We start from the raw sequence: 57,671 nt of genomic DNA, 5'->3' as shown, positions 1-57,671 counted from the left end.
TTAAATGTATAAATTACCATTTTTTACTTAGATTTGAGTGAATCTTTTAAATTATTTTTATGAAGCAATTGACCTTAGAATTATTATTTCAATTATTTGGCATTAGTGCAGCTTCTGGACTTATCTATAATGATGATACTATACATGTAATAACTGATGACAGCACATATTTATATCATTATGATATAAATAATGAAGTCTTAACAAAAACACCTCTATCAGATTATTACTATGGTAGAGAAAACATAGAAAAGGAAATAAAACCAGACTTTGAATCTATTACACAGACTGCAAGTAACTTTTATATCTTTGGTTCTGGGTCAAAACAAAACAGAATAGACCTGGTAGAAGTTCATAAACTAACTAATGATGTTGTAAGTGTACAACAGTTAGATATTTTATATGAATCTATGAAATCATTTGCTCAAATAGATGATGAAGATTTTAATATTGAAGGTGCTGTCTATGATAAGGATATTTGGTATTTCTTTAATAGAGGAAATGGCCCTCAACACAAAAATGGAATATTTATAGTAGAAGGCGAGAGTATAATAGATAACTTTAGAATCACTTTTGTGCCTATCAAATTACCTAAATTAAATAAGGTACAGACAAGTTTTACAGATGCAGTTAAAGTTGATGATTATTTTTATTTCTTAGCGGCTGCCGAAAACACAAATTCTAACTATGATGATGGAGTCATAGAAGGTACAATAATCGGAAGAATTAATACTAAAAACTTAAAACTAGATAAGGTTAAAACTATTAGTACTACAAATAAATTTGAAGGAATCACACTTTATAAGAATACTGATAACCAATTAGAATTCTTACTATGTGAAGATCCCGATGATCCTAATAAAAACACAGGTATATATAAGCTCTCATTTAAAAAATAAAAAAAAGCCGATGTAAAATATATACATCGGCTTTTTAATGGATTTAAAATTATATTGAATTAGTTGTTTTCATTTTCATAAATCTCCTATTTGTCCAAACTGCTATGACAAAATAAAAGATACACAACAGCCACATTTGAATAAACATGTCATTTATCTCATGTAGTGAAGCTCCAAATTGAGTCAAAGATACATATCCTTGCGCGCCCACTGTACTAGGAACGAAAAAGGAAAGCGCTTTAATCCAAGCAGGAAAAGATACTGTAGGCCAAGATACTCCAGATAATAACAAAGTAGGTATTGAAAAAATTGTGATAGTCATAATCGCATCTTCTCTCCTTCTAAAAATATTAACCAGCGACATCCCTATAAATGTTACTGATAATACAAAAGGTATTAAAAACAACATGATTTCAAACAGATTACCTCTCTGTGGAAAATTATAGACATGATTAATCACTGTTGTTTCAATAAATAACAATGTCATTGAAATTATCAGATAAGCTAAACTGCGTCCTAAAGTTAAAAAGACACTTCCAAAACGTCTATTAGCATACGCAAAAGTAGACGTAAGTAAACCCTTTTCTCGCAAGGTTCCACCCAAAATACCCATACCTGATAATTGTAGCACTTGTAAGGCAATAATATACACTACAGGTATCAAAAATGTAGCATATCCAACATTAATATTATACAATGCAGATGCCGTTATATTAAATGGTCGACGCGTAGCAACAGCTTGTTCCATAGGAATTCCTTGGCTCATCGCTTTATTAACTTCTATCTGTCCGTTGAAAGTTCCCACAGCTTTCATTACTGCTCCAATAGTCTGCTTATAATACAACATATACGATGCATCACAATAAGCAGATATTGATGGGACTATCCCTTTCTGTACGTCTTTACCAAAATCCTTAGGAATAACGATAATTCCCTTAATTATTTCTTCATCATACATTTGACGAGCTTTCTCAAGACTTGTCGTATGATAATCAACAGACAATTGAGGAGTTGCATCTATCATCTGCTCTAGCTTTCTACTCAATTTTGATTGATCCTGATCGACAACTACCACAGGTAGATCATTAAAAGTCTCCAATGAATAAACGTAAGAATAGAAAAATCCTACAAGTAATATAGAGAGAATATAAGACATGATAATAGCAGAGTCAGAGAATATTAATTTAAACTCTCGTTTACATGCCTCTAAAACTAGTGACCAACTTTCGATTAGATTCTTAAACATCATATCCTCCTTTCTGTAAGCGTTTACTATAAAATGGTATACCAATCATCCCAATACATGCAAACACAGCTAAGGTAATCACATAACCTTGCTGAGAGCTATTAAATGCCAATCCTCGAATAGCATAATCAACTGTAAAACGCATATAAGAGTGGAAAGGAAATATATAATTCAGTGCACGAATAAAGGGACTCATTCCTTCTAGTGGAAACGTATATCCTGCAAAAGAGAAAGCTAAAGCAGAATAAGAACCTCCAATACTTAGCGCTGTACGCAAACTAGACATCACTGATGCTAGAAAAAATGCAATACCTTGACACACTAAAATAAAAGATAAGAAGAATAAATTTATCACTAAAAAACTTCCCTGCAATGGAACACCTATTTTATAATATAAAAGGCAATTCATAAAGAATCCTATTATAAAGAAAACAGTAGTGTAAGGTAAAATTTTACCAAACATGATAACAAAAATATTACCATTGCCTTGTTCATATAGTTCTTTTCCTCTGCGATATTTTAATACCGAGCCGAATACATATACAGACACTACCATTATTACTATCTGAAATGCCATCGGCATGAAAGCGATATTCAAATAGATTTCATAACTCGTGTAAGGATTGTATAAAACATGAGAATCAGTACCGACTGGCAATACTGAAGCTGCCGCCTGCTCAGGCATTAAACCACCATTTTGTAATGTTAGCACCTTAGCCCCAGCAGCAAACATAGTTGCTGTCGTTTGAAAATCACGTAATATTAACCCCGCTGGCAATAAATATTGTCCATTATAGTAACATGTCAAATTAGGAAGTAATCCCTTTTGAACATTCTTCTGAAAATCTTTTGGTATAATGATTAAAGCAAAAGACTCACCCCTTTTAATTGTTTTTTGTCCCTGTAACTCATCACTAACCTCATAGGCTATTTCCATTGTAGGTGTAGCATCGAGCATTCTAGCAAATTCTCGTGATAATTCACTTTTATCTAGATCTAACAGAGTAATAGGAAGATCTCTCGATACTCCCTTACTAAGTAAAGAGGCATAGTAAATGAATAAAATCAAAGGGACTCCAAGCATTAAAATTAATAACCTTGGACTTGTAAATATTCTTACAAACTCACCTTTAAATATGGACAAAAATCCTTTTTTCACAATTGTTTATTTTCTTAGATTTCTTATTTCAAACTACTTTCTAGAACCAAAGCACTCATACCAGGACGTAGTCCTTCAACTTTACTTGTTGGGTAAGCTTTAATTAAAAATGTTTTCATATCGAAATCTCCCTTCGTTTTTGTAGCAGTCCACGTTGCATAATCACCTTGTGCAGCAATATATCTTACTTCAAACTCTATTTTTTTATCTCCTAAACCAGGTACAACAGCTTCAAACTTGCTACCTTTTTGAAATTTAGAAAGTAATCCTTCTTTTATATTGAAATTAACCCATACATCATTTAAGTCAACTAAATTGACTACTGGATAACCCGCATTTACAATTTCACCCTTGTTTGGCATGATAGTTAACACTTCTCCATCATGAGGAGCTTTTACTTCCCCTTCTGCTTTTAGAATTTTAACTTCTTCTACTGCAGCTTGAGCTTGATGAACTTTTGCCAGTGCAGCAACTTTATCTTCTTCACGAGCTCCTTTAAATGCCATTTGATATTGAGAATGGGCAGCCTTTTCTACTTCTTGTGCAGCTTTGTATTGTGTGTAGGCCTCATCTCTTTTTTGAGCAGGAATTACTTTCTCATTATACAAATTATCAATACGCTTAAAAGTTTTTTCTGCAAGTTCCGAACCTACTTTAGCTTGTTGCCACATATTATAAGCTGCTTGAACTTCTTCTTCTCTAGCTCCTTTTTTTGCTTTATCATCAAGGGCTTGAGCTGCCTTTTGCACTGACTCTGCTTGATCTAATTTAGCATTAATTTCAGGAGTACTTATTTGTACTAAAAGTTGACCTTCTTTAACTATATCTCCTTCTTTAACTAAAATATTTTCTATTCTGCCAGGTATTTTTGAAGACACATTTATTTGTGTAGCGTCTACTTGACCTTGAATGTAATAATCATTTGGCGCACTCATATACCACAAAGACACCAACAAAATAACTACGATAACTACGATACCTACTATTGCACTTACTACTTTACTTTTCATTTTCTAACAAATAATTATTTTGTATATTCTATAAATTCATTACTCAAACCTGCATATTCTAATAAAGTTGCTAAATCAACTGAATATTGATAATGAGCTTTTAAGGTTAACAATTTTATTCCTGACAAATTCATTTCAGCATCTACTACATCCGTTGAAGAAGCAAAACCTTCAGAGAAAGCAAGTTTTCTAACTCTTAATAATTCAGTTGCTAATTTTTCTTGTACTCCAAGATTAGTAATTTCTTCTTCTTGTTTTTGAATGTCTTTATATATCTTCTCCACCAGTGTCTTAATATCCTTCTGAGCCTTTTTCTCCATAAATTCAACACTTTCTTTGGTCGCCTTAGCTGCGCGAATCTCATTTTTATTTCGCATACCTTCGAAAAGTGTATAAGTTAATCCAACACCCACAACCCATGGCTTATCCTTACTTTCCATCAATCCAAAACCTACTGGCTCATTATGCACTAAGATACCTTGCCCAAAAGCAACGATGTTAGGGTAATAAGAAGACTTTTTTGCTTTAATACCTTGATCAGCTAATTGTTTTTGGAGAGCTACTTTTTGTAATTCTGGATAGTTCTTAACAGCGCTTTCCTGATAATAACTTAAAGACTCAAGCTGAGGAATAATGAAAAAATCTGTTGTTAACTCGTCGTTTACTTCTTCTTTTTCTAAGGTATTTGCTAAAGCTACACGAGCCAATGTTGCATCTTTTAGAGCACTAGCTAATTCTCTGTTGGCTTGTGAAACAGCAACGTCTGCTTGCAACTTTTCAACGGGTGCAATAATACCATTTTCTTCCAATTTTGTAGCGTCATAAAGGTGTCTTTCCATTCCTTTCAAAACTTCCTTTCTAACTTCTACAGCTTTCTCAGCTAATTTTGTTTGAAAATAGCGATCAGCTAATTCTGAGATTAATTTATTTTCAGTTTTCTCTAGGTCCTTTTTCCCAATTTCACTTTCTATCTCCCCTGCCTTAATAGCCGCATTAATCTTTCCTCCCGTAAATAATGGCCAAGTCACCATTAATCCACCAGCAGCAATTTCACGTTTCATAAAAGTCAAATCCCAATTTCCTAATACTTCTGGATTGGGTATATGAAAAAAGCCACTCACATTATCTCTGAAATCATTCAAATTAGATCCTACTTTTCTATCAAAATAAAGTCCTATACCATAGGCTTTGATTGAGGGAAAACGATATCCCTTGGCAGATTTCCATTTGAATTCATGAACTTCTTCCTGTTTCTTAACTGCTTTTATAAGACTATTATCTCCACTCATTACAGAATGAGCTTCAGCAAAGGACAACTCCTGACCGTATGTATTATCAACTGCACAAAAAAATGCAATTGTACTTCCTAGAACTGCTAAATAACCTTTTAAATCCTTAACCATTACTTGATATTAAGTTATTATTTATAGAATAAACAAATATAGTATTATTTTCACGTTTACATTTACGAATTAATCCAATTTTCACAAAAATATACTCGTAATTATTCTTAATTTACCTTTTGATACTCTTCACTTTTAGACTTATCGTAGCATGTAGACCAAATATTTTATATTTCTTTCACATTTACAAAAGGATATTCAGAATATAAAAGTAGTATTTCATAGCTTGATAAAGCTTATCTTAGAATTGCAATGCAAATTCATCTAATCTTTTATTACTTCTCAACAAAACCAAATTTTATGCCATTATCGTAAATTATTTCAGTTATAACAACTCAAAAAAAGAAAAACAGACATAAGGATATGCTTATTAATTATATATAAATCAAAAGCCATAATTATATCTATTGTCTAAAAAAACTCCCATTATTGGCAGTATTGCAAGTATTAAAACTATCTTACTCATAGGCAACTTTACTAGAATTATCTACTACAATAATCTGAACACTACATCATTAATTACAATCTTGCAATTATAGTAAATAGTAGGACGAGACAATATCTATTAGTACTACACAATGCGGAGAACCAAGAGACAACGCAATAGCAGAACGTATAAATGGTATTATTAAAGGAGAGTTTAATCTAAATTATTCAAATTTAGGCTATCAAGGTACTGTTGAAAAAATTAAAAATAGTATAAATGCTTATAACCAAATTAGACCGCATGATAGTTGCGATAGATTAACTCCTAATCAGGCACATTTAAGAACAGGTGTCTTAACTAAGAGATGGAAGAATTATTATAAAACTAATAAACAAAAAACAAAACTTGTACAGTCATAGAAGGACTAGTGAAAAACTGTACAGTAAATGATAGGATTATTAACTATAGCTGTACAGTTATAGTAGGACGAGACAGGTTTTTATTGTGGTATGTCCATAGTGAGTCCATTATGAGTCCATAGTGACTCTATTAAAATAGGGGTTTTTAATAGAGTCAATATGGATTTACTATGAAGTCAAATTACTTACATACCCCACTAATCTAAGACAATGGCAATCTCTTTCTATAACAATATATTAACCCCATTTACTGAAAAATAAATTATAAACACAAAAAAACCAGAAGTAAGGACTTCTGGTTTTTTGTATTTATTATTCTCTATTGTAATATTCTACTAATTCTTTCTCTCTATATCTCGTAAATTCTCCATTTTCTTAATTGCTAAGAACCCTTTAATATCTTCAAAGTGCTCCTTAACACGTTTGTGTCCAAATTCAAACACTTTTTCTGCTAACCCATCTAAGAAATCTCTGTCGTGAGAAACTAGGATAACTGTCCCTTCAAAATCTTTTAAAGCTTCCTTGATGATATCTTTTGTCTTCATATCAAGGTGATTTGTAGGCTCATCCAGAATTAAAACATTATATGGTTCTAATAAAAGTTTTACCATCGCTAAACGTGTTTTTTCACCTCCTGACAATACTTTTACTTTTTTGTGAATATCATCACCCGAGAACATGAAAGCACCAAGAATATTCTTGATTTGTGTTCTTATATCTCCTTCTGCAATACGATCTACTGTTTCAAAGATGGTCAAATTCTCATCTAATAAAGAAGCTTGATTTTGTGCAAAATATCCAATTTGAACATTATGACCTATCTCTAATGCGCCATCAAAATCAATTTCGTTCATAATGGCTTTAATCATAGTTGACTTCCCTTCTCCGTTACGCCCTACAAAAGCAACCTTCTGTCCTCTTTCTACTACAATGCTCGCATCTTTAAAGACAACATGGTCTCCGTAAGATTTACTTAATTCTTTAACTACTACTGGATATTGACCAGAACGAGCAGCAGGAGGAAACTTTAAGCGCAATGCTGAATTATCTACTTCATCTACTTCATCTACTTCAATAATTTCTAACTTTTCAAGCATTTTCACTCTTGATTGTACTTGAAGTGTTTTTGAATACGTTCCTTTAAAACGTTCTATAAACTCAGTAGTTTCAGCAATCATTTTTTGCTGCTCTTCATAAGCTTTTAGTTGGTGAGCACGTCTATCTTGTCTCAATACTAAATAATCAGAGTATTTAGCTTTATAATCATATATTTTACCCATAGTTACTTCTATGGTTCTATTCGTAATATTATCTACGAACGCACGGTCGTGAGAGATCACCATCACAGCTTTTGCTTGATTGATTAAGAAATCTTCTAACCACTGAATACTCTCGATATCCATGTGATTCGTAGGCTCATCTAATAAAATTAAATCAGGCTTCTGCAATAAAATTTTGGCTAATTCAATACGCATTCTCCATCCACCACTAAATTCAGAAGTAGGACGAGTAAAATCTTCTCTTTCAAAACCTAACCCTTTTAATACCTTCTCTACTTCAGCCTCATAGTTAATCTCCTCTATAGAGTAGTATTTTTCACTTAATTCAGAAACGCGTTCAATCAACTTCATGTAAGCATCACTTTCGTAATCAGTTCTTACTGTCAATTCTTCATTAACTTTATCAATCTCCTCTTTCATAGCAAATACTTGCGTAAATGCTTTTGAAGCTTCTTGAAATACAGTACAATTATCAGCAGTCAATAAATGTTGGGGTAAATAGGCTATAACAGCTTCTTTAGGTGCAGAAATAGAACCTGTCGATGGTTTATTTTGACCTGCTACAATTTTTAATAAAGTTGATTTACCTGCTCCATTTTTTCCCATCAAAGCAATTTTATCATTCTCGTTAATAGAGAAGCTAACTCCACTAAATAAAGTAGTTCCACCAAACTGAACTGATATATCGTTAACTGTAATCATGTTTTTTTTAAAATTTTAATGCGGTGCAAATATAATATTTGTTTATTCCCTTTCAAGCAAAATATTTTGGGGGATTAAAAATAGATCATAATTATCATTCACTTCAATAATACTCACAGTCTAATTACTTTGCTGAAATACGCAATAGAATACAAATAAACAATACTAAAATAACTAGTGCTGTTCGATTTTGCTTTACAATGCTACTTATATATACGAAAACAAGCTATCCCTAAAATTGAGATAGCTTGTTGTATTTTTTATATATTATGTAAGATTAATTTTTCTTTTTACCTGCTAAAGTCAAAAGAATAAAACCAATAATTCCACCAAGTCCTGATGCTATTAAGATACCTAATTTAGCTTGATCTGGAAATTCTGGATGTAAATTAACATCAAAAGCAAGTTCTGTTACAAACAATGACATTGTAAAACCAATTGCTGCTAGGAAACCTAATCCAAATAAATTAAAATAAGTCATTCCTTTTGGCATAGCAACTACTTTTAATTTAATTAGCAAAGCAGTCAAACCTGCTACTCCAAGTACTTTTCCAAGTAAGAGTCCAAGGGCAACACCAATTGTTACTGCACTTAGACTACCACCTCCTAATGAAATTGGTATTGCGGCATTAGCAAGTGCAAACACAGGCATAACAAAGAAACTTACAAAATTGTGCATACTGTGCTCTAAACGGATAGCTGGAGGTAAAGAATCCTTTGCAAGCGTTTGAATATCTTCCACGCATTCCATTTGTTCTCCTGTTAAATTTGGAATCTTATCATCAGGATCAATTTTTCTGAATCGATCGCGTAATTTATCAAGTTTTGATACAAAATAAGACTCGTGAACTCTCGCAGTAGAAGGGATAGCAAATGCAGCTAAAACAGCAGCAATTGTAGCATGCACCCCAGAAAGCAAGAAACACAACCATACTCCACCAATACCTATAATAGCGTAATACACAGTATTTTTAACCCCTATTAAATTACTTATAATTAACAAGCCAAAAAATCCTAATCCCAAACCTAAATTTAGCAGAGATAAATCGTTAGTATAAAAAATAGCGATTACTAGTACTGCACCTAAATCATCGGCAATAGCTAAAGCTGTCAAAAACACTTTTAATGAAGTCGGCACTCTATCGCCTAGTAAAAACAATACTCCTAAAGCAAATGCTATATCAGTAGCCATAGGAATTCCCCATCCATGTGCAGCATCACTTCCTCCATTGAAAAAAGTATAAATTAATGCAGGGACTACCATACCTCCAATGGCAGCAATAATAGGTAACATTGCTTTTTTAGGTGACGACAATTCTCCTGTAGTTAATTCACGCTTTAATTCTAACCCTACTACAAAGAAAAAAATAGACATCAGTCCATCATTAACCCAATCTTTTAATGAATGACTTAGCGATATATCATTAAAAGAAAAACTAATATGATTATTATCCCAAAAGTTGACATACTGTTCTGCCCATTGTGAATTTGCCATAAAAATAGCTACAACGGCTGCTAGAAATAAGACAATTCCTCCTGAAGTAGATCGACTCATAAATCTGTTTACAGGTTCTGATAGCCATTTGTCTACGGGAGTTAATTTTATTTTATCATCCATTTTTAAAAATATTTGTTAGCGAATATACCTTTTCTCAAACTTTTAGGCAAACATCAATATTAAATATTTACCATAATATAACCTTTGATAAAAATTTATTAGCATTCAAAAAAACACACAGATATATAACAATCAAATAATAAAGTAAAAGTTTAAAAAAATAAAAAAGATAAAAGTTTAAATCCCTCTTAAAAGTTCTACTAGAAATAATAGATTAAGTATATTTGTGTTTTGAAAATCAAAAATATGGATACTGTTTTAGACTCAAATATACAACCTGTTGCTAAGCCGAAATGGTTACGTGTTAAACTTCCGACAGGAAAAAAATATACAGAACTACGAGGATTAGTAGATAAATATAAACTTCACACTATATGTACTTCTGGTAGTTGTCCCAATATGGGAGAATGCTGGGGAGAGGGTACAGCAACCTTTATGATCTTAGGAAACGTTTGTACACGTTCATGTGGATTCTGTGGTGTAAAGACTGGTAGACCAGAAACTGTTGATTGGGATGAACCTGAAAAAGTAGCTCGATCTATTAAATTAATGAAAATCAAACATGCTGTTCTTACTAGTGTTGATAGAGATGATTTAAAAGATGGAGGTTCTATCATATGGGCAGAAACAGTTCAAGCTGTTCGTAGAATAAGTGAAGGAACAACAATGGAAACTCTAATACCAGATTTCCAGGGGATAGAAAGAAATATTGATAGAATTATAGAAGTAGCTCCTGAAATTGTTTCTCATAATATGGAGACTGTACGCAGATTAACAAGAGAAGTTCGTATACAAGCTAAATATGACCGAAGTCTAGAAGTATTAAAATATTTAAAAGACCAAGGAATCAATAGAACTAAATCTGGAATCATGCTTGGTTTAGGAGAGACAGAAGAAGAAGTAATTCAAACAATGCATGATCTAAGAGGCGTTAACCTTGATGTATTAACAATAGGTCAATATTTACAACCTAGTAAGAAACACTTACCTGTAAAAGAATTCATCACCCCAGAGCAATTCAAAAAATACGAAGAAATTGGACTAGACTTAGGCTTTAGACACGTAGAGAGTGGTGCCTTAGTACGTTCTTCATATAGAGCACAAAAACATTTATTATAATAATAAAAATGGTCGCTTACTCAAGCGACCATCTTGTTTACAACTTTATGAAAAAAACGCGAATTGCAATTAATGGTTTTGGCCGTATAGGTCGTAATCTCTTTAAACTTCTTTTAGATAATACTGCCATAGAAGTAGTTGCCATCAATGATTTAGCTGATGTTAAAACCATGGCACACCTCTTAAAATATGATAGTATTCACGGGATAATACCTAATAAAGTTTCTTGTACAGATACTCACTTAATTGTAGACGATACTCAAATACCATTCTTTAATGAAGCTGATATAAAGAATTTAGATTGGAAATTGTTAAATATCGATTACGTAATAGAATGTACTGGTAAACGAAAAACAACAGAATTACTTGAAGAACATATAACGCAAGGAGCTAAAAGAGTAATCCTATCGGTACCACCTGAAGACAATTCAATAAAAACAATTGTGTTAGGTGTCAATAATGAAATTTTGACGGGAGAAGAACTTATTATTTCTAATGCTAGCTGTACTACTAACAATGCAGCTCCTATGGTCAAAGTTATTAAAGAACTTTGCGGAATAGAACAAGCATATATTACTACAGTTCACTCCTACACTACTGATCAAAGTTTACATGATCAACCTCATAAAGATTTAAGAAGAGCTAGAGGAGCTGCTCAATCAATAGTTCCTACTACCACGGGTGCTGCAAAAGCATTAACAAAAATATTTCCCGAATACGAAGGGAAAATTGGTGGTGGTGGTATTAGAGTTCCGGTACCTGATGGTTCTTTGACTGATATTACTTGTTATGTAAAAAGAGAAGTAACGATTGAAGAAATTAATGAAGCCTTTAAAAAAGCAGCAGAAACCACATTAAAAGGGATTTTAGATTACACAGAAGATCCAATCGTTTCTGTTGATATTTTAGGTAATACACATTCATGCTTATTTGATGCACAACTTACTTCAGTATTAGATAGGATGGTAAAAATTGTAGGATGGTATGATAACGAGATTGGTTACTCCTCCCGATTAATAGACTTAATTACCTATTTTGATAAAATTAAAAAGACCTCTTTGTAATATTACAAAGAGGTCTTTTTAATTTTATACGGTAATAACAACTAACTGTTATTATTTACTTTCATTATTTCTTTTTTGACTCATTTCCATAGAAATAGCAGAACGTTCCATTTGAATCTTACCTGCCATAGTCTCTAAAATAATAGTAGTTTCATTTAATTCACCAATTCTGCCATAGATACCAGATTTAGTAATTACTTTATCTCCTACTTTTAAATTAGCTTCATATTGTTTTTCTAATTTCATTTTCTTTTGTTGCGGACGAATCATTAAAAAATAGATCACTGCAAACATTAAGATTATGGGTAAAAATGACCCGAATTGTCCTAGACCTTCCATAGTTATAGTTTATATAATTTATACTTAATTACTTAGAGGAGCAACATTCGCTTTAATAGTTAAAAGCTCTTCTCCTTTTTGTGTATTTGTTACTAAAGTAACAGTTTTTTGTTGTTGACCCTGAGCTGACTGTTGAAAACGTACTTTTAAAATAGACTTTTCACCAGGAGCAATAGGAGTTTTTTGATATTCTGGAACTGTACATCCACAAGAAGCAAAAGCATTAATAATAATTAAATCTGCATTACCTGTATTAGTTAATTCGAATTCAGTAAAAACAGCTTCACCATTTTCAACATTTCCGAAATCATGAACAGTTTTATTGAATTCAATAGTAGGATACTCATTCTTAGTACTACTACTTTCTACTTTTTTAGCATTTTCTAAATCTATCTTTTTAGAAGCTTCATTATTATTACATGAAACAACTATTAGAGAAATAGAAAATAACATCAACAACTTTTTTCTCATTTTAATATTTTTTAAAGTAATCCTTTACCTATTTTAGTCATACGACCGTCTTGTGTATAAACTTTTGAAATATTATCTAATACTCCGTTGATAAAAATACTACTTTTTGGCGTAGAATACTCCTTAGCAATCTCTAAATATTCATTAATTGTTACTTTAACAGGAATAGAATTAAATTTTAGCATCTCACAAATAGCCATACGTAAAATAATAGTATCTAATTCTGCAATACGCTCAGGATCCCAGTTAGGAGTCTTATCTCTAAATTCTTCAGATAACTCTTTATAATTTAAGATTGTTTTTCTATAAAGATTTAAAGCAAAATCTTGATCCTCGTGATCTTTATAAACCTTTGGAACAAATATTTGACTATCACCATCTTTTAATTGACGTATTTGCTTTTGAATCATAGTGTTCACCAATGGCAAATCATCTAACCAAGTTAATTTATTATCCTCAAAGAATGAATAAATTTTCTCATTAGGCGCAACAATCTCAGTAAAAATATCTAATACGAACTTCTTATCGTCATTAAAAGTTACTTTCTCTTTAGCCATGTAAGCTTTGTAGATCTCGCTCTCTTTAATTTCATCCAATAGTAATTGAATGTAATTATCATGAATTTGCCACTGAGTTAGACTTTTTTCTTCAATTTTAGAAGAAACAGAAATAGAATTTTGTAAAAGTATTAATACTTTATTATCAATAAATCTCTTATTTGGGTTTCGTTCTTCAGATGTAGCTAAATGTTTTTTCTTGGCTAAAGAAATATAATCTTCTTCTTTTTTGCGCACCTCGATTAAGGTACTCAGCATCAAAAGGTATAGATCTTGAATATTTTCTATACTATTGATTAGAAACTTCTCTCCTGCTTGGATATTTTCAGAGTTACTTTGCTGCATCATATAAAGTGTTTGCATAACCTTTATACGAATGTGTCTTCTGTTTAACATGCTACTTAAGAACTTTTTTAGATATGTAAAATGTGGTGTTTATAACTTTGCAAAGGTAAAAAAATTTAATTTTAATCAAACAAGAAAGATGTATTAGAATATTATTTAACGATTTTTTGAGGAAATTATTAAAACACACCAATTTTTCTTATCTGAGAATAAGTTATCTTTGCCATTGGCTTTTTTTAATCACTAATTATAAAAAACAACTTCTTTCAAAAAAAGCCTTCTTAATTACTATGAGCGCATTAAGTCACTTAAATAAATACTTTTACAAATATAAAACTCGCTTTATAATAGGTATAGCGATAACTATAATTGCACAAATTTTCACATTATACACTCCAAAGTTAGTAGGTGATTCCATTCGAACTTTAGAGCAATTAGACGCTTTACACAAGCCTACTGTCATAAAATTATTGTCGGAAAATATAATTTGGATACTAATTACTACTCTTATTGCTGGTTTTTTAACCTTCTTAATGAGACAGACATTAATTGTAATGTCTAGACATATTGAGTTTGATTTAAAGAATGAAGTATTTCAACATTATGAAAAGCTAACACAAAGTTTTTACAAACAGAATCGCACAGGAGATTTAATGAATCGAATTAGTGAAGATGTGGGTAAAGTAAGACAATATGCAGGACCTGCAGTGATGTATTCTATCAATACATTAATACGATTTGCTGTAGTGCTTACTCAGATGTATATAATATCTCCAAAGCTTACGTTCTATTCTTTAATACCTCTTCCATTGTTAGGTTATTTAGTATTCAATCTTAGCCGAAAAATAAATGTGAGAAGTACAGCCTTTCAAGAGAATATGTCAAAACTCTCTACTTTCACACAAGAAATATTCTCAGGTATTAGAGTATTAAAAGCTTATTCAATAGAAAATGAAAAAGAAGAAGAATTCCAAAATCTAACCCAAGAAAGCAAAGACAAAGCGCTTAAACTTGCTAAAACGGGAGCTTTAATAGGTCCATTAATGATCTTCTTGATTGGGTTAAGTAATTTAATAGTAATATTTGTTGGTGCTTTACTTTACTTTAATGGTAGTATTCCTGACATTGGTATTATTGCACAATTTATATTATACATCAATATGTTGACCTGGCCAGTAGCTTCGCTAGGATGGGTTTCATCAATGATACAAGAAGCTGAAGCTTCACAAAAGCGTATTAATGAATTCTTAGATGTTAAACCAGAAATATACAATACCAATAAAGAGCACACGCCAATAGATGGTAAAATCGAATTTAAGAATGTAAACTTTACCTATCCTGATACAGGTATTAAAGCTCTAGATAATGTATCATTCAAATTAGAAAAAGGTAAAACGCTCGCTATTCTAGGTAAAACTGGGTCAGGAAAATCTACAATATTGTCATTAATATCGAGACTCTATGATACAAATGAAGGAACAATATTAATCGACGATATGCCTATTAAGGATTGTAACCTAAAAGATTTACGTCAAAATGTAGCTGTAGTACCACAAGATGCTTTTCTATTCTCAGATACAATAAGTAATAATATCAGATTCGGAAAAGAAAACGCGACAGAGGAAGAAATAATAGCTGTTGCAAAAAAAGCGGCTGTACATGAGAATATTATCACTTTTGACAAGGGTTACGAAACCATACTTGGTGAACGTGGATTGACATTATCAGGAGGACAAAAACAAAGAGTTTCAATAGCGCGTGCATTGATTAAAGATGCACCTATACTGATACTAGATGATTCACTATCTGCAGTGGACACAGAGACAGAGGAAAGCATCTTACAAAGTCTGGAAGAACACAGTAAAAATATAACTACAATAATTGTTACTCATAGAGTATCATCTGCAAAAAATGCAGATCACATTATTATTCTAGATCAAGGAAGAATCATCCAAAGTGGAACTCACCAAGAATTAATAGCTAAAGAGGGTTATTACAATGAGTTACACCAGAAACAACTCAGCGAAAAAGAAATTTTATAAAAAGTTGGTTTATTAAGTTTTTTTTTAGACTTTTGACTACTATATGAACAAATCAATTAATTGATAAGAAGGAATTATGAGAGATAACGAAATGTTAGAAAAAGAGGAAATTTTCTCTAAAGTATTGAGAGCAGGGAGAAGAACTTATTTCTTTGATGTTAGATCAACAAAAGCGGATGATTATTACATAACAATCACTGAAAGTAAAAAGTTTACTGAAGAGGATGGATCTTTCCACTTTAAAAAACATAAAATCTATTTGTACAAAGAAGATTTTAACGCTTTCAAAGAAATTTTAGATGAAATGACAGATTTTGTTGTTGATAACAAAGGGGAAGAAGTTATTTCTGAAAGACATCAAAAAGATTTCAAAAAAGAATATCAAAAAGATGACGTAAATTCATTTACAGATGTAAGCTTTGACGATATTTAATTCTTTTGAACAAACAAAATAAAAAGTCTGATTTTAAAAAAGTCAGACTTTTTATTTTATATTTGCAATACAATTTTAGGCAATGATGTCTGCCTCGAACCGATGTATTACACATCTGATGACGTCTACAATAATGGAATATTAACCTAATATTGTATACATATGTCATATTTAGACAACTTATCCGAGACATCAACCCGCATTAAAAAAGTACTTATTTATTTATTAAAATGGATAGCAATAAGTACTATCATAGGTTTAGCTGTTGGTTCAGCTTCTGCTCTATTTCTATATTTATTAGAAAAAGTAACAACTTATCGAATTCATCACACTTATCTGTTATTTTTCTTACCACTCGGGGGATTATTTGTTGGGTTACTTTATCATTATTTTGGTGGAAGATCAAACAAAGGAAACAATCTATTAATAGATGAATTTCATAAACCTGAAGAAATACTACCATTAAAAATGGCTCCTTTAGTATTATTAGGTACTCTTATCACACATCTTTTTGGAGGTTCGGCAGGTAGAGAGGGAACAGCTATTCAAATTGGCGGTGCATTATCTGACCAACTTTCAAGATTATTTTCCCTACATAGTTTAGATCGAAAAATAATAATATTAATGGGAGTTAGTGCAGGTTTCTCTTCCGTATTTGGCACTCCCCTAGCTGGAACTTTATTTGCTCTAGAATTAATGATTGTAGGTAAAGTAATGTACCAATATGTAGTACCGTGTCTCTTAACTGCTGTAGCTGCTCACTATACTTGTATTTCGTGGGGAATACATCATACAGTATATCAATTGAACTCAACTGTAAGTATTGACACATTTACATTATTAAAAGTAATAGTAGCAGGAATTTTATTTGGTCTAGCAGCAATATTATTTGTTAGAGTAACTGATTATTGGGCAATGTTCCTAAATAAATATGTGTCATATGGTCCATTAAAACCTTTTATAGGTGGTATCGTATTTATCATATTAATCCTAACTATTGGAGATGCTAAATATCTAGGGCTAGGAGTACCTACTATAGAAGAATCATTTATAGTTTCTCAAGAAGGAACAACTTTTCTGCTTAAAATCCTTTTTACAGCCATTACTCTTGGTGCAGGCTTTAAAGGAGGAGAAGTAACTCCATTATTCTATATTGGTGCTACTATGGGAAGCTTTATGGCAATTTATTTGAATGTGCCAATAGATTTTCTTGCTGGAATTGGCTTTATTGCTGTTTTTTCTGGAGCAACTAAAACTCCTTGGGCATGTACAATAATGGGAATAGAGCTTTTTGGCATCGCTAATGCACCTTATATCGCGATCGCATGTATAGTGGCATACTTCATATCAGGAAGAGAAAGTATCTATAAATCCCAAGTGTATAGCTATGAAAATTCTTCACTCATGTAGTAGATATTTTTCAATAAAAAAATCAATAAATATCATATATTCAAAGTTTTATAGCAATAAAGATCAAACTTTGTCATATTCTTATTTTTAGCGATTTTGAATGTCAAAATAATAATTACAAATACTCGGTAAATTCAAAATCTTTGCTACCTTTGCTGCGATTTTATTCTTAAAATATTGATTGATTTGAATGTAGAAAAACGTACATAAATCAATACTTTAAATGAATAAAATTACAAACTAATAACGTAAACCAATTTACAAACTAAACAACAATAAGATTGCATTAAATTCTATTTTATGTTTCACAAAAAATTTCTTAATCGATTTACATTTGGGCAATTGACAATTGCGATTGTATTTTTGTATCTAGCCTATGCTATTACATCTTTTATCTTATACCGATCAATAGCTAGTATTGTTAATATAGTAATTTCAGGATTCTTGACAATCCTATTAGTTAACGACCTTAGACAATCAAAACATACAATAAGAAAAAACTACCCTATTTTTGCTCGTTTCCGTTATATGTTCGAATCTATTCGTCCAGAAATGAGACAGTATTTTTGGGAAGGTGAATTAGATGGAAAGCCATTTAATAGACGCGAACGCTCTATCGTATATCAAAGAGCAAAAAACGAAAAACAAACAGTATCTTTTGGGATGCAAGATGATCCAAATAGAATTGGTTATGAATGGGCATCACACTCAGTATATCCAAAACATATTACAGATACAAACTTTAGAACTTTAATAGGAAGTGATCAATGTACTCAACCATATAGCGCAAGTGTTTACAATATTAGTGCAATGAGTTATGGTGCCTTAAGTAAAAAAGCTATTACAGCTTTAAATGAAGGTGCTAAAATAGGAGGTTTTGCTCACAATACAGGAGAAGGTGGTATAAGTCAATACCATAGATCTGGTGGAGATTTAATCTGGCAGATAGGAACAGGTTATTTTGGATGTCGTGACGAGAAAGGTTTCTTTAATGATGAATTATTTGAGGAGCGTTCAAATTATCCTGAAGTTAAAATGATTGAAATCAAATTATCTCAAGGAGCTAAACCTGGACATGGTGGTTTATTACCTGCTGAGAAAAATACTCCTGAGATTGCTAAAATCAGAAGTATTACACCTCACACTACTGTACACTCTCCTTCAGGACATACTGCTTTTTCTAACCCTACTGAATTAGTACAATTTATTGCTAAACTAAGAAAACTATCAAATGGTAAACCAATTGGTTTTAAAATTTGTATTGGTAGAAGAGATGAATTTAATGATATCGTAAAGGCAATGTTAGAAACTGGTATTCACCCAGACTTTATCACTATTGATGGTGCAGAAGGTGGAACTGGTGCTGCTCCATTAGAGTTTATTGACTATATGGGGATGGCATTAAACGATGCATTAGTTTTTGCTAATAAAACATTAATAGAAAATGGACTTAGAGACAAGATAAAAATATTAGCATCAGGTCGTATTATTTCTGCTTTTGATATTGCTAAAACAATGGCTTTAGGTGCCGATGCTTGTTATAGTGCTCGTGGAATGATGTTTGCCCTAGGATGTATCCAAGCGTTACAATGTGATAGTGGTCATTGTCCTGTAGGTATTGCAACGCAAGATGAGACTTTATACAAAGCGTTAGATGTTACTGACAAAAGAAAACGTGTGGCTAATTTCCATGCAAATACAATGAAAGCTTTAGGTGAGTTTATTAGTGCTTGTGGATATGAGAAGACAAATGAAATTGACCCTAAAACATTCCACAAACGTACAGAACATGGTGTAAACAAAAGTTTCCAAGAGATGTACTTTGGTGAATTAGATACAAGAAAAGCGAAAGCTTAACAATAATATTCATACTTATTAAAAAGACCGCTTATCCAGCGGTCTTTTTTTATATTGCAAAATTATTAAAACACTTTACACTTTGAAGATAAAGCTAAAACATTGGGTTACCTTATTTATACTATCTCTAGTATGGGGTTCTTCATTTATCCTAATAAAAAGAGGGTTAGAATACTTCACACCAATTCAAGTTGGTGCGTTAAGGATTACACTTGCTGGTCTATTTCTACTGCCTATTTCATTAAAAAATATAAAAATACTTCCTCGAAAAAATTTCCAATGGTTATTTCTAACAGCAATAGTTGGTAGTTTTATACCAATGTTCTTGTTTCCAATTGCAGAAGTACATTTAGATAGTTCAATAGCAGGAATATTAAATGCGTTGATGTCTATTTTTGTGGTAGTGCTAGGAGTGTTATTTTTTAAGTATAAAACACATTTGGGAGAAGTGATTGGAGTTGTATTATCTTTTATTGGAGTAATACTTTTATTACAAGGACCAGAAACTATTACACATATCCCTTACGAGTGGTTTTACCATCTTTTACTAATAATTGCGGCATTAATGTATGCTTATAGTGGATTACTTACTCAAAAGTACATGGGAAACATCCCTCCTATTGTATGGACTGCATTCATTGAATTTGTTTTATTAATTCCCGCAGTTATCGTATTAATTAGCAGTGGTTTTTTTACAACAATTTGGGAACACCCAGAAGCTATGAAAGGAATTGGTTTTGTATTTCTGCTTGCATTATTTGGAAGTGCTTTAGCAAATATTTTTTATTATAAACTAATCAATGAAACCAATGCTAGCTTTGCCTCATCAGTTTCTTTATTAATGCCTTTAATAGCATATTGTTGGGGATTATTTGACGGAGAAAATTTAGGCTTACTACAAATTATAGGAGGTATTCTTATTGTTGCTGGACTCTACTTTGGAAGAAAGCAAATTACATTGTCAAAACACAAAAAAACTAAGTCATTAATTTCTAAATAAATTAATCATTTTTACTTCTAAACCAATTTGTATAATAATAGCTTAAACCAATACATAGGCATCAAATTTCTATTCCGTTATAAGGACACCTTGCACAAAGATTAGCAATATTACATACCAAGGACGAATTCTACAATACCACTTCAACAATATGTTTATACTCTATAATATAATATGAAAGGTATTTCTAAACTAATTATTGAAGTGATATAGTAGCTTTTGAAGAACTTTAAACGAAAAGCAAACTTAGTATAACAATTGGTCAAGACAATTAACTATCTTAAGTTTTAGACATATATAATTAATAGTAATAAAAGGAAGAATTAATAATAGTCAAATGGTAAATTATCTAAATCTACATTACCTCCTGAAAGAATGATTCCTACTTTTTTTCCTTCAAACAAAGGACGTTCTTTAATCAATACAGCCAAAGCAACTGCACTACTTGGTTCTACAATAATTTTCATTCGCTCCCAAATAACACGCATAGCAGTGATAATTTCATTCTCACGCACACGTATTATTTCTTTTATCCCATCTTTAATGATTGGAAAATTTATATCCCCTAATTGAGTACGTAGCCCATCTGCTATAGTATCTGTAGTAGTATTACACTCTATGACACCATTTTCTAAAGATCTAAAAGCATCATCAGCCTCTAAAGGTTCACCACCATAAACTTCAATTCCTGCCTTGCCAAAATGTTGAGCTGACAAAATAGTTCCCGCAATTAGACCGCCACCACCTATAGGCGCTATCAAAATATCTAAATCAGGATGGGTTTCCAAAAACTCTTTTGCAATAGTTGATTGCCCCATAATAACATTCATATCATTAGAGGGATGAATAAAAGTAGCCCCTGTATCATCAATTACCTGCTTACATACACGTTCTCTGGAATCCATTGTCGCTATACAATCAATTATTTCTCCACCATACATTAAAACTGCATTTCTCTTAACAATTGGTGCATCATTAGGCATGACAATATAACATTTCACTCCAATAGTACGAGCTGCCAAAGCAAGTGCTTGAGCAAAATTACCTGATGAATGTGTAACTACTCCTTGTGCGCGTTGTTCATCTGTCAATTGTAGTATTGCATTAATAGCTCCTCTAATTTTAAAAGATCCTGCACGTTGAAAATTCTCACATTTGAAGTATAAATCATTACCTAAAAAATTTTCAATATGTCCTGATTCCATAATTGGAGTGTGATGCACAAAAGGTTTTATTCTTTCATGACAAGCGATTAAATTTTCTTTCATTGTTATATTTAAAAAATAAAAGTGAAAAACATCTGTGGTGTACTCTCCTATAAAAATAATTCTTTTATTAAAAGAACAATTCTATTTAATATGATAAAATAAATACACAAAAAAACTCTCAGCAAATGCTGAGAGTTATTATATTATTAAATAATAAACTTATTTAACGTCCATTAATTCTACATCAAATACTAATGTAGCATTTGGAGGAATAACACCACCTGCTCCATTTTCTCCGTATCCTAAATAAGAAGGAATAACAAATCTAGCTTTACCTCCTACATTTAATAATGCGATACCTTCATCCCATCCTTCTATAACATATCCTTGTCCTAATGGGAAATCAATTGGTTTTTTACGTTTATAAGAATTATCAAACTCTTTACCATCTGCTAGAGTTCCTTTGTAATGAACAGAAACTGTTTTTCCTTTTTCTGCTTTTTTACCAGTTCCCTCTACAATCATTTGGTAACGTAATCCACTTGGTGTTTTTTCAAATCCTTCTGCAATTTTGTCAGCATCAGCATCTGCCTTAGCACGTTGCTCTACTGAACGTCTTTCTCTAGCACCTTCAAATACTCTGAAAGCTTCTACTGCATTCCATTTTTTAGCTTCGTCTCCTTCTCTGATAATTTCGATAGATTCGATTTTATCATCTTGAGTAATTGCATCAACAATATCCTGACCTTTAACTACATGTCCAAAAACAGTATGTTTCCCGTCTAACCAAGGTGTTGGTACATGAGTAATAAAAAACTGAGATCCGTTAGTACCAGGACCAGCATTAGCCATTGATAATACTCCTGGTTTATCGTGTTTTAGACTTGGGTCAAACTCATCGTCAAATGTGTATCCTGGTCCACCTGTTCCTGTTCCTTGAGGACAACCTCCTTGAATCATAAAATCAGGAATTACACGGTGAAATTTTAATCCATCATAATAAGGCTGTCCTTGTGGACGAGCTGTATTTTCCAATGTCCCTTCTGCTAATGCAACGAAGTTTCCTACTGTACCAGGCGTCTTATCTTCAGTAAGTTTAACTAAAATCTCTCCTTTTGAAGTATTAAATTTTGCGTAAATACCGTTTTCCATTACTTTACTTTTTTTATGTATTTAAAAATATATGTCAAAAGACATCTTTCTACTCTATGAATTATTTTTGGATTTTAAAAAAAGTAGCAATGATAAAGCAGCAAGAAACATACCACCAAAACATACTCCACTCCATCCAAAATACTTCCACAAATATAGACCAAAAGCCGAGCCAAAAGCTGTTCCTAAGAAACTAAATGACATATAGACAGTATTTAATCTATTTCGTGCTTCTGGCAGTAATGAGTAAATTCTTGTTTGATTAGATACATGAGTAGTTTGTAACCCTAAATCAATCAGAATTATACCTATTATTATACCTATTAACGATGTACTAGATAACCAAAATACGACAAAACTCAAAAATGTCATAATAATGCCATATAAGATTAGTTTTCGAGCTCCTCCTGCTCCACCTACTTTTCCAACTAATGGCGCTGCAAATGCTCCACAGGCACCAATTAACCCAAAAGATCCTATTAAAGCACTGTCATATCCAAAAGGTTCATTGTGTAATAATAAAACCATTGTTGTCCAAAAGACTCCAAATTGGGCAAAAGCTAAACTAGTTACTGCAGTTGCTTCTCTAAGTACTGGTTGTTCCTTTATCAATTTAAACATTGATAAATAAAGACTTTTTACTGTACCTGTAAAGACTGGTTTATTTAATGGTAAACGAAATTGAATCATAACAACAATTAAAAGACTTATTGCTGTAGCAATCCAAAACATCCCTCTCCATCCTAGCCATACTCCTACAAAACCACTAATTGTTCTAGAAAATAAAATTCCTATAAGTAGTCCACTAACTACTGTACCTATTACTTTACCTCTTTGCTCTTCAGAAGATAAACTTGCTGCCATAGGTAATACTAATTGAGGCACAATAGATGCTGCTCCCAGCACAAAACTAATAACTTGCAACCAAAAGAAATCAGTAACCATTGCTGTTAAGGCTAATGCAACAGTTGCAAAGAGTGTAGTAATGGTTATCTGTTTTTTTCGCTCTAACTTATCTCCTAATGGTATCATTAAAAACATCCCTATCGCATAACCTGCTTGCGTTAAATACGTTAATGTACCTGCTTTCTCCTCTGTAATATGAAATTCATCAGCTATTAGAGGAATTAAGGGCTGACAATAATATAGATTAGCTACAATTAATCCCGTAACTGCAGCCATAAACATAACATTTGCTTTTGATAAACTCATGGTGCAAATTTAAAATATATCACTGACTTAGTTTTATAAAAACAACAATACTCATCATTTTTACAATTCTTTTATAATAATTAAAATTGAAGTCATCTGGACTTTTTAGTTTTCTGAAATTTATTTAGGCCTACGGTGATAAAAGCCATGAAAATCCATTCAATCTAAGTAATCATGTCTTCTGACTAATAATGTGGTATTAAATTTATAGCGTAAAGAAGGAAAGCTATCTAACCTAGCATTTGTTATTTAACTGACATATCTTTCAGCTCTGCTATGAATACAACCCAGTGTCAGCATTAGTTATGTCTTCAAAATAGATTTCTATATCAAATACATTCTTTACTTATCAATTACACATCATTAGGTTATAAGGTTTTCTGTAAACACTTTAATTATCTGAGAAAAATAAAAAACACATCACTTTTTTTTCACCCTAAAAAATGTATCTAATTAAATTACAATACCTTAGCATAAAAATGGTTTATAAAGTTAAAATTGGAATGCTTGCCAAAGCCAGTATTCATAAGGACTAGAGCTAAATCCTTCAACAGTTCTTCAACACTTCCCCATGATTGCTCCATATAGAAGGCTATTTGTTGAAGGAATCTTGGAGAACTGTTGACGCATTGTTGAAAAAATCATATCCTCTATAGTACTAACTACAGATAAGGAAACAAATATTTCATGAATCATTTTAGGCATTTCTATTCAAAAAAACCTTTGAATAATTAAATGTTTTATTTTAAAAAAGTTTAAAAATAAAACGGATGCACTGAATTGGATGAGCGACAATAAGATGAAGTCATCTTGTCTTTTTAGTTTTCTAAAATTTCTCTACCCTTTCTTTATTTTACAAAAGTCAAGACGACCTCACTGTTAAAAAAGACCTATTAAAAAATATTGATAACCATTTTTTCAGTTTCACTGATTAACTTTGCAAACAAAAAAGTGAAAAATATACTATTTCTTTTGCTTGCTATAATATTAGAAACTATTGCAACCTCAACTTTAAAAGCTAGTGAAAACTTCACTAAATTAATACCTACTGTTATTACCTTAACTGGATATGCAGGAGCGTTTTATTTATTAAGTTTAACACTTAGAACAATACCTATCGGAATAGCTTATGCGCTATGGTCGGGAATAGGAATTGTCTTAGTAACTTTAGTTGCCTATTTCTATTATAAACAAAAACTTGATCTACCTGCCTTAATAGGCATTGCCTTTATCATTATAGGCGTTATTATTATTCAGGTTTTTTCTAAAAGCAGTGCACATTAAATCACTTTTGCTTACTAATAAATAGGATTGTACATTTGCACAAATTTTGAGTACTATGCGTATTGACATCATCTCTGTATTACCAGAAATTATTGAAAGTCCTTTTCAGGCATCAATTCTAAAAAGAGCGATTGCTAAAGGATTAGTAGAAGTTCATTTTCATAATTTGCGTGATTACAGCACTAACAAACATAAAAATGTAGACGACTACCAATTTGGTGGAGGTGCAGGAATGGTAATGAGTATAGAACCTATAGACAAATGTATCTCTGCGCTTAAAGCTGAGCGTGATTATGATGAGATTATCTATATGACACCAGATGGTGAAACTCTTAATCAACAAATGGCAAATGGAATGTCAATGCTAAAAAACATTATTATTCTTTGTGGTCATTATAAGGGAGTAGATCAACGTGTACGTGATCATTTTATTACCAAAGAAATATCTATTGGTGATTACGTTTTATCAGGTGGAGAATTGGGAGCAGTAATCTTATGTGATGCGATTATCCGACTAATACCAGGAGTATTAAGTAATGAAACATCTGCACTAACTGATAGTTTTCAGGATAACTTATTAGCTCCTCCTATTTACACTAGACCATCAGAATATAAAGGTTGGAAAGTACCAGATATTCTACTTAGCGGGAACTTTGGAGCTATCGATAAATGGCGTGAAGAAAAAGCTTATGAGCACACAAAAAACAGAAGACCTGACTTATTAGAAAGAGAAGATTAAATATTAGTTTATCTCTAATAATTCATTGTATTAACACTGGAATATTCCATTTGATGCATCTTTCTCGTATATAGTTTACGCTTTCGACATAAAAAATCATTAAATAACAGAACTACAAGTAGTTATTACTATAAAATAATCATTTGTTATTCTGTTTTATTTTTTATATTTGCACTCGATTTAGATCAACCTCTGGCGAGGTCCGTGAATGTTGTTCTAAGATTAACAAATTTATACATTATTACAATGGCAGATTTAATGAAATTCGTTCAAGACGAATTAATCACAAAAAAAGACTTCCCTGAATTCAACGCAGGTGATACTATCACTGTTTACTACGAAATTAAAGAGGGTGACAAAAAAAGAACTCAGTTCTTTAAAGGTGTAGTTATTCAAAGAAGAGGAACTGGAGCTACTGAAACTTTTACTATCCGTAAAATGTCAGGTAACGTAGGTGTAGAGCGTATCTTCCCAGTTAACATGCCAGCTTTAGAGAAAATTGAAGTTAATCAAAGAGGTAAAGTTCGTAGAGCTCGTATCTTCTACTTCAGAGAACTTACTGGTAAAAAAGCTAAAATCAAAGAAAGAAGAAGATAATCATCAACTTTCTGAGAGAAATAAAGAAAGAGATTGTACAATATTTTGTCCAATCTCTTTTTTTGTCTTATTATTTAATTTATAGGGCACTTACCTAAACAAAGAAAAGCCATCATTGAATGACAGCTTTTCTTTCTATTAAATTTCTATTTTACAATTAATTAAATACCTTTTCTATTATCATAAGATCGAGTATCAATTAATTTATAATAAGGATCTACTCCAACCTCTGAAGGTTTTTCATCTACAATAATAACAAACTCATTCTCTATATCTGTAATCTTAACTTTTTCAAGATACAGCACTTTTTCATTATTCTTATTTTTGTCTTTACTACTGCTATCCTTAGCAAATATTCCTATCTCAATATAATCAGCTAAAGGAAGAGAGTTTATCTCCTCACCCTTTTTATCTTTATAAGATAGACTGTTACCATCACTATCTGCATAAGATTTCTCCCCTTTATCATCCGCACGATACTTACTAATAATAGCGTTTATCTTTACTTCAAACTTTCCATTGTCTAATTCTTTTACCTCAACGTTATCAATGTAATTATCGTAGAGTGTAATTGTTTCAAACATATCTTTTATCATATATTGAAGACTATCAGGAGTAGCATTTCTAATATCCTCAACTAACTCTGCTGCAACTGTAAACGGCGCTTCTTGAAAAGCTACCTTCTTAATATATTCTTTTAGCACTCCATTTAATTTATCATCTCCGATATAATCACTCAATGCATAGAATACTAACGATCCTTTATTATAATGAATATACTGCTGATTCTCATTATACATTAATGGTTGTTCTTTTTTAGATTCTCTTCTACGTCCACGTAGATAACCATCTAAGGCATCTTTTAAGAAACGTCTCATTTGTCCTTTTCCATATTCTGCTTCCAATACTTTTAATGAACTATACTCTGCCAAACTTTCAGATAACATAGTTGCTCCTTGTACATTAGCTCCTATTACTTGATGAGCCCACCATTGATGTGCAATTTCATGAGAGGTAACAGAAAAAGGATAATCAACTGAATTATCATTCTCTTCATCTACATCTGCAATAAAACCTATTGTCTCTGAAAAAGGTATCGTATTAGCAAAAGACTGCGCAAAACTACCAAGTGTGTTCGGAAACTCAATAATACGTACTTGCTTATGCTGATAAGGACTAAACTCTTTTGTATAATATGCTAGTGATTTCTTAACACCATTAATCATACGATCAATATTATAAGGGTGACCTTTGTGATAATAGATCTCTATATTTATATCATTCCATTTATCTTTCTTTACTTCGTATTTAGCAGAATTGTATGCATAGAAATTAAGCATTTTCTGATCCATCTTATAATGGAAATAACGCTGATTTCCTTCTACCCATTCCTTTTGTAAATATCCTGGAGCAATTGCTATTTGATCTTTAGAAGTACTAACTGTCGTCTCAAAAGTTATCCAATCCGAATCACTTGAGATATAAGTATTTTGTAACGCTTCGATATCAGTTTGTTTAGCCATACGCTCTTTAGGAGCTAGACCATATTTTTTACGTATTTCGTCATTGGTAAACTCACCATTTGCAGAATATCCTAATGACGGAAAAATACCATTATTTATAAATGTACCATTACCAAGGACAGGAGAGTTACTGCGTAATAATGTATTAGGCTTATTCTCTACTACAAAATTAAGTGTAATGGAATCTCCTGCTTCCAATGGTTTATTCATTTTAAAAAACATAAAACCATTTACACTATCCTTAGATAAATAAGTAGCACTCTCAACCTCTATACTATTTTTATAACTTGGCTGGTAAGAAATCAATAAACTATCTATAGACTGATTAGTTTTATTCTTTAAAACATAAGTACCTCTTGCTTGAAAGTCGTTACGTTCAGGATATAAATCTAAATCTACTTTCACATCTACGATGCGTGGAAGATTCATCTTTTCATATTTCTTATATTGTCTTTCGTATTCTACTCTTTGTAATTCAGTATCCTTAGCAGAAGTGTATTCATTTAAAACAGTATTTTCATAATATAAATAGCTTCCTAAAGCTACAAACCCTAATAAACACACTACAGTTGGAATTACAATACTAGGAATTGCACGTCTTTTAGCGAAATAAAACCTGTCTTTAAGACCAGCAAATACACCTCTTCTCCAAAAAAGAAGTGTTAATCCACCTAAGAACAAAACAAATAATAACCAATAAAAACTATAGATATAATAACGTGCAAGTCCTGTTCCAAAACCATCTAAATCAGAATAACTTGGTTTAGGTGATTCGTTAAAGAAAAAAACCAATTGTTCAAGACCTGCTGCTCTTAAACTTGGCCAAGCAATCATTAAAACAACCAAAAATAAGAATCCTATAATATAGTTTTTAAACAATGTTTGCACTGCCATAGACATTAATGTCCATATCAAGTAAGGTAAGAAACTAATTCCTAATAAATATTTGAAATAAAGACCAATTTCAAAATCATAAAACCCATTATAGCTTTGGATAAGCACCCCTGTGATAACTATTGATAATAATAAGACAAGTTGCAATAAAGTCAATGCTAAGAATTTTGAAACAAAAAATACCCAATTTGGTGTTTCTGTAGCATCTACTAACAGGTTCATATTGGCTAATTGTGCTCTATGAATCAAAAGACCTGCTCCTAAAAAAGTAACGATTAAGATAAATAGTTCAAAAGTTTGCCCAGGTATAGCTAACATTTCCCTTGTCACAGGCAATGTACTTGTACCATACATTGACATCGCTGCCCCTGATACTAATATCATAAATAAAATCCCCACTGATATTAATATCAGAAAAACTTTATTCTTCGCTAAATACTTAAAATCAAATTTAGCAAAAGCAAAAACGTTCTTCCAATTTCGTGAAATAGAGTAATCATAATTTACCTTAGGTAATTCTATTTTAAATATCCCTATAAAATTATTTTTTGTTACTCGTTCTCCTTTAACTTTCTTACGCCAAGAGAACGTATAAGCTTGTTGTGTGAAACTAAATACTTGAGATAATATAACTAAAAACAAAATAGATACGCCTAACCAAATTGCTCTGTTTAGCAAATACCATTTTTCTAAAGGAAGATTATTATTATTAATATCATTTACAGTCCAATATTGTGCATAATATCTAATTGCTTGATTAGCCCCTGGATCAATTAAAGCTGCCAATTCTCTATTATCTATTTCAGAAGCCATACCGTTAACCAAGCCTTGGAAGATTATTAGAATAAGAATTGTAACAAATCCAACATAAATACTCCTAGTTAAAGTTACCACCACAAATACAATACTTCCAATAAACAACATATTAGGAATAATATTAAAAATATATACTTGCAGATAATTCCAAATATGATTCTCTCCTAATAGTTGTTGATTTGCCCAAGGTAGTAGTGTAGCAAGGTAAGCTCCAACTCCCATCATCGCGGTAATACAAAGAGTTACTAAAAAAGAACTTAAAAACTTCCCTAGTAAATAATCCAACTTAGAAAAAGGATATGAATACAATATATGGTGCACATTATATTTATAGTCCCTATAAACGGATGCCCCTATAATAGAAGGAAATAAAAAATACAGTAAAACATTAAAAGAATCAATTAATGAATTTAATATCAAAGGTGAGTTCTGGTGTATTAAAGATGCGGTTGTATTCTTAACACTATCAAATACGCCTATTGAACTAGCCATTGCTAAAAAGCAAATACCGAAAAATATAGCTATATATAAATAAAATAGCCAACTCTTAAACCATCGTTTAAGCTCAAAATAAAATATAGTACCAAACATAGTTAATCGTTTTTAAGTGCTACAAAATAAACATCTTCTAAGTTTGGTTTAACCAGTTCAAACCCTTCATCTGCAAGTGACTCTTTAGAATGAACTCTAATAATTAGTCGATTATCCTGATTGTATTTACCTGATAATATGGTTAATTGCTTAGCTAATACTTCTGCTTCTTCACGTGAAGTTTCTTTTCGCCAAATTGTACCATCTAATTTTTGCTCTGCTTGTTTAGGAGTACTTATTTCTAATAAATTTCCGCCATTAAGAATCGCCATCTCGTGACATAACTCATTTACATCATCCACTATATGTGTAGAAAAAATAACAGTATTATTATTTCCAATCTCTCTCAACACATTTAAGAAACGATGGCGCTCTGCAGGATCTAGACCAGCAGTAGGCTCATCAACTATAATTAGTTTAGGATCATTTAATAATAATTGAGCAATACCAAATCGCTGTTTCATTCCACCAGAATATCCGCTAACACTCTTTCTTCTTACATCATATAAATTAGTTACTTCCAGAACACTGTTCACAATTTCTTTGCGTTGTGCAGGATTAGATATCCCTTTTAAACGTGCAAAATAATCTAATAAATCAACAGCTGACATATTAGGGTAAACACCAAAGTCTTGAGGTAAATAGCCTAATATCTTCCTAAACTCATTCTGTTGTTCTAGCACGTTTATATCTCCAAAATAGATTGAACCACTATCGGGTTTTTGCAAAGTAGCAATAGTACGCATCAATGAAGATTTACCAGCACCATTAGGTCCTAATAATCCAAACATTCCTGCACCAATTTCTAAGTTTAAACCATCAAGTGCTTTTACCCCATTTTTATAGGTTTTACTCAAATCTTTTATAACTAATTTCATAACTCATACATTTATTTATACTTATTAGTAATACTCTCATAGTATTTGTTACACTTATTCTACTCATTTTTTTCAAATCACTATTTTAGAACTAATACAATAGAGATGAAAAGTTAATGCTCAATCATTTTTTATAAACATAATAAGCAATTATCACTTACTTTTACTGCTTTAAAAAATTCTAATGTTACGCAGCTTATTCAATCAAAAAACAAATCAAATCTCTTTGCCAAATGAAATCTTAGCGGGGTTTACAGTTGCTATGACGATGATTCCAGAATCACTTTCATTTGCGATATTAGCAGGATTAAATCCACTTACAGGTCTTTATGCCGCTTTTTTAATGGGGATTATAACTGCAATCTTTGGTGGACGACCAGGTATGGTATCAGGAGGTGCAGGTGCAACAATTATTACAATGATAGCCTTAATTGCCCTTCATGGAGTAGAATATTTGTTTGCTGCCGTTATACTAGGAGGAATAATACAAATAACTGTAGGAGTACTTAAGTTAGGGAGATTTGTGCGTTTTATACCTCAGCCCGTTATGTATGGCTTTTTAAATGGATTGGCTGTGGTTATTTTCCTGTCCCAAGTAGCTCAATTTAAAATAGATATCAACGGTGTTTCTACCTGGCTAAATGGTTTACCATTATATACAATGATTGTATTAACAATCACCACTATTGGTATAGTAACCTTGTTTCCTAAAGTAACTAAAAAAATTCCAGCTACTTTATTTGCAATAATCGTCATTACTTCTCTTGTCTATTTCTTTCAAATTGACACTAGAAAAGTAGTAGATATTGCACATATTAGTGGAGGATTACCTACATTCCATATCCCACACCTTCCCATTACTATAGAAACTTTAAAAATCATATTACCCTACTCTTTAATTATGGCAGGTGTTGGACTAATAGAATCTTTACTGACATTGAATATTGTAGATGAAATGACCAACACAAAGGGAAATACTAATAAGGAAGCAGTAGCTCAGGGAATAGCAAATATAACAAATGGCTTTTTTGGAGGTATGGGAGGTTGTGCAATGATAGCACAGACGCTAGTAAATCTAGAAGCAGGAGCAAAAACTAGAATAGCTGCCATTATAGGAGCCATTACCATTTTAGTAATTATCCTAATTGGAGCACCAATTATTGAACAGATTCCTCTCGCTGCATTAATAGGAGTGATGATGGTAGTGGCAATTACTACTTTTAAATGGGTATCATTTCAGTTAGTTACCCGAATGCCTAGAGCAGATATTTTTACATTATTTCTGGTTACAGGTATTATAATCGTAACACATAATTTAGCATTAGCTGTGTTAATAGGTGTAATTGTATCAGCACTTGTTTTTGCTTGGGACAATGCAATCCGTATTCGTGCAAGGAAATCATTTGATCAAGATGGAAATAAAATATATGCCATCTATGGTCCGCTATTCTTTGGAAGCACAACTACTTTTACTGAGAAGTTTACTCCAAATGATGACCCTCACATTATTATAATTGATTTTAAAGAATCTAGAGTTGTAGATATGTCTGCATTAGAGGCAATCAAAAAAGTAATGGATAAATACAGTAAAGTAGAAAAGACAGTAATCCTTAAAAATATAAATAGAGAAGGTAAAAGATTACTTAAAAATTCAAAACTATTCGATGCTAATTCATTAAGTAATAATTAATGTTGCAAAAACAGCTATCCTTTGCATGATAATATCATTATCTTAGTGAATTATACCACTATAATTAATGCTAAAAAATGACTGTATTAAAAATATTATTATCTGTATTGCTAAGTGTGCTGGGAGGCTATATGATTTACTTAGGTATTAAGGCTGATATGCTACCTCCTACTTTAACTGGGGTTGGGTTCTTCCTGATTGCTATTATCTTTAATCTTCCTAAAGAGAAAAAATAAAACAAAACATTAAGAATCTCAACACAATATTCTAAAATAAACTACGCCCCTCTTTAAAAGATAAAGAGGGAGGTAGTTATATACATTCGCTACTTAAATATTGCTATTTAACATAGTTAATCTCATTCTTTGGCTCACCATCTAAGAAACCTTGTTGTTCCATCCACGTATCACTATAGATTTTACTCATGTAACGAGAACCATGGTCTGGGAATAACATAACAACTACACTGTCTTTATCAAACTCCCCTTCTGCAGCATATTGACGAGTTGCTTGTAATACTGCACCAGACGTATATCCTAAAAACAGTCCTTCTGTTCTAGCTAACTCGCGAGCAGCTTGTGCCGCATCCTTATCTGTTACTTTCATAAACTTGTCAATTACAGAAAAGTCTGTAGCAGTAGGAATTAAGTTCTTCCCTAATCCCTCTATTTTATAAGGAGCAATTTCATTAGGATCCAATACACCTGTTTCATGGTATTTTTTCAACACAGAACCATAAGCATCTACACCTAGTATTTTCACATTAGGATTCATTTCTTTTAGATATCTAGCTGTACCCGATATAGTACCTCCAGTACCTGAGCAACATACAAAGTGAGTTATTTTCCCCCCTGTTTGATTCCAAATCTCAGGACCAGTTGATAAATAATGTGCTTCTGTATTTAATTCGTTGAAATATTGATTAATATAAATCGATCCAGGTAATTCTTTATGCACACGTTTTGCAACTTCATAATAAGAACGAGGATCGTCAGCAGCTACATTTGCAGGACAAACATATACTTTTGCCCCCATTGCTCTCAACATATCTATTTTGTCAGGTGAAGATTTATCACTTACTGACAATACACATTTGTACCCTTTTATAGCACTTACCATTGCAATACTAAAACCAGTATTACCTGAAGTTGTCTCTACAATTGTATCACCTGGTTTTAATATTCCTTTCTTTTCAGCTGTTTCAATTATATGTAAAGCTATTCTATCTTTTGCAGAATGTCCTGCATTAAAAGCTTCTACTTTTCCAAAAAAATGTCCTTCTAGACCAGCAGTTACTTTACTCAATTTTACTAAAGGCGTATTCCCTACAAAAGACAATACATTATCATACGCTTGAATCTCTTCTTTCATAACTGTATTATTAATTAAATCTTCCCTGTATTGTGAAAGACTTTATTTTATATCTTAACAAATTTACTAAAAAAAGGTAAACCTTATTTTGTAATACCTTCTAAATCGAACAAAAAGGCAAACTCTTTTGCTACTTCTTTTAATGATTCAAATCGTCCAGAAGCACCACCATGACCAGCATCCATATTAGTATCTAAAAATAGTTGATTGTCGTCTGTCTTCACTTCTCTCAATTTAGCTATCCATTTTGCCGGTTCCCAATATTGTACTTGTGAATCGTGTAATCCTGTCGAAACATACATATTCGGGTAAGCTTGCGCCTTTACGTTATCTAATGGAGAATAAGACAACATATAATCGTAATATTCCTTGTCGTTTGGATTTCCCCATTCATCATATTCACCTGTAGTCAGAGGAATACTATCATCTAACATTGTCGTTACTACATCTACAAAAGGTACTTGAGCGATCACACCATTATACAAATCAGGACGTTCATTAACAATAACTCCCATCAACATTCCTCCAGCAGAACCACCTTCTGCATATAAATGTTCGGGTGACGTATATCCCTCTTGTATTACAAATTCAGAACATGCAATAAAGTCATTAAAAGTATTCCACTTCGTCAATAATTTTCCATCCTCATACCATTCACGTCCCATATCTTCCCCACCTCGTATATGAGCAATAGCATAGATATATCCGCGATCTAATAAACTCAAGCGAGTTGTCGAGAAATAAGGCTCCATAGAATACCCATAAGATCCATACGCATATAATAAGAAAGGATTAGTACCATCTTTTTTAATTCCCTTGCGATAAACCATAGATATCGGAACTTTCACACCATCTTTTGCAGTAGCCCAAATACGCTCTTCAACATAGTTATCTTTATTAAAGCCGCCTAATACTTCATGTTCTTTTTTCACCTCTTTTTCTAAGGTTCTCATATTAAAATCAACTACAGAGGCTGGAGTCGTTAAAGACTGATAGCTATATCTTAAAATCTCTGTATCAAAGTCTATATTCGTAGTTGTAAAAGCATTATACGTCTCACTATTAAAAGGCAAATAATAGGCTCCTTCTGGATTATTCCATGGTATAATATGTAAATGTGGTAATCCATTTGAGCGCTCAGAAACAACTAAGTAATCTTTAAATATATCAATATCTTCTATCAAAACTTCTTCGCGATGAGCTATAATCTCTTCCCAATTCTCAATAGTCGTTTTATCTTCAGGACAACGCATTAACTTAAAGTTTTCAGCATCATCCATATTTGTAGTAATATAAAAGTGCTCACCATAATGAGAAATATTATATTCTAACCCACGAACTCTTTTTTGAAATACTCTAAATTTTCCATCAGGATTATCAGATTCCAAAATATGATATTCACTTGTCATTGTACTTTCGCAGCCAATGACTAAATATTTATGTGATTTCTCTTTACTGATGTAAGTATCAAACGTATCATCCTTCTCAAAGTACACTAATTCATCTTGATCAACAGATGTACCTAATTTATGTTTATAAATCTTATCTGCACGAAGTGTTACTTCATCTTTTCGAGAGTAAAACAAAGTTTTATTATCACTTGCCCAAATAGAACTACCAGTAGTTTTTGGAACTTCAATAGGCGAAACCTCCCCAGTCAATAAATTCTTTACATATAGGGTATATTCTCTTCTAGAAACAGTATCTATACCATAAGCCACCCATTGATTATCTTCTGAAACATTGATTCCTCTCAAATGAAAATAAGCATGACCTTCAGCCATCGCATTACAATCAAACATAATTTCTTCTTCAGCCTCTAAACTCCCAGCCTTACGAGAAAAGATCGGATAATCTTTTCCTTTTTCGAAACGAGTAATATAATAATATCCATTATAGAAATAAGGAACAGATGAATCATCTTCTTTAATTCTACTTTTCATTTCTTCAAATAAATCTTCTTGTAGAGTTACCGTATGGGCTGTTTGATCTTTGTAGTACTCATTTTCTGCGTTCAAATAATCAATAACTTCTTGATCTTCTCTATCATTTAACCAAAAATAGTTATCTATTCTAGTATGATTATGTGCAGTTAACTCATGTGCTTTTTTCTTTGCAACTGGAGCTTTTATATCTAGTTTTATCATAATTCTGTAAAACAACAAAAATACAATTTTTCAATATGCTTAGCTAGAAATCAGAGCATAGCTTTTTACATTATATCCATTTACATCTGATTTCAATTACTGACTCTAAAATTTGCCACCCTACAATTACAAAAAACGATAGTATAAGTAATGAAATAAGTTGTACCTTTGTAACTGTTAATCAGTGTTCTAACTGAAACATAAAAATACACAAATCAAAGTGTAATTTCTTTTCTAAATTGACTGTAAAAAAGTCAATCTTATTCCAACTATTTTTTCAGTTTTTCAAAATCTCAGTCGGTTCTCGTCCCAGCATTGTTCGGGCACGGTTGCAGTCTTGTTCGGGAAATACCCCGTTTTTACAATGCCGCCCCCTACAATTCTCGGACCGTTCCCGAACAAAACTGCCATTTAACTTCTCGAAAATCCTATTAAGCCCTGTAAACAAGGGGTTTTTCACTATATTCCAACTTGCATAAATGGTAAAAAAAGGTCATTTTTTGTCCTTATTTGCAATGCAAGTAAATAGGTATAGTGATTTTGTGTAGTGTTCTTATTTATGAAATTATTTGCAGTAAACTTTATATAATATTCAAACACGAAATAAGTAAAGAATTAAGAAAACAGGAAAGGATAGCGGTATAATAGTAAACTACAAATACCACTATCTCTTGCGACCTTATTTTTTATAATAGAAATACTTTCCTTACTAGTATTTTACAGGCAGGATTGATGTGAAAACTATTGTATTTTTAATCGCTGATCTTATTATTTAAGTATTCTATAACATTTATATACAACTTCAAAAGATTTTGATATTTTTGCTCAACAAATTAAAACACATTAGATATGTTTGGAGACTTAATGGGAATGATGGGTAAGCTTCAAGAAACCCAGGCTAAAATAGAGGAAACTAAAAAAAGATTAGATACTGTTTTGGTAGATGATCAAAGTAATGATGGGCTGTTAAAAGTAACTTTAACTGCGAATAGAACCATTAGATCAATATCTATTTCAGATGAACTAATGGATGATAAAGAACAACTAGAAGATTATTTAATCATGGTATTAAATCGCGCAATAGAAAAAGCTTCAGCTATAAACGAAGCCGAACTTGCCGCTGCTGCAAAAGATGGAATGCCAAATATACCAGGACTAGACCTATTTAAATAAAATATATGAAAAAAGTTTTTTACACTCTTTTAATTGCTGGTTGTGCATTTTTAACCTCTTGTGACAAAAAAAGTAACACAAAAGGAAATGTGCGCATTAGTGGTAATGTAGAAGGATTTAAACAAGGAAAAATTTACCTTAATCAAATACAAGACACTTTATTAGTTGCAATTGACTCTGTAATTATTGATGGCAAGTCAGATTTTAAATTTGGAGTTAATCTAGAGTCACCAGAAATGCTTTATCTTACTCTAGACAGAGGGCATACAGTATCTCAAGATAATCAAATTTCTTTCTTTGCAGAACCTGGAGATATTGAAGTAAAAACAACTTTAAAAAAGTTTTTTGCTGATGCAAAAGTTTCTGGATCAGCAAACCAAGATGCTTATAAAAATTACCTTACTACTAGAATCAATATCACTGACAGACAAAATGCTTTATTAGTAGATATATTCAATAGTGAGAAAGATAACAATCTTCAAAAACGTGATAGTTTATTAAAAGTATCTGATAAATTAACAATCCGAAGATATTTGAATGCGGTTAATTTTGCTTTAAACAATAAAGATAAAGATGTAGCACCATATATTGCATTGACAGAACTGTATGATGCAAATATTAAATTTTTGGATACAATTTATAATTCATTATCACCAGAAGTTACTCAACATAAATATGGTAAACAATTAGAGTCGTTCATTAAAGAACGCCGTGTATTAGATACTGAGTTAAAAAAACAATAATAAAAATGCCTCTTTTACACAGAGGCATTTTTTGTATAGTTCTATCTTATAACAAAACTTCCTAGGAATGGTATTAGAAAATGTACTACAACAAACCTTATCTTTAACAGCAGAGGAGTTAAAAATAGCTTTAAACTATTTTGTCCAAAAAACATATACCAAAGGAAGTTTATTGCAAGAATACAATAGTAAATGTAATCGCCTTTACTTTTTACAAAATGGTTATATTAGGATATTTAGCTATGCAGATGGAAAAGAAATTACACAATGGATTAGCATACCCAACTATTTTGTAACCAATTTATCTGCCTGGATTTTTGATCAGCCTAATCAATGGAATCTAGAAGCATTGACAGATATATCAGTACTTGAAATATCTAGAGAAAATTATGAATTACTTCAATCCTATATTCATAATTGGCATCAGAAAGAAAAGAATTTTATATGTCACTGCTTCATGCAAATGGAACAGCGAATATTTAACTTTATTGCTTTAAATTCCCAAGAGAGATATAATAAATTCTTTCAAGAATACGGTTTTTTATTTAATGAAGTACCTCATCAATATATAGCTTCGCTATTAGGAATGACTCCTGAAACTCTAAGTAGAATAAGACGAAAAGAAACAAATAAATAGCATTCTCCATTTTCTTGATAAAAGTCAAGAAGAATATCTAATATATAAAACACCTTTACTCCATATAAATATTAAAACTATGGAGATTACAACTTCTACAATTATAACAGCAACACCAGAACAAATTTGGCAAGCGTTACTAAACTTTCCCAACTACACTGTATGGAATCCTTTTATTAAAAATATTAGTGGAGATGTTCAGCTTCACAAGAAAATAAAAGTTCAAATAGACAAAATGACTTTTACTCCTACTATCATAGAATTAATTGACAATAAAAAATTAGTTTGGATAGGAAGATTGGGAATAAAAGGACTTTTTGATGGTAGACATTCTTTTGAAATTACTGTTCTTTCTCCGAATGAATGCTTATTCTCCCAAAGTGAAAAATTCTCAGGATTATTAGCACCCCTATTTAAGAATAAACTAAAAACAAACACCAAACAAGGTTTTATCGCAATGAATCAAGCGTTAAAAGAGTTAATTGAAAATAAAATAATGTAAATATTCCGAAATTATTATTTATCATTGTATTTCAAAGTTTAATAACATTTTGAAAACACGAATCACACAACAATCAAACACCCCAAACTCACATGATAAACACTAATTTTGACAGAGAATTACAACAAAAAATTGATCTCAAGACAAAACCTATTAACTCATTAGGACTGCTTGAACAAATTGCTTTTAAAATTGCAAAAGCTCAAAACACTTTGACGCCCCAATTAAAAAAGCCAACAATATTAATCTATGCTGCAGATCACGGCATAGCAGAAGAAAATGTAAGTGCTTATCCACAAGAAGTTACTCATCAGATGGTCAGTAATTTTCTGGCGGAAGGAGCTGCAATTAATGTTTTTTGTAAAGAGAATAAGATAGATTTTAAAGTTATCGATGCAGGTATAAATGCAGAAATCCCTTCACATCCCAAACTTATTCATTCAAAAGCTGGTTATGGCACCAATAATATTCGTAAGTCTAAAGCTATGACGCGAAAACAATTAGACTATTGCTTTGGGCATGCAGCAAAACATATTCAAAAACTAAGTAAAGAAGGTTGTAATATTATAGGATTTGGAGAAATGGGAATTGGAAACTCTTCTACTACCGCACTATTATTAAGTAATCTGTTACATTTACCCCTTGAAAAATGTATTTGTAAAGGTACAATGAAAGATGAAGAGCAATTTGCAGAAAAACAAAAAACACTTTTTGCAATACAACATCAATATCCTAATACATTAAAACCATTAGACTTATTAGAAACATTTGGCGGTTTTGAAATTGCACAAATGACTAGTGCTATGCTAGAAGCTTATAAACAAAACATGATTATACTTATCGATGGTTTTATCTGCTGTAGTGCACTAATATTAGCTTCAAAAATAGAACCTAACATTACTAAAAACACCTTGTTTTGTCATGAATCAGAAGAACAAGTACATCAATTAATATTGCGATCATTAGGTGAAAGAGGAATTTTAAAAATGAATCTAAAGCTAGGAGAAGGTACTAGCTGTGCGCTTGCTTATCCAATTATAAAAAATGCCGTGAATTTTTTAAACCATATGGCAACTTTCGAATCTGCAAAAATTAGCAATGCTATATGCTAACCTATTAGTATTTATTTTATTAAGAAAAGACACGCTTAATTAGGCGTGTCTTCTTTTTCATTCTCATCTATAATCTCTATCTCATTTCTGATCTGCATAGGATTATAATTTATTACTTCCCATTGCTTATCTAGAAGATTGATATAATAATAATTCACATTGTCATCTTTATCAAATGCTCCATTTTTATTAATGTCTTCTATGGTTCTGAAGTATAATCTGTTTTGAACATCAATTACAGTCCAATCTAATAATTCATGTAAGTCAGAGGTTATTTTTTTAAACTTAGTACCATTAATATCGCTTATATAAAGTGTTTTAATATCTGAATTGTCAATCTTTCCATCGCGATTAGTATCACTATCAAATACATTATATACTAATATTTGTTTTTTAGTTTTATCAGCTATTGACTTTAAATAACTAACTGATTGTATTTGCATTTTAAGATTTGTCAATGGTCTAATATCTAATGAATCTTTGTGCTGAAACATTAAATTCTCTAAATAGCCTGTTATTTCAAAAGGCACATAGTTAGAAACAGTATAAGAAAAATGACTAGACTTATTACTTCCATATTTAGAATTGTAATTATAAACTCTAACTTGTCCTATAGGATGAATTAGATAATTAGAATCTCCCATTACAATAGGTAAGTCAGCAATACGGATATCATCTGTTCGCTCTCCTTCTTTAGCTTTTTCAACTAACTCTACTTTAGTCTCTTCGCTATCTGGTTTATAAATAACTTTTGGCTTTTCTTCTTGTTTACAAGAAATAGTCAATAAAGCTAAACCTAAAATAAAAAAACTACCTGCCTTAAGTTTCATATATCGCAATTTAATAGAATCAAAGATAATTGAATTATTGCATATAATTATGTTATAAAATTCAATTTTACTAACTCTAAATAAGTATTCCTTATATATTGAGTATTCTCTATTTATTTTCTAAAAAAATGAGTAGTATAAACCGTACTATTTCCCATTCTATCAGTAACTTTTATCTCTACATCATTTCTACCTGAAGAGACAATACCATCACTAAATTTGTGTTTTATTTTATTGTCTTTGTATTCATAGTCAAGTAGTATCCACTTACCATTTATAGTTCCTTCAATAGTATTGATACCAGACAAATCATCTTTAACTAAAAAAGATATCTCAGAAGCATTACTTAGCCAATCCCCTTCTTTGAAACTTGGTTTATAAATAGTAGGGGGCGTATCGTCTGCCATAACCTTATAGTTTCCAAAACTTTTTGTAGAAATCGTATAGAGCGCACCTTTTTTTGTAGTACTGTAAAAACTCTTATTCCCTCTATCATCTATTCTACCAATAAACGCTTTTGAAGGATTATCAACTGTTAAGTTAGTGGTATCAAAAGTAACTTTAATATTTTTACTCAAAGGAACATTAGTATTGTGTATTTTGGCTACTTCACCATCTACAGAAAAGTCCATCTCAAAATCATTATAAAATGTTTTTGCAGGAATATTAATTGTTACAAAGTCTTTCTCAAAAATATAATCTCTATCTGAATTAATTTTATAATCACCACTTACAACTTTTCGCTTATTCACAACTAGCTCATCAGCATATTCGATAGGAATTACAATTGCTTTTTCATTTCCGTGATAATCAGTTAATACGATGCGATAAGTAAAACTACTGCTAGGGGTAATATCTATTATACCAAAATTAGTATCAACATTTAAAACTGATAAGCTATAAGGTTTTTCATAAAATAGCTTTTGAACTTTTTGTTTTGTTTTTTGATTGTGCTCATAGTCAATAAGAGCATTAACTATTCCTGACTCTGCAAAAGAAAAAGTATCGAAACGATAAGAGAAAGAACTTTTGCCATTAATAAAAGCTTCTAATTTATATACGCCGTTTTTATTGTGATTAAAATCCGCAGTGTCAAAAATATCGACTCCAAAACCTATTTTCCCTTTAGCTTTGACAATAGGTACTAATAAAGAACCATCTTCTAAAGTAGTATAACTTAACTTATGAGCAATTTGATCTTGATTAACAACAGCATCTTCACTAATTGGATAAGCATAAATACTATTAACAGAAGGTACTTGCGTATCTGTCATATATTTATCCATTCCTTCTTTAAGAGGGTTGATAATTTTCTGGGTTTTAGAATCTCTTACTTCAAAGTGCAAATGCGGTCCTCCTGATCCTCCTGTATTCCCGGTATAGGCAATAATATCCCCTTTTTTAACGGCTAATTCATTCTTTCTAGGAAACATTTCAATTTCGAAACTCTTTTCGGCATAATGTCTTTTCTTTACGAAATCAGCAATATCACCAGCATAAGCATTCAAATGTCCATAGACTGTCGTCTGCCCATTAGGGTGATCAATATATAGCGCCTTGCCATATCCCCACGTAGAAACTTTAATACGAGAAACATATCCATCAGCTGGAGCATAGACAGGAAGTCCAATACGCTGCTGTGTTTTAATATCAAGCCCCGCATGAAAATGGGTACCTCTTAATTCTCCAAAATTCCCAGACGCATTGATAGGTATATGCAAAGGATTATCAAATACTATTTTCTCCTGACCATAAAAGGTCATGCTTAAACAAGCTAAACTTAAACTAATAAGTGCTTTACCATTCATATCTAAATCAACTTTTTTGCTAAAATAAACATTAAGAATCGCAAAATATAGTATAATCTCTAAAAATGAGCTAGATAGGTAATAATTGTCTATAACTATTCGCAAAAATCTTTTTTTTTATTGAAAACTTTTTTAATTTAGAAATGTAATTGTAACTTTGTAGTATAGGATTTGAATTAGAAGTATAATGAGTGAACTAGCTGATATAATAAGCTCTTTAGAGGTTAAGTTTGCAAAACTTATACAGCGTTTAAATGTTTTAGAGGCTGAAAATAAGCAGCTAAAGGAGAATTTAAACACGGCAAGAGAAGAGATTCATCAAAATGAGAAGCAATTAGATGATATTTATAAGAAATATGAATCACTTCAATTAGCAAATTCCTTATTGGGCAGTGAAGAAACAAAAAGAGAAACGAAACTCAAGATAAATTCATTGATAAAAGAGATTGATCAATGTATCGCTCATCTCACAAAATAGTTGAAATATGAGTAATGATGAACAATTAAAAATAAAGATATCAATTGCGGATCGCGTATACCCTTTAACGGTATTTTATTCGCAAGAAGAAGCTCTAAGAACAGCTTCGAAAAAGATTGATACTATGATTCATCAGTTTGAAGAAAACTATGCTGTAAGAGATAAGCAAGATGTTCTAGCGATGTGTGCACTACAATTTGCATCACAAACAGAGCAAAAAACAATAGATACGTCAGAAAGCTATAATAAAGCTATTGATCGTCTTATCAAATTAGATGAAGCTATTGATCGAATTCTCTCGAAAAAATAATAAATACAATACGTTCTTTACATAAAAAAGAGACTAAAGATACTGCTCACATTAGTACCTGTTTGATAAACTCAACACTAACAAATTAAAATGGGTGAATCGTTGCTACTAAAGCATGCTGCCTCTGGCAGATCCTTGAACGGCAAGCTAACCCAAAACTTGTATATTTTAGAGTTTATGCAACTCAGCTAATGTGGGCTTTTTTTATATATAATTTTTTGAACATTTATGGAAATACTATTCATCATTGGAGGAATTCTGGTTGGATTAGCGATTGGGTTTGCAATTGCTAAATACCTCGAAAAAAACCACGCTTCTTCTATATTAAAGAATGCTCAAGGCGAAGCCAAAACGATGTTGCGTGATGCAAAAGCAGAAGGTGAAGCCATCAAAAAAGAGAAAATATTACAAGCGAAAGAGAAGTTTATTGAACTAAAATCTGAACATGAACAAGTAATATTAGCTCGAGATAAAAAAATAGCAGAAGCCGAGAAGAGAACCAGAGACAAAGAATCACAAATTTCAAGTGAACTATCTAAAGCTAAAAAAGCAGCTGAAGAAAGTGAGAAAAAGATTGAGGAATACAATCACAAACTTGAAATTATTGAGAAAAAACAAGAGGAAGTTGAAAAACTTCACCGTTCACAAGTTGAACAATTAGAGATAATTTCGGGATTAACAGCTGAAGAAGCTAAAAACCAAATTATCGAAAGCTTAAAGACAGAAGCAAAAGCAGATGCAATGGCTTATATTCAAGATACTATTGAAGAAGCTAAACTAACTGCTCAGCAAGAAGCTAAAAAGATTATTATCAATACTATTCAACGAGTAGGTACAGAAGAAGCAGTAGAAAACTGTGTATCTGTATTCAATATCGAATCTGATGATGTAAAAGGTAGAATCATCGGTCGTGAAGGTAGAAATATTAGAGCGATTGAAGCTGCAACAGGAGTTGAGATTATCGTAGATGATACACCAGAAGCGATTATACTTTCTTGTTTTGATCCTGTAAGAAGAGAAATCGCAAGGTTATCATTACACAGATTAGTTACTGATGGTCGTATTCACCCTGCTCGAATCGAGGAAGTAGTTGCTAAAACAACGAAACAAATTGATGAAGAGATTATAGAGATTGGTAAACGTACTGTAATTGATTTAGGTATTCATGGTTTACACCCTGAATTAATTAAAGTCATAGGACGTATGAAATACCGTTCATCTTATGGACAAAACCTATTGCAACACTCAAGAGAAGTAGCTAAATTATGTGGATTAATGGCTGCCGAACTTGGACTAAATGTAAAACTTGCTAAACGTGCAGGATTATTACACGATATAGGAAAAGTTCCAGAAACAGAAAGTGAATTGCCTCACGCTATTTTAGGAATGCAATGGGCAGAGAAATATGGAGAGAAACCTGAAGTATGCAATGCAATTGGAGCTCACCACGATGAAATCGAAATGACAACTCTTATTGCTCCTATCATTCAAGTATGTGATGCAATATCAGGGGCTAGACCAGGGGCTAGACGTCAAGTATTAGATTCATATATTCAACGTTTGAAAGATTTGGAAAGCATTGCAAATGAATTTAATGGTGTAAAAAATGCTTATGCAATTCAAGCTGGTAGAGAATTAAGAGTCATTGTAGAGAGTGAAAAAGTAACTGATGACATGGCAGCAACACTTTCATTTGATATTTCACAAAAAATTCAAACTGAAATGACTTATCCAGGTCAAGTAAAAATTACAGTAATTAGAGAAACTAGAGCAATTAATATTGCTAAGTAATTAAAATAGTAAAATGCTAAAAGGGACTAAAGTAAATACTTTAGTCCCTTTTTCTATTTATTATTATTCTTTATATATTCGCTTTACTTCGTGGATGAAAACTTTCCATTACAACCCTAAGTCGCTCAGTACTCACGTGAGTATATATTTCTGTTGTAGTAATTGATTCGTGACCAAGCATTGCCTGTATAATACGAATATCTGCCCCATTCTCCAATAAATGCGTTGCAAATGAATGTCGAAAGGTATGTGGGCTAATATTCTTTTCAAGTTTAATATCCAGCGCTAATCGCTTTATAATCGTAAAAATCATTGCTCGAGTAAGTCTCCCTCCTCTCCTATTCAAAAAAATTATATCAACATCATCTTTCTTAACAGTCATCTTATTGCGTATCGTAGTAATATAAGTTGTGATGTATTTTATAGTCTGTGTATCAATTGGCACAAAACGATGTTTATCGCCTTTACCTAAAACTCTTATGAAACCTTCTTCAAAAAATAAATCTGAAATACGAAGATTTACAAGTTCACTGACACGAAGCCCGCAGCTATATAAGGTTTCTAAAATAACTTTATTTCTATATCCCTCGTTAGAAGACTGATCAATTGCACTAATCAATAAGTCTATTTCTTCTAAAGAGAGAACATCAGGTAATTTACGCCCTGTCTTAGGAGGATCAATCAACTCCACAGGTGAACGCTCGATATAATGCTCTAAAATAAAGTAATTAAAGAAATTCTTTAACCCTGAAATAATACGTGCTTGACTAGTAGGAGCAACAAATTGACTAAGATGATAAACAAAGGATTGTATCATATCATCATCTATAGTCTCAATCGTATATTCCTTTTCGAATCCTTCTACAAAATATAAAAACTTACGTACATCTAACTCATAGCTAGTGATAGAGTTATCTGAGAGTCCTCTCTCTAGTTTTAAATAGTTAACGAATAATTTTATATTTCGTTCCCAGTATTTACTAAGCATTACTTTTTTTACAAATATACAAAACAAAAAAAGAGCCTCTCAAATGAGAGGCTCTCTTATATTATAAACTTGATAATTCTTTAATTAGAATTTGTAGATTAAACCAAATTTAGCGTTATCAAAGAAGTTATTGAAAACGTTTACGTTTGCTTCTAAATCAGTGTTAGTTCCTAATTTATCACCATCAAATTTAGCATTTCCTGATTGGAATTTAAGAATATCTCCTAAATCAAAAGCAACAGCTAAGTTATCAGTCAAGAAGTAGTTAAATCCTACGTTTAATCCTGTTTTAACACCAGTTACTTTATAATCACCAGCTTTTTCTTGGTTAAATCCAACTCCTACTTCTGCATAAGTTTTGAAACGATTACCTAATTCTAAGAAATAGTAACGAGCAAAAGCTCCTGCATAAATATTAGTAAAATAATCTGCTGCAGTTTCAGGTACTAAAGCATTTTCGAAATCATAGTTTTTACCAAAAGCTAAAGAAGCTCCAATTGCAACTTTATCAGATAACATATATCCGATTTTTGGATTAAAAGTATAATTAGTTTCTTTAATTTTAGATTCACCTTCTGGTTTAACAGTTGTGTTAGAAATTTGGAAAGTTCCTTCTACAAAAATGTTATTTTCTTGGAAACCAAAAGATGGTTTTTCTTTTTCTTGTGCATTAGCTGCAAAACCAAAAGCAGCAACTGCCATAACTGAAAGTACTAATTTTTTCATATTTAGCTATTTTTAAATTTTAACTAAACCAAAATTAGAAAAGATAACGCACAGGAGATGTTTTTTTAAACAAAATATAACATATAGAACATTAAAAAACACCAACTATTAACAAAACAAACTATATATCAAATAGTTATACTTTTAAATATTTTTCTTAAATTTTAGTTAAAAACAATAAGTATTAATCAAAATAGCACAATTATTAAAACATATATACACCTAACCACCTAATAATCATAACAAAAGACACCAAATTAACAAATAAACTTAATTTTATCTCATTTTATTAAGAATGATTCCAAAAAAGAACACTTTACAATTACATAATATGGTAATCCTATTTATAATTAGTAAAAAAAATAGTACTAGTGTTCTAATCATTAGATATATAATATCTTTGTTTGACAAAGCAAAAACATCACCTATATGAAGATTATAATTATCAATGGTCCAAATTTAAATTTATTAGGTAAAAGAGAACCTCATATATATGGATCAAATACGTTTGAAGATTATTATAACCAGCTTAATAATAATTATCCTGAAATAGAACTAGAGTATTATCAAAGTAATATAGAGGGAGAGTTAATTAATAAATTACATGAAATAGGTTTTGAATACGATGCTATAATATTAAATGCTGGAGCCTATACTCATACTTCTATTGCTATAGCAGATGCTATAAAAGCAATTACCACACCTGTCATAGAAGTACATATATCAAATACATTTAGTAGAGAAGCGTTTAGACATCATTCTTATATTTCTCCAGTCTGTTCTGGAGTAATAGTAGGTTTTGGCTTAAAAAGCTACGATTTAGCTATTTCATCATTTCTTATATAACAAGAATGCATTCAAAGATATACTTCTATTTTTTTGTAATATTTCTTACTCTATTTTGTCATAGTAGTATTCTTGCGCAAGATGATGTATTAAAAGGAAAAATAATTAATCATTATGGATTGCCAATACCTAAATGCATCATCTTCATAAAAAACACAGATATACAAACGACTTCTGATGCTGAAGGTAATTTTTCTATACCTGCAATTAATAAGGGAAATTTAATTATACAGACAGAAAGTTACCTTACACGTATTATTGATTTAGCTAAAAATCAAGAATACAATTCCCCTTTAGAAATTACTCTACAAGAGAAAGACAAAAATATTTTTACATATAAAAATCCTCAGGATGACTACGCACTCTTTATTCTAAACCTAGTCAGAAAAAACAAACCTCTTACAAGGTATAAAGTTGATTATTACTCAAAAGGTAATTTACAACTTGTAAGCACGAGAGAAACATTCTTAGGGCAGAAAAGAAAAGATCTAGATGCTACCCTAGATTTAAGCAATAACAATAATTATATCTATTTAGGGGAGCTTTTTTCTGAAGTAATAAGAAAAGATCAAAACCATATTAAAGAAAAAGTAATCGCGCAAACTGAGATAGGTACGAATAAAGCTATCTTTTTACAGACTAGTACAGATAACCAGCTTAATTTTTATGACGAAAAAGTTTCAAATCAATTAAAGTTAGTTTCTCCACTAGCAAGCTACGCAAGCAATTATTACTATTTCAAAGTAACTCAAATAGAAAAAACAGCAGATAATCATACTTTATATACTATTAAGTTTTCTCCTAAAAGAGATAAAGAACCGATAATGGATGGAGAGCTTACTATTATTGACAATGGGTGGCAATTAACCTCTCTTTATGGTGCAATGGATGGTGAGAATGTAGATATGAAAGAAATTAAACAGCTTGTTGTAAAACAAAAATACAAGTATAATAAGGATATCAATTTCTATGTCAAAGACTCTCAAAGTATTTATTTAAAAGGTAAATTTATAGTGTTTGATTATACTGGTCAATTTGATTCTTATTATTCTAATTATCAAAAAATTGAAAACATATCAAATAAAGATTTCAATATCGAGCTAATACAATATGAAGATGATTTTAACACTAAATCTTCTGCTTATTGGGATGCAATTAGACCTTTACCTCTAAAGAATAAGGAAATAGAAAATTTTAAAGACAAAACAATTTTATCTTCTAATAATACTAGAGCTGTACTAGATTCGATAGATAAAAGGACTAATAACTTTACCTTATTCAAATTAATAAAAGGATACGAATATCTTAACTCTTACGAAAATAAAGAATATGTTTATCGAGGTTTGCTTTCGACTTTTGCTTTTAATGCTGTACAAGGATTTAATGTTACTACAGGTATAGATTATACTAAAACTTATGATGATAATAGACAAACAAAACTTGGTACAATAGTTAATTATGGGGTTACAGAAAATAAATACAGAGTATCTGGATATGCCTCTCATTTATTTAATAAAAACAACTATAACACAATAACGCTATCTGGAGGTAATTCAATCTTACAATTTAATCAAGACGATCCTGTTAAAACACCTATTAACTCTTTTGCCAGTGCTTGGTTTGGTAAAAACTACGCTAAGTATTTTCAGAAAAGCTATTTAAAAATAGCATATGAACAATATGCCTTTACAGGAATAAAAATTACTTCAGAGATTGAGTACTCAAGTAGAAAAACAATATCAAATCATTTACAGAGTCCCCCTTTCGTTCCAAATCTTGAATTCACTTCAAACAATCCTCTTGACCCCAATGATTTTGAAAGCGAACCATTTAAGAACAACAAGATGTTTAAATTTGGTTTAGGCTTAAATATAATTTTTGACCAAAAAATTATAAGTTACCCTAATCAAAAGCTTTATTTGCCAATTTCTAAATACCCTATTATAGCTTTAAAATTAGAAAAGGGATTAAATTCTACAACCTCTGATTATAACTATACTTATGTAGGTTTTTCAACCACATTCAATAATAATATTAGTAACATTGGAAATTTATATATAGGTCTAAGTGCAGGAAGTTTTTTAGAGAAAAATGACATTGCTTTTACAGATTACAAACATTTTAATGGTAATCAAACTTTCATAGGGTCAAGTAGTATTTACAATAAGCAATTTAACTTATTACCTTATTATGAATACAGCACTAATAAATCATTTATTGCTTTCCATTTAGAACATGATTTTAGAGGATATTTAATGAATAAAATTCCTTTATTAAACAAAACTAGATACTCTTTCGTATTTGGGTTTCACATGCTTGAAGTACCAGATAAAAATGTATATCAAGAATTTAGTTTAGGGTTAAACAACTTTGGATTTGGAAAATTCAGACCTTTTAGGATAGATTATTTCACTTCTATTTCTTCTGATGCACCAAAAAAAACACGGCATTGTAATCGGTATTAAGATTCTAGATATGATACAGAAATAAAATAATAAGAAAGGGAGTTTCATTGCTGAAACTCCCTTTCTTATTATTTTATAATTGAATGATTTAATCTTCTATTCTTTCTATTTTAGCACCTAATGCTCTTAAACGCTCATCAATTCTTTCATATCCTCGATCTATTTGATCTATATTTTGAATAACGCTTGTGCCTTGAGCTGACAATGCTGCTATTAACAGTGAGATACCAGCTCTAATATCTGGAGAAGACATTTTTGTCGCTTTCAATTTTGATTTAAAATCATGTCCTATTACTACAGCTCTATGTGGATCACATAATATAATTTTGGCTCCCATATCAATGAGTTTATCAACAAAGAATAGGCGACTTTCAAACATCTTCTGGTGAATTAATACTTCTCCTTTTGCTTGAGTAGCAACCACTAATATAACACTCAAAAGGTCAGGAGTTAACCCAGGCCAAGGTGCATCAGCTATTGTCAGTATAGATCCATCAATGAAACTTTGAATTTCATATCCATTCTCGTGAGCTGGAATATAAATATCATCACCACGTTTCTCTAAAGTTATTCCTAATCTTCTAAAAGTATTTGGAATTATTCCTAAATGTTCCCAACCAACATTCTTGATTGTTACTTCACTTTGAGTCATGGCAGCTAATCCAATCCATGAACCAACTTCTATCATATCAGGAAGCATTCTATGCTCACATCCTTTTAATGCAGATACTCCTTCTATAACTAACAAGTTAGAACCTACTCCTGAAATCTTAGCTCCCATACTAATCAACATTTTACATAACTGTTGAATATAGGGCTCACAAGCAGCATTATAAATTGTAGTGATTCCTTCAGCAAGTACAGATGCCATTAATATATTGGCAGTACCTGTAACAGAAGCTTCCTCCAATAACATATCTGTACCGATTAACTTATCAGCTTCTACACCATAGAAATATTCTTCTTTATTATAGCGAAACTTAGCTCCTAACTTAATAAATCCTTCAAAATGAGTATCTAATCTGCGGCGTCCTATTTTATCTCCACCAGGTTTAGGAATATAACCTTTACCAAAACGAGCTAATAAAGGACCAACCATCATAATAGAGCCTCTTAGAGATTTTCCTCCCTCTTTAAAATCATCAGATATCAAATAGTCCAAATCTAACTCATCAGCTTGAAAGCTCATCTTATTTGGTTCTAAATGTTCTATCTTAACTCCTAATTTCCCTAGTAGTTCTATTAGCTTATTAACATCTATTATATCAGGAATATTTGAAATTACTACTCTTTCAGGAGTTAATAATACAGCACATAAAATTTGCAATGCCTCATTTTTTGCCCCTTGAGCGTGAACTTCGCCTTGCAATTTATATCCTCCCTCAATTCTGAATGTACTCATTATTTCTTAGCTTTAAACTGATGGTTATTGTTATTGTTTTTATACTTCTTATTGGTGTTGGAATTATTCTTTTGATTGGTATTAGAATTATTCGAATAATTAGTTTTGTTAGACTGTTTTCTATTTACCTGAATTAGATTTGCTGTTGTAGAAAGTTCTTCTTCTTTTTTGGCTAAATTAATTCGCCCTTTAGAAAGTTCATACAAATGTTCAAAAATTACTTCGTCTTTAACAGAATCTTTGTTCCAACTCAAATAACTTTTTTTCATATGGTTTGCAATGACCATAATCAAAGCATCTTTCATTTCACCATCTTCAAATTTCAATGCCTCATTAATCATGTAAGTAATATTATTACCATAAAATCTATACTTAGGATGATTCTGAGGATATTCAAGTTTTTGAGGTCTACTACTTATTGTTTCTTTTGTAACAATAGGAAAAGGACAATCTACATCAAGTTTAAAGTCTGCCATCATAAACAACTGATCCCAAAGCTTGTGCTGAAAATCAGGAACATCTCTTAAATGAGGATTCATACTTCCCATTACACTAATAGCATATTGAGCTGCTTTATTTCTTTCCTCACGATCCTCTATTTTGCACACGTGATTGATTAAACTTTGTAAATGTCTTCCATATTCTGGAATGATCAATTGTTCTCTAAGTGTATTATATTCTAAATGCTCGATGGCTTCCTTTGAATTGAATTTCATACTTTGATATAGTTATTGTTTACAATAGTAAAGACAAAGTTCGTCCTTCATATTATTGTAAAAATATGTTTTTTAAGTAAACTTGTGGTAGTAATATATACTTTACAAGGAGATAAGCCCCTCGATAGAAGAAACTGCAATATATTTATCAACAATTTCTTGACCATTTTGCATAGTAACTTTCACAGAAACACTAGTAAAAGCCCCATTGCTAGAATTACGTGTCTGAATATCAGCATCTGTTCCATCAAATGCTTTTTCGATTACAGCAAGACTATCTAAATTATTTGGAATTATAAATTTAAACAAATAAGGCCCTGGCCAACTTCTCTCTTTTTCAAGCTCTTCTTTTAAGCGCTTATAAAATTCTTGTGTTTTTTCGTCCATATCTCTTTATTATAAGGCAAATATAATCATTTTTACAGTTACTTATTTCAAAAGATGTAGTTAAAACACTTTTCATACTGACATTTTATTGTACTTTTGCACCTTTGATATTTACAGCAAAAATGAATAAAAAAATCATCTTAATCATAGGAGGACCAGGGTCTGGAAAAACAACGTTAATTAACGAATTAACCGGACAAGGATATATTTGCTATCCAGAAATATCTAGAGAAGTAACTAAACAAGCTCAAGAAAAAGGTATTACTAATTTATTTTTAACTGAACCTTTATTATTTAGTCAATTACTATTAGAAGGCAGAATAAAACAACATGTAGAAGCAATTAACGAGAATACAGATATTGTTTTTATAGATAGAGGTATTCCTGATGTACTTGCTTATATGCATTATAAAGGGGATGACTACCCTGAAAGTTTTGATTTAGCATGTAAAAAACATGTTTACCATCAAATTTTCTTGTTGCCACCTTGGGAAAATATATATAGTAGTGATGAACAACGATATGAAAATTTTGAGCAAGCAAAAGAAATTCACGCACACTTAGTTGCTACTTATAAAAAATACGGATACGATTTAATAGAAGTTCCTAGAGATACTGTTGAAGCTAGAATAAAATTTATTTTAGAACGTATCTAAAGATAATATTATTTTTATGTTAAGAGGGTTATAGTTCATAACTATAACCCTCTTAACATTCATATATTTACTATATTCGTACACAAACAACTCTAACAGTTTCACATTTATTATGCATAACGCTTTAGAGATACTTCAAAAATATTGGAAACACGTTAGTTTTAGATATCCACAACAGGAAATCATTGACTCTGTTCTTAAAAATAAAGATACATTTGCTTTATTACCTACTGGTGGAGGAAAAAGTATTTGCTTTCAGCTACCTGCTTTAATGATGCCCGGTGTATGTATTGTGGTTTCTCCCCTTATCGCATTAATAGAAGATCAAGTTAATAATCTTACTAACAAAGGTATAAAAGCTATTGCTATTGTCGGTAGCGCATCTATTTCTGACATCGATGCAATATTTGATAACTGTATGTATGGTAATTATAAATTTCTTTATCTCTCACCTGAAAGACTACAACAAACCTGGATATTAGATCGAATTGAAAAATTAAAAGTCAATCTTATAGCAATTGACGAAGCTCACTGTATCTCTCAATGGGGGCATGACTTCCGACCTGCGTATCTTCAACTTTCACAACTAAGAGAATTGTTTCCCACAGTTTCTATTATTGCTTTAACTGCTTCTGCAAATAATAGAGTCGTAAAAGACATTTGTCTCTCACTCAAACTTGAACAGCCAAATATATTTACGAAAAGCTTTTTTAGAGAAAACTTAATCTATGGAGTATATAAAGTTGAAAACAAAATTAATGTAGTAGAAAAAATATTGCGCAAAAACAATGCCCCTACTATTATCTACGTAAGAAATAGAAGAGATAGTCAATATTATTCAAATCAACTTAATAGTCTTGGTTTTAAAGCAACTTTCTTTCATGGTGGACTAAGCGGTACCGAGAAAAAAAAGAGACTAAAAGAATGGATAGAAGAGAAAAGTCCAATAATAGTAGCTACTAATGCTTTTGGAATGGGAATAGACAAACAAAACGTAAAAAACGTTATACATGTCCAGATTCCAGAAAACATTGAGAATTACTATCAAGAAGCAGGTCGCGGAGGACGTGATGGAAAAAAATCATTCGCTACTATTCTAATTTCAGGAGATGACATAGCTACAAATAAAGAGCAGTTTTCTAAAACGCTATTTGATAAGGATTTTTTAAAACTTGTTTATCGCAAATTAAACAATTACCTAAATATAGCCTATGGTGAAGGTTTTAATGACAACTATAGTTTTAATTTCAATGCTTTCTGCAATCACAATAAATTCCAACATAAACAAGCTTATAATGCTCTACAATTCTTAGATAGACAAGGTATTTTAAAATTTTCGCAGAGCCAAAATATAAAAACTAAATTGCAATTTATAGCCACTAGTGGAGAGTTATTAGATATAGCAGATAATAATGAACACGAAGAACGTATTTTACTTTTTATATTACGATATTATCAAGGAATACACGAATACGAAACCGAAATCGACTTACAGTTAATAAGTGAGCAAATAGACGAGAGTGTTGATGATATCCTTAAATATCTAGAAAAGTGGAAAGAAGAAAAATTATGTATCTATACCCCAGAGGATAATGATATTTCTATCGTTTTTAATGAACCATGGGAAGAAGATAGAGCATTATACCGCACATTTTCTTATTTAAAACAACAAAATGAATTAAAGATTAATCAATTTAAGTCAATGTTGTTTTATATTGAAAATCAAGATATTTGCAAGAATAAAATACTTTTAAAATACTTTGATGAAGTTTTAGAAGAAGATTGTGGAACGTGTTCCACCTGTCAATCTAAAAAAAGCAAAAGGCAAATAATTTCCTCTGATAACAAAGACATTGTATTAAACTTGTTAAGTGAAGAACCAAAAAATATGGAACAAATAAGTTCTGTTACTCAAATAAATAAAAATCAGTTAACAACTATTCTACAATTACTTCTAGAAGAGAATAAAATAATTATCAATAATAAAAATCAATATATAAAGCGATGAAAGATCTACGAATCATATTTATGGGAACTCCTGATTTTGCAGTAGGTATCCTTGATGCTATCTATCAAAATAAATATAATATTGTTGCTGTAATAACTGCGCCTGATAAACCTGCAGGAAGAGGACAGAAAATAAAATACTCTGCAGTAAAACAATACGCTTTGGATAAGAATTTACCTATACTACAGCCTACAAATCTAAAAGATGAAAACTTTCTTGAAGAACTTAAAAGCTATAATGCAAATCTTCAAGTCGTCGTAGCCTTTAGAATGTTACCAGAAGTAGTATGGAAAATGCCTGAATATGGAACATTCAATCTTCACGCTTCGCTCCTACCAGACTATCGAGGTGCTGCTCCTATAAATTGGGCTATTATAAATGGTGAAACAAAAACTGGAGTAACTACATTTTTTATAGATGAAAAAATTGATACAGGTGCAATTCTACTTAAGAAAGAAACAGATATTCTACCTGATGAAAATGCAGGAGAATTACATGACAAATTAATGCACCTAGGCGCTGATACAGTTATCGAAAGTTTAAAATTAATTTCTTTAGGTGATTACACATTACTACATCAACCTAAGGAAGAAACAAAAACAGCTTATAAATTAAATAAAGACAATTGTAAAATTGATTTTAATAAAGAAGGGAAAGAGATCCACAATCAGATTAGAGGATTAAGCCCTTATCCAAGTGCTTGGTGTATTATCAAAGACAATGATAATGAATGGAATGTAAAAATTCATCAATCACTTTTTGAAGAAAATTCGCATAATTTGGAGCTTGGAACTATTGTTACGACTAAAAAAGAAATGAAAATAGCAGTAAACAATGGCTTTTTACAGCTTTTAACTGTTCAATTTCCAGGAAAAAAGCAAATGAACACTAGTGATTTGCTAAATGGCATGAGTTTTTCTACAAACGCAAAAGCACTATAAGTAATTAAAAATCAGAACATTAAACAAAAACAAGTCTTTTTATACAAATTATCAAAATAATAGTTTTTTAACTTTTAAGTATTTTTTTTTAAAATGTTTGTATAATTATAGAATAACCCTAAATTTGTATAAGGACGTTAAGAAAGTTAACCTTTTAAAAAAAATTATTATGAACAAAACAGAATTAATCGATGCTATTGCAAAAGATGCAGAAATCAGCAAAGTTGCAGCAAAAAAAGCTCTAGAATCA

At 31.3% G+C, this 57,671-nt stretch carries 50 protein-coding genes, 1 other RNA gene, 2 pseudogenes and 1 riboswitch; of the genes and pseudogenes, 29 read left to right on the top strand and 24 right to left on the bottom strand.

Annotated elements, in window-relative coordinates; all coding sequences use genetic code 11:
- The first annotated feature begins 59 nt into the window (after window positions 1-59).
- Entirely contained in the window at window positions 60-899 is an 840-nt protein-coding gene (locus RH98_RS02615; protein ID WP_010250202.1) for a DUF6929 family protein, read from the top strand.
- A 49-nt stretch (window positions 900-948) separates the two neighbouring features.
- On the opposite strand, the gene RH98_RS02610 is transcribed toward RH98_RS02615, so the two are convergent.
- The 4 genes from RH98_RS02610 to RH98_RS02595 are packed head-to-tail and all read right to left on the bottom strand — an operon-like array spanning window position 949 to window position 5,717.
- Window positions 949-2,148 (bottom strand): ABC transporter permease, encoded by a 1,200-nt coding sequence (locus tag RH98_RS02610; protein ID WP_237717496.1) that lies wholly within the window; start codon window positions 2,146-2,148, stop codon window positions 949-951.
- The gene (locus RH98_RS02605; RefSeq protein ID WP_010250198.1) at window positions 2,138-3,304 is read right to left on the bottom strand and encodes an ABC transporter permease; all 1,167 of its coding nucleotides are present in this window, start codon (window positions 3,302-3,304) and stop codon (window positions 2,138-2,140) included. Before RH98_RS02605 ends, RH98_RS02610 begins: the two co-directional genes overlap by 11 nt.
- A gap of 23 nt (window positions 3,305-3,327) precedes the next feature.
- Window positions 3,328-4,314 (bottom strand): HlyD family secretion protein, encoded by a 987-nt coding sequence (locus RH98_RS02600; protein WP_010250196.1) that lies wholly within the window; start codon window positions 4,312-4,314, stop codon window positions 3,328-3,330.
- 14 nt (window positions 4,315-4,328) lie between these two features.
- The gene (locus RH98_RS02595; RefSeq protein ID WP_010250192.1) at window positions 4,329-5,717 is read right to left on the bottom strand and encodes a TolC family protein; all 1,389 of its coding nucleotides are present in this window, start codon (window positions 5,715-5,717) and stop codon (window positions 4,329-4,331) included.
- Window positions 5,718-6,275: 558 nt separating this feature from the next.
- On the opposite strand from RH98_RS02595, the gene RH98_RS16190 reads away from it, so the two are divergent.
- Complete coding sequence (locus tag RH98_RS16190; protein ID WP_081498609.1) at window positions 6,276-6,563, top strand: integrase core domain-containing protein; 288 nt, start codon at window positions 6,276-6,278, stop codon at window positions 6,561-6,563.
- Window positions 6,564-6,898: 335 nt separating this feature from the next.
- Here the strand turns inward: RH98_RS16190 and RH98_RS02590 are convergent, their stop codons facing one another.
- On the bottom strand, window positions 6,899-8,545 hold the full coding sequence (locus tag RH98_RS02590) for an ABC-F family ATP-binding cassette domain-containing protein (protein WP_010250190.1): 1,647 nt from the start codon (window positions 8,543-8,545) through the stop codon (window positions 6,899-6,901).
- Window positions 8,546-8,822: 277 nt separating this feature from the next.
- Complete coding sequence (gene nhaA / locus RH98_RS02585; RefSeq protein WP_010250189.1) at window positions 8,823-10,163, bottom strand: Na+/H+ antiporter NhaA; 1,341 nt, start codon at window positions 10,161-10,163, stop codon at window positions 8,823-8,825.
- A 246-nt stretch (window positions 10,164-10,409) separates the two neighbouring features.
- On the opposite strand from nhaA, the gene lipA reads away from it, so the two are divergent.
- Entirely contained in the window at window positions 10,410-11,282 is an 873-nt protein-coding gene (gene lipA / locus RH98_RS02580) for a lipoyl synthase (RefSeq protein ID WP_010250186.1), read from the top strand.
- A 47-nt stretch (window positions 11,283-11,329) separates the two neighbouring features.
- Window positions 11,330-12,346, top strand: a complete 1,017-nt coding sequence (gap, locus tag RH98_RS02575) for a type I glyceraldehyde-3-phosphate dehydrogenase (RefSeq protein WP_010250185.1) — start codon at window positions 11,330-11,332, stop codon at window positions 12,344-12,346.
- 51 nt (window positions 12,347-12,397) lie between these two features.
- On the opposite strand, the gene yajC is transcribed toward gap, so the two are convergent.
- Genes yajC through nusB form a run of 3 tightly spaced genes read right to left on the bottom strand, consistent with a single transcriptional unit; the run spans window position 12,398 to window position 14,109 of the window.
- On the bottom strand, window positions 12,398-12,685 hold the full coding sequence (gene yajC, locus RH98_RS02570; protein WP_010250183.1) for a preprotein translocase subunit YajC: 288 nt from the start codon (window positions 12,683-12,685) through the stop codon (window positions 12,398-12,400).
- 24 nt (window positions 12,686-12,709) lie between these two features.
- The gene (locus tag RH98_RS02565; protein WP_010250181.1) at window positions 12,710-13,156 is read right to left on the bottom strand and encodes a DUF1573 domain-containing protein; all 447 of its coding nucleotides are present in this window, start codon (window positions 13,154-13,156) and stop codon (window positions 12,710-12,712) included.
- An 11-nt stretch (window positions 13,157-13,167) separates the two neighbouring features.
- Window positions 13,168-14,109 carry a transcription antitermination factor NusB gene (gene nusB / locus RH98_RS02560; protein ID WP_010250179.1) on the bottom strand — a complete coding sequence of 314 codons (942 nt, stop codon included), beginning with the start codon at window positions 14,107-14,109 and terminating at the stop codon, window positions 13,168-13,170.
- 239 nt (window positions 14,110-14,348) lie between these two features.
- On the opposite strand from nusB, the gene RH98_RS02555 reads away from it, so the two are divergent.
- The 5 genes from RH98_RS02555 to RH98_RS02535 all read left to right on the top strand — a co-directional run bounded on the left by RH98_RS02555 (window position 14,349) and on the right by RH98_RS02535 (window position 20,800).
- Complete coding sequence (locus tag RH98_RS02555; RefSeq protein ID WP_010250177.1) at window positions 14,349-16,100, top strand: ABC transporter ATP-binding protein; 1,752 nt, start codon at window positions 14,349-14,351, stop codon at window positions 16,098-16,100.
- A 76-nt stretch (window positions 16,101-16,176) separates the two neighbouring features.
- Window positions 16,177-16,533 (top strand): PUR family DNA/RNA-binding protein, encoded by a 357-nt coding sequence (locus RH98_RS02550; protein WP_010250175.1) that lies wholly within the window; start codon window positions 16,177-16,179, stop codon window positions 16,531-16,533.
- A gap of 69 nt (window positions 16,534-16,602) precedes the next feature.
- A riboswitch (Fluoride riboswitch) is annotated at window positions 16,603-16,668 on the top strand.
- A gap of 27 nt (window positions 16,669-16,695) precedes the next feature.
- Window positions 16,696-17,943 carry a voltage-gated chloride channel family protein gene (locus RH98_RS02545; protein WP_010250173.1) on the top strand — a complete coding sequence of 416 codons (1,248 nt, stop codon included), beginning with the start codon at window positions 16,696-16,698 and terminating at the stop codon, window positions 17,941-17,943.
- A 300-nt stretch (window positions 17,944-18,243) separates the two neighbouring features.
- The gene (locus RH98_RS02540) at window positions 18,244-19,800 is read left to right on the top strand and encodes an FMN-binding glutamate synthase family protein (protein ID WP_010250171.1); all 1,557 of its coding nucleotides are present in this window, start codon (window positions 18,244-18,246) and stop codon (window positions 19,798-19,800) included.
- Window positions 19,801-19,882: 82 nt separating this feature from the next.
- A complete protein-coding gene (locus RH98_RS02535) occupies window positions 19,883-20,800 on the top strand; it encodes a DMT family transporter (RefSeq protein WP_010250169.1) in 918 nt (305 codons plus the stop codon).
- Between the two features lie 323 nt (window positions 20,801-21,123).
- On the opposite strand, the gene RH98_RS02530 is transcribed toward RH98_RS02535, so the two are convergent.
- From RH98_RS02530 to RH98_RS16170, 4 genes are all read right to left on the bottom strand, one after another.
- Window positions 21,124-22,068 carry a pyridoxal-phosphate dependent enzyme gene (locus RH98_RS02530; RefSeq protein WP_010250167.1) on the bottom strand — a complete coding sequence of 315 codons (945 nt, stop codon included), beginning with the start codon at window positions 22,066-22,068 and terminating at the stop codon, window positions 21,124-21,126.
- A 159-nt stretch (window positions 22,069-22,227) separates the two neighbouring features.
- Complete coding sequence (locus RH98_RS02525; RefSeq protein ID WP_010250164.1) at window positions 22,228-23,160, bottom strand: peptidylprolyl isomerase; 933 nt, start codon at window positions 23,158-23,160, stop codon at window positions 22,228-22,230.
- A 54-nt stretch (window positions 23,161-23,214) separates the two neighbouring features.
- A complete protein-coding gene (locus RH98_RS02520) occupies window positions 23,215-24,372 on the bottom strand; it encodes an MFS transporter (protein ID WP_026038693.1) in 1,158 nt (385 codons plus the stop codon).
- A 458-nt stretch (window positions 24,373-24,830) separates the two neighbouring features.
- Window positions 24,831-24,956 (bottom strand): hypothetical protein, encoded by a 126-nt coding sequence (locus RH98_RS16170; protein WP_262491724.1) that lies wholly within the window; start codon window positions 24,954-24,956, stop codon window positions 24,831-24,833.
- A gap of 367 nt (window positions 24,957-25,323) precedes the next feature.
- Here RH98_RS16170 and RH98_RS02515 point away from each other — a divergent pair, with 367 nt between their 5' ends.
- The 3 genes from RH98_RS02515 (at window position 25,324) to rplS (ending at window position 26,992) form a co-directional block, all read left to right on the top strand.
- Window positions 25,324-25,656, top strand: coding sequence for a DMT family transporter (locus RH98_RS02515; protein WP_010250160.1), 333 nt, complete (start codon window positions 25,324-25,326; stop codon window positions 25,654-25,656).
- 55 nt (window positions 25,657-25,711) lie between these two features.
- Window positions 25,712-26,395, top strand: coding sequence for a tRNA (guanosine(37)-N1)-methyltransferase TrmD (gene trmD / locus RH98_RS02510; RefSeq protein WP_010250158.1), 684 nt, complete (start codon window positions 25,712-25,714; stop codon window positions 26,393-26,395).
- A 246-nt stretch (window positions 26,396-26,641) separates the two neighbouring features.
- Entirely contained in the window at window positions 26,642-26,992 is a 351-nt protein-coding gene (gene rplS / locus RH98_RS02505) for a 50S ribosomal protein L19 (RefSeq protein WP_010250155.1), read from the top strand.
- A gap of 161 nt (window positions 26,993-27,153) precedes the next feature.
- On the opposite strand, the gene RH98_RS02500 is transcribed toward rplS, so the two are convergent.
- Complete coding sequence (locus tag RH98_RS02500; protein WP_010250153.1) at window positions 27,154-30,816, bottom strand: ABC transporter permease/M1 family aminopeptidase; 3,663 nt, start codon at window positions 30,814-30,816, stop codon at window positions 27,154-27,156.
- Window positions 30,817-30,818: 2 nt separating this feature from the next.
- Window positions 30,819-31,694 (bottom strand): ABC transporter ATP-binding protein, encoded by an 876-nt coding sequence (locus RH98_RS02495; RefSeq protein ID WP_010250152.1) that lies wholly within the window; start codon window positions 31,692-31,694, stop codon window positions 30,819-30,821.
- A 184-nt stretch (window positions 31,695-31,878) separates the two neighbouring features.
- On the opposite strand from RH98_RS02495, the gene RH98_RS02490 reads away from it, so the two are divergent.
- Window positions 31,879-33,384 (top strand): SulP family inorganic anion transporter, encoded by a 1,506-nt coding sequence (locus RH98_RS02490; RefSeq protein WP_010250150.1) that lies wholly within the window; start codon window positions 31,879-31,881, stop codon window positions 33,382-33,384.
- A gap of 77 nt (window positions 33,385-33,461) precedes the next feature.
- The gene (locus tag RH98_RS15845; protein WP_164480457.1) at window positions 33,462-33,620 is read left to right on the top strand and encodes a hypothetical protein; all 159 of its coding nucleotides are present in this window, start codon (window positions 33,462-33,464) and stop codon (window positions 33,618-33,620) included.
- A 103-nt stretch (window positions 33,621-33,723) separates the two neighbouring features.
- On the opposite strand, the gene capA is transcribed toward RH98_RS15845, so the two are convergent.
- Window positions 33,724-34,755 (bottom strand): cysteate synthase, encoded by a 1,032-nt coding sequence (gene capA, locus RH98_RS02485; RefSeq protein WP_010250148.1) that lies wholly within the window; start codon window positions 34,753-34,755, stop codon window positions 33,724-33,726.
- An 83-nt stretch (window positions 34,756-34,838) separates the two neighbouring features.
- Window positions 34,839-36,902, bottom strand: coding sequence for a S9 family peptidase (locus RH98_RS02480; RefSeq protein WP_010250145.1), 2,064 nt, complete (start codon window positions 36,900-36,902; stop codon window positions 34,839-34,841).
- Between the two features lie 849 nt (window positions 36,903-37,751).
- On the opposite strand from RH98_RS02480, the gene RH98_RS02475 reads away from it, so the two are divergent.
- The 5 genes and pseudogenes from RH98_RS02475 to cobT form a co-directional block, all read left to right on the top strand.
- Window positions 37,752-38,075 carry a YbaB/EbfC family nucleoid-associated protein gene (locus RH98_RS02475; protein ID WP_010250143.1) on the top strand — a complete coding sequence of 108 codons (324 nt, stop codon included), beginning with the start codon at window positions 37,752-37,754 and terminating at the stop codon, window positions 38,073-38,075.
- 5 nt (window positions 38,076-38,080) lie between these two features.
- Window positions 38,081-38,818, top strand: a complete 738-nt coding sequence (locus RH98_RS02470) for a DUF4369 domain-containing protein (RefSeq protein WP_010250141.1) — start codon at window positions 38,081-38,083, stop codon at window positions 38,816-38,818.
- 67 nt (window positions 38,819-38,885) lie between these two features.
- Window positions 38,886-39,455 (top strand): Crp/Fnr family transcriptional regulator, encoded by a 570-nt coding sequence (locus RH98_RS02465; RefSeq protein ID WP_010250139.1) that lies wholly within the window; start codon window positions 38,886-38,888, stop codon window positions 39,453-39,455.
- 79 nt (window positions 39,456-39,534) lie between these two features.
- The gene (locus tag RH98_RS02460) at window positions 39,535-39,957 is read left to right on the top strand and encodes an SRPBCC domain-containing protein (protein ID WP_010250136.1); all 423 of its coding nucleotides are present in this window, start codon (window positions 39,535-39,537) and stop codon (window positions 39,955-39,957) included.
- An 80-nt stretch (window positions 39,958-40,037) separates the two neighbouring features.
- Window positions 40,038-41,069: pseudogene (gene cobT, locus RH98_RS02455) on the top strand (nicotinate-nucleotide--dimethylbenzimidazole phosphoribosyltransferase); the annotation flags it as partial.
- 35 nt (window positions 41,070-41,104) lie between these two features.
- On the opposite strand, the gene RH98_RS02450 reads toward cobT, so the two are convergent.
- Window positions 41,105-41,899, bottom strand: a complete 795-nt coding sequence (locus tag RH98_RS02450; RefSeq protein WP_010250132.1) for a hypothetical protein — start codon at window positions 41,897-41,899, stop codon at window positions 41,105-41,107.
- 113 nt (window positions 41,900-42,012) lie between these two features.
- Window positions 42,013-43,707 (bottom strand): M23 family metallopeptidase, encoded by a 1,695-nt coding sequence (locus RH98_RS02445; protein ID WP_010250129.1) that lies wholly within the window; start codon window positions 43,705-43,707, stop codon window positions 42,013-42,015.
- Window positions 43,708-43,894: 187 nt separating this feature from the next.
- Between RH98_RS02445 and RH98_RS02440 the strand changes: the two genes are divergently transcribed.
- From RH98_RS02440 to rny, 4 genes are all read left to right on the top strand, one after another.
- Complete coding sequence (locus tag RH98_RS02440; protein ID WP_010250127.1) at window positions 43,895-44,185, top strand: coiled-coil domain-containing protein; 291 nt, start codon at window positions 43,895-43,897, stop codon at window positions 44,183-44,185.
- A 7-nt stretch (window positions 44,186-44,192) separates the two neighbouring features.
- Complete coding sequence (locus RH98_RS02435) at window positions 44,193-44,495, top strand: cell division protein ZapA (protein WP_010250124.1); 303 nt, start codon at window positions 44,193-44,195, stop codon at window positions 44,493-44,495.
- Between the two features lie 69 nt (window positions 44,496-44,564).
- A non-coding RNA gene (gene ssrS / locus RH98_RS15385) (6S RNA) lies at window positions 44,565-44,672 on the top strand.
- A 51-nt stretch (window positions 44,673-44,723) separates the two neighbouring features.
- Window positions 44,724-46,286: a ribonuclease Y gene (gene rny, locus RH98_RS02430; RefSeq protein WP_010250122.1), complete on the top strand. Its 1,563-nt coding sequence runs from the start codon at window positions 44,724-44,726 to the stop codon at window positions 46,284-46,286.
- 70 nt (window positions 46,287-46,356) lie between these two features.
- Here rny and xerD read toward each other — a convergent pair whose 3' ends face one another.
- Window positions 46,357-47,274, bottom strand: a complete 918-nt coding sequence (xerD, locus tag RH98_RS02425) for a site-specific tyrosine recombinase XerD (protein WP_010250120.1) — start codon at window positions 47,272-47,274, stop codon at window positions 46,357-46,359.
- Between the two features lie 84 nt (window positions 47,275-47,358).
- The gene (locus tag RH98_RS02420; protein ID WP_010250118.1) at window positions 47,359-48,000 is read right to left on the bottom strand and encodes an outer membrane beta-barrel protein; all 642 of its coding nucleotides are present in this window, start codon (window positions 47,998-48,000) and stop codon (window positions 47,359-47,361) included.
- Between the two features lie 429 nt (window positions 48,001-48,429).
- Here RH98_RS02420 and aroQ point away from each other — a divergent pair, with 429 nt between their 5' ends.
- On the top strand, window positions 48,430-48,846 hold the full coding sequence (gene aroQ / locus RH98_RS02415) for a type II 3-dehydroquinate dehydratase (protein ID WP_010250116.1): 417 nt from the start codon (window positions 48,430-48,432) through the stop codon (window positions 48,844-48,846).
- A gap of 5 nt (window positions 48,847-48,851) precedes the next feature.
- Entirely contained in the window at window positions 48,852-51,311 is a 2,460-nt protein-coding gene (locus RH98_RS02410; RefSeq protein WP_010250114.1) for a DUF5686 family protein, read from the top strand.
- Between the two features lie 88 nt (window positions 51,312-51,399).
- Here RH98_RS02410 and murA read toward each other — a convergent pair whose 3' ends face one another.
- The 3 genes from murA to RH98_RS02395 all read right to left on the bottom strand — a co-directional run bounded on the left by murA (window position 51,400) and on the right by RH98_RS02395 (window position 53,816).
- Window positions 51,400-52,713 (bottom strand): UDP-N-acetylglucosamine 1-carboxyvinyltransferase, encoded by a 1,314-nt coding sequence (murA, locus tag RH98_RS02405; protein WP_010250112.1) that lies wholly within the window; start codon window positions 52,711-52,713, stop codon window positions 51,400-51,402.
- A complete protein-coding gene (locus RH98_RS02400) occupies window positions 52,713-53,429 on the bottom strand; it encodes a DUF4290 domain-containing protein (RefSeq protein ID WP_010250111.1) in 717 nt (238 codons plus the stop codon). Before RH98_RS02400 ends, murA begins: the two co-directional genes overlap by 1 nt.
- 102 nt (window positions 53,430-53,531) lie before the next feature.
- A complete protein-coding gene (locus RH98_RS02395; RefSeq protein ID WP_010250109.1) occupies window positions 53,532-53,816 on the bottom strand; it encodes a DUF493 family protein in 285 nt (94 codons plus the stop codon).
- 122 nt (window positions 53,817-53,938) lie between these two features.
- Here RH98_RS02395 and RH98_RS02390 point away from each other — a divergent pair, with 122 nt between their 5' ends.
- The 4 genes and pseudogenes from RH98_RS02390 to RH98_RS15905 form a co-directional block, all read left to right on the top strand.
- Window positions 53,939-54,472: an AAA family ATPase gene (locus tag RH98_RS02390; RefSeq protein ID WP_010250107.1), complete on the top strand. Its 534-nt coding sequence runs from the start codon at window positions 53,939-53,941 to the stop codon at window positions 54,470-54,472.
- Between the two features lie 112 nt (window positions 54,473-54,584).
- Complete coding sequence (locus RH98_RS02385) at window positions 54,585-56,480, top strand: RecQ family ATP-dependent DNA helicase (RefSeq protein WP_010250105.1); 1,896 nt, start codon at window positions 54,585-54,587, stop codon at window positions 56,478-56,480.
- Window positions 56,477-57,421 (top strand): methionyl-tRNA formyltransferase, encoded by a 945-nt coding sequence (gene fmt / locus RH98_RS02380; RefSeq protein WP_010250103.1) that lies wholly within the window; start codon window positions 56,477-56,479, stop codon window positions 57,419-57,421. Before RH98_RS02385 ends, fmt begins: the two co-directional genes overlap by 4 nt.
- A 169-nt stretch (window positions 57,422-57,590) precedes the next feature.
- Window positions 57,591-57,671, top strand: a pseudogene (locus RH98_RS15905) (HU family DNA-binding protein); the annotation flags it as partial.

Source organism: Myroides injenensis M09-0166 (assembly GCF_000246945.1).
Taxonomy (GTDB): domain Bacteria; phylum Bacteroidota; class Bacteroidia; order Flavobacteriales; family Flavobacteriaceae; genus Flavobacterium; species Flavobacterium injenense.
This window is presented reverse-complemented; position numbering and strand designations above follow the sequence as displayed.

Bases quoted from the DNA above. Each gene is read 5' to 3' on its own strand.
- RH98_RS02615 (WP_010250202.1), top strand. From the start codon at position 60: ATGAAGCAATTGACCTTAGAATTATTATTTCAATTATTTGGCATTAGT.
- RH98_RS02610 (WP_237717496.1), bottom strand. From the start codon at position 2,148: ATGATGTTTAAGAATCTAATCGAAAGTTGGTCACTAGTTTTAGAGGCA.
- RH98_RS02600 (WP_010250196.1), bottom strand. From the start codon at position 4,314: ATGAAAAGTAAAGTAGTAAGTGCAATAGTAGGTATCGTAGTTATCGTA.
- RH98_RS02595 (WP_010250192.1), bottom strand. From the start codon at position 5,717: ATGGTTAAGGATTTAAAAGGTTATTTAGCAGTTCTAGGAAGTACAATT.
- RH98_RS02590 (WP_010250190.1), bottom strand. From the start codon at position 8,545: ATGATTACAGTTAACGATATATCAGTTCAGTTTGGTGGAACTACTTTA.
- nhaA (WP_010250189.1), bottom strand. From the start codon at position 10,163: ATGGATGATAAAATAAAATTAACTCCCGTAGACAAATGGCTATCAGAA.
- lipA (WP_010250186.1), top strand. From the start codon at position 10,410: ATGGATACTGTTTTAGACTCAAATATACAACCTGTTGCTAAGCCGAAA.
- gap (WP_010250185.1), top strand. From the start codon at position 11,330: ATGAAAAAAACGCGAATTGCAATTAATGGTTTTGGCCGTATAGGTCGT.
- yajC (WP_010250183.1), bottom strand. From the start codon at position 12,685: ATGGAAGGTCTAGGACAATTCGGGTCATTTTTACCCATAATCTTAATG.
- RH98_RS02565 (WP_010250181.1), bottom strand. From the start codon at position 13,156: ATGAGAAAAAAGTTGTTGATGTTATTTTCTATTTCTCTAATAGTTGTT.
- nusB (WP_010250179.1), bottom strand. From the start codon at position 14,109: ATGTTAAACAGAAGACACATTCGTATAAAGGTTATGCAAACACTTTAT.
- RH98_RS02555 (WP_010250177.1), top strand. From the start codon at position 14,349: ATGAGCGCATTAAGTCACTTAAATAAATACTTTTACAAATATAAAACT.
- RH98_RS02550 (WP_010250175.1), top strand. From the start codon at position 16,177: ATGAGAGATAACGAAATGTTAGAAAAAGAGGAAATTTTCTCTAAAGTA.
- RH98_RS02545 (WP_010250173.1), top strand. From the start codon at position 16,696: ATGTCATATTTAGACAACTTATCCGAGACATCAACCCGCATTAAAAAA.
- RH98_RS02540 (WP_010250171.1), top strand. From the start codon at position 18,244: ATGTTTCACAAAAAATTTCTTAATCGATTTACATTTGGGCAATTGACA.
- RH98_RS02530 (WP_010250167.1), bottom strand. From the start codon at position 22,068: ATGAAAGAAAATTTAATCGCTTGTCATGAAAGAATAAAACCTTTTGTG.
- RH98_RS02525 (WP_010250164.1), bottom strand. From the start codon at position 23,160: ATGGAAAACGGTATTTACGCAAAATTTAATACTTCAAAAGGAGAGATT.
- RH98_RS02520 (WP_026038693.1), bottom strand. From the start codon at position 24,372: ATGAGTTTATCAAAAGCAAATGTTATGTTTATGGCTGCAGTTACGGGA.
- RH98_RS16170 (WP_262491724.1), bottom strand. From the start codon at position 24,956: ATGGAGCAATCATGGGGAAGTGTTGAAGAACTGTTGAAGGATTTAGCT.
- trmD (WP_010250158.1), top strand. From the start codon at position 25,712: ATGCGTATTGACATCATCTCTGTATTACCAGAAATTATTGAAAGTCCT.
- rplS (WP_010250155.1), top strand. From the start codon at position 26,642: ATGGCAGATTTAATGAAATTCGTTCAAGACGAATTAATCACAAAAAAA.
- RH98_RS02500 (WP_010250153.1), bottom strand. From the start codon at position 30,816: ATGTTTGGTACTATATTTTATTTTGAGCTTAAACGATGGTTTAAGAGT.
- RH98_RS02495 (WP_010250152.1), bottom strand. From the start codon at position 31,694: ATGAAATTAGTTATAAAAGATTTGAGTAAAACCTATAAAAATGGGGTA.
- RH98_RS02490 (WP_010250150.1), top strand. From the start codon at position 31,879: ATGTTACGCAGCTTATTCAATCAAAAAACAAATCAAATCTCTTTGCCA.
- RH98_RS15845 (WP_164480457.1), top strand. From the start codon at position 33,462: ATGACTGTATTAAAAATATTATTATCTGTATTGCTAAGTGTGCTGGGA.
- capA (WP_010250148.1), bottom strand. From the start codon at position 34,755: ATGAAAGAAGAGATTCAAGCGTATGATAATGTATTGTCTTTTGTAGGG.
- RH98_RS02480 (WP_010250145.1), bottom strand. From the start codon at position 36,902: ATGATAAAACTAGATATAAAAGCTCCAGTTGCAAAGAAAAAAGCACAT.
- RH98_RS02475 (WP_010250143.1), top strand. From the start codon at position 37,752: ATGTTTGGAGACTTAATGGGAATGATGGGTAAGCTTCAAGAAACCCAG.
- RH98_RS02470 (WP_010250141.1), top strand. From the start codon at position 38,081: ATGAAAAAAGTTTTTTACACTCTTTTAATTGCTGGTTGTGCATTTTTA.
- RH98_RS02465 (WP_010250139.1), top strand. From the start codon at position 38,886: ATGGTATTAGAAAATGTACTACAACAAACCTTATCTTTAACAGCAGAG.
- RH98_RS02460 (WP_010250136.1), top strand. From the start codon at position 39,535: ATGGAGATTACAACTTCTACAATTATAACAGCAACACCAGAACAAATT.
- RH98_RS02450 (WP_010250132.1), bottom strand. From the start codon at position 41,899: ATGAAACTTAAGGCAGGTAGTTTTTTTATTTTAGGTTTAGCTTTATTG.
- RH98_RS02445 (WP_010250129.1), bottom strand. From the start codon at position 43,707: ATGAATGGTAAAGCACTTATTAGTTTAAGTTTAGCTTGTTTAAGCATG.
- RH98_RS02440 (WP_010250127.1), top strand. From the start codon at position 43,895: ATGAGTGAACTAGCTGATATAATAAGCTCTTTAGAGGTTAAGTTTGCA.
- RH98_RS02435 (WP_010250124.1), top strand. From the start codon at position 44,193: ATGAGTAATGATGAACAATTAAAAATAAAGATATCAATTGCGGATCGC.
- rny (WP_010250122.1), top strand. From the start codon at position 44,724: ATGGAAATACTATTCATCATTGGAGGAATTCTGGTTGGATTAGCGATT.
- xerD (WP_010250120.1), bottom strand. From the start codon at position 47,274: ATGCTTAGTAAATACTGGGAACGAAATATAAAATTATTCGTTAACTAT.
- RH98_RS02420 (WP_010250118.1), bottom strand. From the start codon at position 48,000: ATGAAAAAATTAGTACTTTCAGTTATGGCAGTTGCTGCTTTTGGTTTT.
- aroQ (WP_010250116.1), top strand. From the start codon at position 48,430: ATGAAGATTATAATTATCAATGGTCCAAATTTAAATTTATTAGGTAAA.
- RH98_RS02410 (WP_010250114.1), top strand. From the start codon at position 48,852: ATGCATTCAAAGATATACTTCTATTTTTTTGTAATATTTCTTACTCTA.
- murA (WP_010250112.1), bottom strand. From the start codon at position 52,713: ATGAGTACATTCAGAATTGAGGGAGGATATAAATTGCAAGGCGAAGTT.
- RH98_RS02400 (WP_010250111.1), bottom strand. From the start codon at position 53,429: ATGAAATTCAATTCAAAGGAAGCCATCGAGCATTTAGAATATAATACA.
- RH98_RS02395 (WP_010250109.1), bottom strand. From the start codon at position 53,816: ATGGACGAAAAAACACAAGAATTTTATAAGCGCTTAAAAGAAGAGCTT.
- RH98_RS02390 (WP_010250107.1), top strand. From the start codon at position 53,939: ATGAATAAAAAAATCATCTTAATCATAGGAGGACCAGGGTCTGGAAAA.
- RH98_RS02385 (WP_010250105.1), top strand. From the start codon at position 54,585: ATGCATAACGCTTTAGAGATACTTCAAAAATATTGGAAACACGTTAGT.
- fmt (WP_010250103.1), top strand. From the start codon at position 56,477: ATGAAAGATCTACGAATCATATTTATGGGAACTCCTGATTTTGCAGTA.